Source organism: Clostridium polyendosporum (assembly GCF_018332455.1).
In the GTDB taxonomy this organism is placed as follows: domain Bacteria; phylum Bacillota; class Clostridia; order Clostridiales; family Clostridiaceae; genus Clostridium_AY; species Clostridium_AY polyendosporum.
On sequence record NZ_BOPZ01000021.1, the window covers coordinates 20148 to 66414 of the forward strand.

A 46267-nucleotide genomic window follows, 5' to 3' on the forward strand; every position below is an offset into this window, starting at 1 on the left:
CTGATGTGGATAATATTCTAGAAGCTAAAGAAAAAATAAATAATCTACCTAAAGATACTGTTATTTATTTTAGTAAAACATTTAAGGATGATAAAGGTCAAGACATCTCTATTCAGAAAAGTACAGATTTTCTATTTAAAGATATTAACATACCTGTTTATTCTAAATACTACATACAACTTAACAGAGAAAGTGTTGGGGGAATGGTTACAAATGGTACTGATTTAGGAAAAGAAGTAGCTCAATTAGCTTTAAGAGTATTAGATGGTGAGAAACCCTCGGATATTCCTGTTACTGAAGATTCGGCTCATAAATATGTATTTAATTATAATAAGCTAAAACAATTTCATATTGACTTAAAAGCTTTACCTAAAGGGTCAGAGATAGTCAATCAACCTTCTAAATTTTATAATATATCTAAAACACAAGTTTTGTATTTAATAACTGGTATTATATTTATTATTATATTAGCACTAGCTTTTGTCATTGCGAATATATATAGACGTAAACTGGCAGAAAGATTATTATTTGATAGTGAGAGTGTGTTATATACAGTAATGGATTCTACTCCTAATATAATCTACTTTAAAAGTCCTGAGGGTAAGTTTCTTAAGGCAAATAATACATTTTTAAGTTTATTAAACATTGATGAAAAAGATTTTAAAAACAAAAATGTAGATGAGTTAACCAATTCATCAGTTGATGAAAAGTATGTACTAGAAAATTGGATGAATCAAGATGAAGAAGCATGGAACACAGGCACTATGTATAGAAGTGAAGAAGTTATACCAGATAAAAAAGAGAATATTGATAGATTTTATGATACATTAAGAATACCTTTATTTAATGATGATGGAACCCGTAGAGGATTAGTTTTATTTGGACTTGATATTACAGATCATAAGAACAATGAAGAAAATTCAAAGCTTATTCAAGAAATGATGCATTATGATAAGTTAAAAACTAATTTCTTCTCTAATATTTCTCATGAACTGAGAACACCATTAAATTTAATTTTTAGTGCTCTTCAAATTATAGAATTGAAAACTAGTGCATTTAACGAAGAACAGAAAAGTGTAGAAAAGTATATAAGTATAATGAGACAAAACTGCTATAGACTTCTTAGAATCATAGGTAATCTTATTGACATAACAAAAATTGATGCTGGACATTTTTTTACTCAGCTTTCGAATAAGGATATAGTAAATGTAGTAGAAAATATTGTATTATCAGTTGTTGATTATGTTGAAAGTAAAGGTATTTCTATTACCTTTGATACAGAAATAGAAGAAAAAATTATGGCTTTTGATGCAGATGCCATGGAAAGAATCATACTTAATCTATTATCAAACTCTATAAAATTTACCCCTAGTGGTGGAAGTATAGAAGTTAATATATATGATAATACTAATAGTATAGTTATATCTGTTAAAGATACTGGAGTAGGAATACCTGTTGAGAAGCAACCTTCAATATTTGAAAAATTCGTTCAAGTGGACAAGTCTTTATCTAGAAATAGAGAAGGAAGTGGAATAGGTCTTTCATTAGTTAAGGAATTAGTAGTAATCCATAATGGAACTATTGAATTAGAAAGTATTCCAGGTAAAGGAAGCGAGTTTAGAATAGAGATTCCTGTAACATTGGTACATGACGATGAGAACTCTACTGAGTTTAACATCTATACAAGTGAAAATAAGGTAGAAAGAATTAAAATAGAGTTTTCTGATATATATAATTAGGAAAGTGAAGATATCATATTGCTAAGTTTATTATTTTTTAATATTTTTTAAAAGTGACTTAAAAGCTATGAGGTATATCCTAACTTGGAATATACCTCATTAAGTTTTACTTAAGTATAATTTTAAACAATCGGTAACTCCGCCTAATTATGTTTAAAAAAAACTCAGGGATAGTAGGATGAGATTTATAAAAAAACGGAAGATATATTTTGTAATATGCCTTCTTAAAGTCCTCCCATAGAGAACAATTTTCTATCTTAGTAAAATCGGAAATATCAACAACTACACCTCTGCCTTTAACTATCATTACATTCTTAGCATGTACATCATGAGGATGTAATCCTAAACTTCTTGCATATTTAAGAGCTTCATCGATATCATTAATAACCTGTTCTGGAATCTGTATACCTTTATTGATGCAGGAGTATAATGTTTCCCCTTTAAATCTTTTAAGTATTAAGTAGTTTTCAGTGTGATAGAAGCATTCAGAAAAGGATGGATGCTTTTTTATTATGTTGTATACTTCAACTTCTTCCTTAATACCTGGTCTTCCTGGTGCATATAGCTTCACAACATACTCTGGAAAATCAGGATGGGTTAGTCCAGCAGCATAATTGCCAACTCCAAGCAGTATCCATGGTTTGGGTATATGATTTACGATGATTGGATTAAAGGGGTTTACACTTTCTATATCTATATTAGGTAAAAGGTTATTATCTATATAATCAATTAGATTAGTTATATCATTCATACTAGCATCTCCTATTTTCCATTAACGTAGCTATTTTTATTATACGTATTTGCATATTAAAATGAAATACTTAGAAAGTGAAAGGATGAAGAAACTACTATATAATATTTAGTGAAAATCTAAATATTAATATTGACAACCTTTACAGTCCATGGTATTATTAATTCATGGAAATTGAATAACGTTTTAATAGGATTGTGACTGGTTAAGCAGGCAAGACCTAGATTAATATGAAATTTACTTATAAATTATTTATAAGTGTTTGATATTAGTTTGGGTTTTTTTGTTATATAATTTTAAAGCTCTATTAATTACTAACAATAAAATATAATATTATTTACTATATATACAAAATATAATTGTTTTAAGATGGTGATTAAGATGAAGATAAAAAGGGTATTAAATAATAATGCTGTTACTGTAATGAACAACAATAATGAGGAAATAGTAGTAATGGGACTAGGCATAGCTTTTAAAAAAAAATCTGGGGATGAGCTAGAGGATGAAAAAATTGAAAGGATCTTTACTTTAGAGAACAAGGAAATATCTGAAAAATTAAAAGAGCTTATCAGTGAAATTCCTATAAAATATGTAGAAGTTTCTGAAGAAATAATAAAGTATGCAGAAGGGCATATAAAAAAAAGTTAAATCAAAATATATATTTAACACTTACAGATCATATTGATTTTGCTTTGACTAGATATAAGCAAGGGTTAAATGTAAAAAATCCATTGCTTTGGGAGATAAAAAGATTTTATAAAGAAGAATATTCTATTGGAATACAAGCTATAGAGATAATAAAAGATAGACTTGGAGTTAATTTACAAGAAGACGAGGCAGCATCTATTGCATTACATATAGTAAATGCACAATTAAATAGTGATATGCCTAATGTTGTAAATATGACAAAGATTATTCAAGAAATACTTAGTATAATTAGATATTACTTCAGAATAGAATTTGATGAAGAATCTTTAACTTATCACAGATTAGTAACTCATTTAAAGTTTTTTGCTCAAAGAATGTTAAATAACAAGCTATCTAGAAGTAATGATGATTATTTATATCATATAGTAAAGAAAAAGCATGTTGATGCATATAAGTGTGCAGAAAAAATAAAAACTCATATAAAGAAGTCTTATGACTTTACAATAACAAATGAAGAAATGACCTATTTAATTATTCATATTCAAAGGGTTGTTAGTAGAGAGTCAGAGAAATAAAAAATTAATATTGAGCACGTAAATAATTAAGGATTGTGACTGGTTTGGCAGGCAAGACCTAAATTGTTTACTAAGCACTTCAGTAATGAGGTTATTAACTTTTAATTAAATTAAAAGTTAATAGAATACCTTATGGAGTGTTTAGTTTACAGTTTAGGTCTTTATTTTATAAATTTTCTTAAAAGTTAAAAGATATTTCAAATCATAGCTTTTTATGCGGGTTTGATCAATTTATTAAATTAGTAAAAGATTAAAGTTGAAAATTTTAACAAAAAATATCTAAGTAGGAGGAACTAATATTATGAATTATCAAAAATTAGCCAGTGACATTTTAAAAAATATTGGTGGGGAAACAAACGTAGCGAATTTAACACACTGCGCAACAAGATTAAGATTTAGTGTTAAAGACAAATCAAAAGTCAATGAAGAAGCAGTAAAGAAAACTAAAGGAGTTATGGGGGCTGTTTACAAAGGTGGACAATTCCAAGTAATTATAGGAACTGATGTATCAAGTGCATATAACGAATTATTAAAACAAGGAAATTTCAAAAAGGCTGCATCAACTGATAATGAAGAAAAGAAAACGATTGTAGCTACAATACTTGATACAATAGCGGGTATATTTACTCCAATATTAGCACCAATAACTGGTGCTGGTATGCTAAAGGCTGTATTAGTACTGTTAACAACAGCTAATATACTATCAACAGAAAGTCAGTCATACTATATTTTAAATTTTATTTCTGATGCAGCATTCTTTTTCTTGCCAATAATATTAGCATATACATCAGCAATTAAATTTGATTGTAATCCGTATATGGCGATGTCAATAGGTGGAGTATTGTTGCATCCTAATTTTTCTGCGTTAGTATCTGCTGGAAAGCCAGTTAGTTTCTTAGGTTTACCAGTTACATTAGCAACATATTCATCCTCTGTTATTCCTATTATTTTAGTAGTTTGGTTAATGTCATATGTTGAAAAGTTTGCTGATAAGATTTCACCAAAACCAATTAAGTTTTTCTCAAAACCTCTTATTACATTATTAGTTGTAGCTCCAGTAGCATTAATAGCAATAGGACCTCTTGGTACAATTATCGGTAACTTTATAGCTAGTGGGGTAAACTATATAAACGATAAAGCAGGATGGTTAGTGATATTTGTAATGGGGGCATTTTCACCATTATTAGTTATGACTGGAATGCACTACAGTTTAGTTCCAATTACAATGACTTCACTTGCAACTGTTGGATTTGATACTGTACTGATACCTGGAATGTTAGCAGCAAACGTTGCGCAAGGAGGAGCTGCTCTATGTGTAGCATTAAAAACTAAAAATAAAGATTTAAAACAATTAGCAGGTTCATCAGGTGTTACAGCTGTATTAGGTATCACAGAACCAGCTATGTATGGTGTAAATCTAAAACTAAAGAAACCATTTATTGCAGTTATGATTGGTGGAGCAGTAGGAGGACTATACGGTGGAATAATGGGTTTAAAGGCTTATGCAATGGTTTCACCTGGTCTTGCAGCAATACCTGCTTTCATCGGACCTGGAAATAACTTTATTAATGCAGTTGTCGTTTGTGTTATTTCCTTTGTAGGTGCTTTTATAGCAGCTTGGTTCTTAGGATTTGAAGAACCTGTTGATGAAGAGAGTATAGATGAGGAAGCAGATAATATTACTGATGAAGAAGTAGCAATTTCAAATGAAGTAGAAAATAAAACTCTTAACAATGAAGAAATTTACAGTCCGTTAGCAGGAAAGGTAAGAAAACTTAGTGAAGTGAATGATCCAACTTTTGCAGAAGAAATTATGGGGAAGGGTATAGCTATCGAACCTGACAATGGACGTTTAGTTTCACCAGTTAACGGTGTAGTGGCATCTATTTTTAATACTAAGCATGCTTTAGCAGTTATGAGCGATAGTGGCTCTGAGCTTTTAATCCATATCGGTATTGATACAGTTAAGCTTGGGGGAAAATATTTTACTTCCCATGTTAAGCAAGGGGATAGAGTTAGTGTTGGTGATTTATTAGTGGAATTTGATATTGAAGCAATCAAAAAAGAAGGCTTTGATACTATAACTCCTGTAATAATTACAAATACTGATAGTTATTCAAAGATTAAAGAAAGTGATAAAAAAGAAATAAAAAGAAAAGATTCATTACTTAAGCTTATAGTGTAGTAGTATGAAGTTTATAAAGTTCAAGAAGTATTAAATGTAAGAGTGAACCTTACCTAGTGTTTGTTGAATCAATCCAAAAAATAGTGAACTTATGCTGTATTTGTTGGATTGGGGATGTTAGCAGAAGTTAATTGTTAGATAGACTAAAATGAGGAGGATATTATTATGAACAAATTAGAAAGAAAATTCCCAGAAGGTTTCTTATGGGGTGGAGCAGTTGCAGCTAATCAATGTGAAGGTGCTTATAATGAGGACGGTAAAGGATTATCCACACAAGATGTTGCGCCAAAGGGTGTTGTGGGTCCAATCACAGAGGAACCTACAGAGGACAACATGAAACTTATCGGTATTGACTTTTATCATCGTTACAAAGAAGATATTAAGTTATTTGCTGAAATGGGATTTAAGGTTTTCCGTACTTCTATAGCCTGGTCAAGAATTTATCCTAATGGTGATGATGCACAGCCAAATGAAAAAGGTCTGCAATTTTATGATGATTTATTTGATGAATGTTTGAAATATGGCATTGAACCACTTGTTACTATTTCACATTATGAGACACCACTTGCTTTGTCTAAGAATTATGATGGTTGGGTTAATCGTAAGCTCGTTGGATTTTATGAGAATTATGTAAGAACAATTTTTAATAGATATAAGGATAAAGTTAAATACTGGTTGACCTTCAATGAAATTAATTCTGTCATCCATGCTCCATTTTTGAGTGGTGGTATTTATACACCAAAAGAAAAACTTTCAAAACAAGACTTATATCAGGCTATCCATCATGAGTTTGTAGCAAGTGCATTAGCTGTAAAAATAGGGCATGAACTTATGCCAAAGGCAAAGATAGGCTGCATGATTCTTGGAACACCAACTTACCCGCTTACTCCTAATCCCGATGATATCATTGCAACAATGCAAATGGAACGTAATATATTTTTCTTTTCAGATGTTCATGCGAGAGGCTACTATCCAAATTATATGAAGAGATTTTTTAAGGAAAATGATATTCAAATTAAATTTGAACCGGGAGATGAAGAAATCCTTAAAAATACAGTTGATTTTATTTCCTTCAGCTATTATGTAAGCATATGTGAAACAGCTGATACTGAAAAGAAAGTAACTGGAAAAGGCAACCTTTTTGGCGGTGTTCCCAATCCATATCTTAAGGAGTCAGAATGGGGCTGGCAAATCGATCCTAAAGGCTTACGCTTTATCTTAAATCAATTCTATGACCGCTATCAAAAGCCGTTGTTTATCGTTGAAAATGGTTTAGGTGCAGTTGATGAGTTGATAGAAGATGAAAAAGGAAATAAGACTGTAAATGATGACTACAGAATTAAATATCTAAATGATCATTTAGTTCAAGCAGCTGAAGCAATAGAAGACGGTGTAGAAGTAATGGGATATACAACTTGGGGCTGTATTGATCTTGTAAGTGCATCTACAGCAGAGTTGAAAAAGCGTTATGGTTTCATATATGTTGATCGTAACGACGATGGAACTGGTACTTTGGAAAGATATAAAAAGAAGAGCTTCTATTGGTATAAGAATGTTATTGAAACTAATGGAGAAAATCTTGAATAATAAGAATAGTTAGAGAGATTGAAGTTGTTTATCTTTATATAAATATTTATAAATAGGATAAAATCTGAAGAAGCAGTAAATTTTTACTGCTTCTTCAGATTAGTTACAAGAGGCCGTTGGAGACGGCCTCATATTTTAACAAGCTCTCAAGTACATATAATAATCATGTAGTAGATTAACTACAGAACAGTAGGGGATTTAAAAGATAAAAGTATGAATGTATTATCAATTAGTAATAGTTTTAAAGCATAAGTTACAGTTATTTGGATAAATTTGATATACTTATTTGTGGTGTTAAGACATTCTTTACCTTTTCAACAATTATATCTTCGTCTATAGTAAATGAAGCCGTTCCTTTAATGTTTTCAGATGAAGCTCCTATCTTTACTTCGTATGTACCTTTTTCTACTACCCATGCAGATAGAGTTTCATCAAAAGATGCCATATCTTTTATATCAAGCTCAAATTTAAGAATTTCTTTTTCATCTGGCTGAAGGTCCTTTGTTTTTCTAAAAGCCTTTAATTCTAATTTTAGTTTTTTAAGTTTTCCTTTTGGTGCAGAGATATAACCTTGCACTGCTTCTTTTCCTGCTACTTTACCGGTATTTTTAACTGTTGTAAGTATTGTAATCTTATTTTTATCTACATTATCTTTTTTTAATATTACATCACTATACTCAAATGTTGTATAGGATAGACCGTACCCAAATTCATAAGCTGGTTTTATATTGAAGGTTGTATTGTAGCGGTATCCTACATATATATCTTCTGCATACACTACTTTTGTTGGATTTTGTGGAGGAGTACCTGGAAAATTAGCTGCTGAAGATACATTACTGTAGGTCATCGGAAATGTTGTTGCTAGTTTTCCCGATGGATTAACAGCCCCAGATAATATATCAGCAATTGCATAACCTGCTTCTTGACCAGGCTGCCATGCTAATAAAATCCCATCTACTTTATCTCTCCAGCTGGCTACTTCAATAGGACCTCCAATGTTAAGAATTACAGCTACTTTCTTGCCAGCAGCATGATATCTATTTGAAATCTCTGAGATTATATTTTGCTCTAAATCTGTTAATAGAAAATCTCCTTTTTCATTTTTTCTATCTGCAAATTCTCCAGAAATTCTTCCAATAACAATTATACCTACATCAGTTCCGCTTACTGCTGTATTAATTTCAGATATTGTAATTGGTCTTTCTGGAATTGGAGGTATTACTTTTCCTAATAGGCTAACGTAAGGTTTATACTGTTCTTTTTCTCTTAATTGTGATATATAGGCAGAATAGTTGTTTAACAATCCTTGGTGTAACTTAAATCCTGTAGCTTGTAATCCATCTGCAATAGATATTATATGTCCTGAATTTACGTCACCGCTTCCAGTTCCACCTTTAATAGTTTCTATTTGAGTATTACCAAACAATCCTATTGAAGCACCTTTATTTAATGGTAAAGTAAATCCATCGTTCTTTAGAAGTACCATACCCTCTGTAGCTACCTGACGTGATATTTGTGCGTTTTTTGCAAGATCAGGTTTGTTTGAATACTTATAACCATTGAAGGTTGGTGTCTTAACTATAATTCTAAGAATGTTTCTTATATTTCTGTCCAGTACTTTTTCATCAAGTGTACCATTTTTAACAGCAGTTATAATTATATTTGGTTGTTCTATTACATTAGAAGTAAGAGTTCCACCGGGCATTATCAGGTCATTTTGAGCCTTCATTTGAGTAACAGGAACAGGGGCTTTTTCAAAAATCCACCAATCTGTCATAACAAAACCCTTAAATCCCCACTCACCTCTTAATATATCAGTTAACAGCCCTTTACTTTCAGATGTATAAGTTCCATTGATTTTATTATAGGAACTCATTACTGACCAGGGCTGTGCCTTTTTAACCGCAAATTCAAAGCCTTTGAGGTAGATTTCTCTTAATGCTCTTTGGGAAACTATCGTATCAATGAAGATTCTGTTTGTTTCCTGGTTATTTGCAGCAAAATGCTTAATCGCTGCTCCCACACCATTTGATTGAACTCCATCAACCACAGCTGTAGTCATCTCACCTGATACTAATGGATCTTCTGAATAATATTCGAAGTTTCGTCCTCCTAATGGATTTCTTTGAATATTTAATGCAGGGGTCAGTAGTATATCTATGCCATATTCTTTTACTTCCTGTCCCATTGCATTGCCTACTGTTTTTGCAGATGTTGTATTCCATGTAGATGCAATTAAAGTAGAAATCGGGAATGCAGTAGCATAATATTTGTTTGGATCACCTGGTCGTGTGGGAATGATTCTAACTCCTGCAGGACCATCTACAACTATTATTGATGGTATTCCTAAACGGGGAATAGCATAAGTGGCTCCTGCAGCACCAGGTACTCGGGAAACATCCATACCAGTTCCAACAACGAAATGAGCTTTTTCTTCTAATGTCATTGCTGAAATTACTGAATCAATTGAGGCTTCATCCACTAATTTTGGAGTTTCAGCTGAGTTTTTTTTTGCTGCATATGATATTGTAGATGAGGAAAATATCATAGTAGATACTAAAACAAGAGGTAAAATCAACTTAAGTTTTTTCATAAGTAGTTCTCCTTGAATATAAGATAATTAATAAAATATTGCTTAAGTGTTAATATTTTTTCTTAGATTTATTTTAGCTATACCTAAGATTTAATCATCTAATATGAAATAATTTTAATTAGATTGAGTATATTTTATTGCAGCTTCTTTTATTGCTATTGAAAGTATATATAAAGTAATATATTTATTTTTAGTATTAAAATTAAAAGGTATATTAAAAGTTTTGTATAATAATATCAGTATGATTAAGGGGGATTTTTATATGAATGATAATATTGTATACGATGGTTGGCTTAGAGTGTATAAGCGAAAAGTTAAGAATAAAACATATGATATACTTAGTGATTATGATGCCGTATCAGCAATAGTAGTAAATGAGTATAATGATATTTTGCTGGTAAAACAGTTTAGGCCTGCACTTATGGAAGAAACAGTTGAAATCCCTGCAGGAACAATTGATAAAAAAGATGAAAGCACTAGTGTATGTATTACTAGGGAACTTAAGGAAGAAACAGGTGTTAATATTAAGCCTGAAGATTTAAAGCTTGTAGGTTCTTATAAACCAATGGTAGGTTTTAGTAACAGCCTGATGAAAGTTTATTTTGTGAAAATTCTTAAAAGTGACTTGAAATTTAGTAAGGTAAAAGATGAAGATGTTTATGAAGTATTTTGGATGAGTTTTAACGAATTAGAACAAAAAATTTCTGAAGGAAAAATACTAGATATAAAAACAATTTTTGCATACTACTACATTAAAACACATTTATGATAATAATACTCGCTATAGTAACTTTATTTATTATTATGGTTAAGCTTTTGATAATTCGAACGGTTTAAAAATGTATATTGAGTTATAGATTAAGACTGCAAGAGAAGCAGATTCATAGGTGGAAACATAGTTAACAAAATGGTAGAAAATTATAAACAAGAGTTAAAATAAAATATTAACAAGAAGCTCTAGAGTTATTCTAGGGTTTCTTTATTGTGTAGGAAAGTATAGAATTTTTAATGCATTTTATAGTGCTTAAAGCATGAAATCACTAGGGGTAAGTAGATCTGTAAAAAATATCAAGTGGTTATAAACTAATTTCTGAAGAAATCAGGGTGAAGTCACCTTTCTCCTAGGTGGAATTAGTTGTCAGGTAACAAATAATGTAAGAAGAAATTATTTGTATCTTGCGAATATTTGAAAAAAAATTAAATATATTGACTTTATTAATTTATCGAAGTAGAGTATTAAGAGTATAAATTATAAGTAAGTGAGGGATGAAAAAGTGAACAAAATATTAAGAAGTATAATAGCAGTTGGGATTATTACAGTAACAGCATTTGGAGTAGTAGGCTGTAGCAAAAAAACAAATGATGTAACGTCAAAGGAAAAGCTTGTACTTGGCTTTGATGATACTTTTGTTCCTATGGGTTTTAAGGATGATAAAGGAGAGATAGTAGGCTTTGATATAGACCTCGCAAAGGAAGTATCAAAAAGAATAGATAAGGAAATAACTTTTCAGTCTATTGATTGGTCAATGAAGGAATCAGAACTTAATTCTGGGAAAATAGATCTTATATGGAATGGTTACACCATAACTAAAGAAAGAGAAGAAAAAGTAAACTTTACAAGACCATACTTGGATAATAGACAAGTTATTATAACTTTAGCAGATTCAAAAATAAATAGTAAAGCTGATTTAAAAGGCATGAAGATTGGAGCTCAAAATCAATCTAGTGCAGTAGATGCAATAAATAAGGAAGCTGAGCTTCTAAAAAGTTTTAAGGATGGGAAGGTTTATACCTTTGAAACAAATAATGAAGCATTAATGGATTTAGAAGCAAAAAGAATAGATGCTGTTGTAGCTGATGAAATTTTGGCAAGATACTATATAAGCAAAAAAGGCGCAGATAAATATAAGATATTAAAAGATGATTTTGGAAGTGAAGCTTATGGCGTTGGTGTAAGAAAATCCGACAAAGATTTACTAGAAAAGATTAATAAAGCCTTTGATGATATGAAAAAAGATGGTACTGCTAAGGAAATTTCTGAAAATTGGTTTGGACAAGACATATTTAAATAGAGGTGCATTTCTATGAATAATTTAATTAACCTATTACCACAAGTGTTTGAAGGACTAAAGGTTACTCTGCAAATATTTATATTAACACTTGTTCTTTCAATATCACTTGGAATAGTAGTTGCACTGGGACGATTATCTAAAAATAAAATATTAAACAAGATAACAGGTTTTTATATTTTAATTATGAGAGGAACGCCTCTGCTTCTACAAATTGTATTTATATTTTTTGGATTGCCTAGTGTAGGTATAATTTTTGATAGATTTCCAGCTGCTATATTAGCCTTTACACTTAATTATGCAGCTTATTTTGCAGAAATATTTAGAGCTGGAATAGCCTCAATAGAGGAAGGACAATACGAAGGAGCTAAAGTGCTAGGTTTTCCTCAGAAGTATATATTTTTTAAAATAGTTCTTCCACAAGCTACTAAAAGAATACTTCCAGCAGTAGCGAATGAGATTATTACTCTTGTGAAGGATACTGCATTAGTATATGTAGTTGGATTAGACGAACTTTTGAAAATTGGTAAAATAGCATCAAATAGAGAGGCCTCTCTAGTGCCACTTCTAATAGTAGGGGGAATATATTTACTCTTAATTGCAATATTAAGTGAACTTTTTAAGAAGCTAGAAAAAAAATATAGCTATTATCAATAGGGAGAAGATATTATGCTTAAAGTAGAAGGATTAGAAAAAAAATTTGGTAAAAATACAGTTTTAAAGGGTGTAAATCTTGAAATTAAAGAAGGAGAAATTACTGTTATAGTAGGTCCTTCTGGTGGTGGAAAGACAACCTTGCTTAGATGCATAAGTGGCTTAACTCAACCTGATAATGGCTCCATCATAATAAATAATAAGTATTTATATAAAGATGGCAAAATAGCACAAAAAAAGGATGAGCTAGAAATAAGAAAAGATGTAGGATTAGTGTTTCAAAACTTTAATTTATTTCCACATATGAGTGTTTTAGAAAATATTACAGAAGCACCAAGAGTGGTATTAGGCATGGACATTGAAGAAGCTAAAAATAAAGCTAAAGAGATATTAGGTTTTTTAGGACTTGAAAATAAACAAACTAGTTACCCATTTGAGCTTTCAGGAGGACAAAAACAGAGAGTTGCAATAGGAAGAGCTCTTGCAATGGAGCCTAAGCTTATATGCTTTGATGAGCCAACCTCTGCCTTAGATCCAAGTATGACTGGAGAGGTAGCAAATCTTATAAAAAAATTAAGTCTTGAAAAGTCTATGACAGTCTTAATTATTACTCATGATATGGCTTTTGCCACTATGGTAGCCCATAGAATTTTGTCTATGAACAATGGAATATTAAAGGAAGAACATATGTATATGTAATTAAAGTTATCGAACGTAGTGTTTTTATGAAAATTAATTAGATCACTTGAACCTAAAATTCCTTAAAAACAGGAAGAATAGAGATTCACTTTAATCAAAAAGTACAGAAATATTTTATAAATAAGAAAGAAGGAGAACCTCCCATCATGTGGAGATTTTCCTTCTTTTTTGGATTTCCTTAAATAAAGTGGAATATTTAAAAAATATAATTCCTATAAATAAAGTAGAAAATGATAAGGAGTAGAAATATGTTAAGAAAAAAATTTATTTATCTACACTAATAGTTATAGTTTCTACCAGTATATTTTTTACTGGATGTAGTGGAAAAGATGTTACCTCAACAGAACCACAAAAAACTATAGAAAGTACAAATCCACCTTTAGATAACGTTGAAATTAAACCGGAGTCTGATGGTTCACAACCTGAAGAAGAAGTGAGTATTGTAGGAAAAAATATAATCCTTCGTCAAATAAATGGAGATTATATAGGAATAACTATACAAAATGCAGATGGGACTGGTAAGGCAAATGAAATTGATAATCTAGGGGTAAAGTATTATAACAGTCAAGCAGGAAATTATTTAATATTTTCAACTACAGATAGCAATATTAAACAGCCTTATATGGGCAAGCTTATAAGTTATAATGTGGCAACTGGAGAGAAAAAAATATTATCAGAGGTATCTTTTCCTGTAGAGACACAAAGAAGTTCAAATATTATTGCAGTGGATTCTCATGTTTATTTTATTAAAAATCATAGTTTAATTATTTATGATCTTACTACAAATAATCCAAGTATTTATTCATCAACTGTTAAAATATCAGACATAGATTCATTAGTTGGATGCGATAAGGAATCTAAGCAATTATTTTATTTAAATGAAAATAATGAATTGTATGCTACTGATTTAAAATCAACTTATAAAATTAAAGAGTTAGTAATTGATAATAAAAATATAGAATTAAGTAAACTTAAGTGGTTTAAATACTATAATGGTAAATTTTGTTGTTCTAGTGAATGTGTAAATTCAAAGCTTAATCAGGAATATGGAATTGTCAACTTAGCCCAAGGCGTTGTAGCCTTTAATTACGATAGTAAAAAGCGTTCTCTCATTGGGCAGGAAGAAATGGTATATCAAAATACACCTATATTTGATTTTCAAGTATCAGACAATTATATATATTATTCTGATAGTACTAAACATCTTAATAGAGTATCTAATAAGGGTGCTGTTTCTAATCCACCAACACTTACAATCGATAATTTTGCAGATTATATGTATATTGTAAGTGTAAATGATAATTCTATATCATATATTAAAGATCAGAAAGGATTATTTATGGCAGTAGATTTGGATAAACTAAAAAATAACGAAGCACCTAATATCATACAATTAGGTAGTAATGTTATTAATTCTATATACATGGAAATTCATTAATTTTAGAAATTCCTTGTTTGTAACTATTGCATATAGTATAAAGATTATTTTAAAGAATAAGACACATGAGTACCGTTAGACTATGTTTTCCTCACAATGAAAACAAAACCTAAAATACAACTAGTTTCCTAGATTAATAATCTTAAATTTATATAAACTATAAATGCAGGCTAATTTAAATAAATACACATAGGAGGAATTAATTATGGCAAACAATAATAACAGAGTATTAGTTCCAGAAGCAAAAGCAGGTTTAAATCAATTTAAAATGGAATCAGCTAGAGAAGTAGGCGTAAATCTTAAAGATGGATACAATGGAGACTTAACTGCAAGGCAAGCTGGATCCATAGGTGGAAATATGGTTAAGAAAATGGTAGAAAGTTATGAACAAGGCTTAAAATAAAATATTAACAAAGAAAGCTCTAGAGTTAATCTAGAGCTTTTTTTTGCTTAGGAAAATAATTATTAATCAACAAATTAGTTTAGAAACAAAAAATAGTTATTGAGGTGGGAGTTAGCTTATTTGTATATATAGGTGAACTTATTAATTACTAAATTGTCAACAGCATTAATATTTTATGCAGTAAACAAATAAATATTCTAAAAATTTTTAAATTAACTGTAGATTTTTAAGTAGGATTATAAATAAATAATTCTGTAAGTTTAATATTTGGTATAATTATAATCTATACTTATAAAAGGAGGTTGACAGTATGGAAAAGTTTATTTTAGATATTATTAAAATTAGTTTTATTCAGGTAGTATATGCTTTAGGTATTATTGTTATATGTGGTTTTCTTTTAGAGATAATTGAAAGAAAATCAAACGAATTTATGCAGAAGTCTTTTGGGTGGAAAGGAATCTTAGTTACAGCTTTAATTGGTGCTCCTGTTCATGAATTAGGCCATGCAATTATGTGTCTAGTATTTAGACATAAAATCAACGAGATAAAACTTATAAGACCGTTAGCCAGTAAGCAGGATGGAATTATGGGTTTTGTTAGTCACAGCTATAATCCTAAAAGTTTGTATCAAAAAATAGGCAATTTTTTTATAGGTATAGGTCCAATAATTTTTGGCTCCGGTGTAATGCTCTTATCAATGAAGTTTTTAATGAACCAAATGTACAACAATTTTTATAGTTTTGCACTAGAGCAGCATAAAAGCATAACAGGTTTTAATACATCATTTTTTATTATCTTAAAGAATATATTTATACAACTGCTTCATGGCATATTTAATTATGGTAATTTATTATCTTTAAATTTCTGGATATTTATACTTATTATAATATCTATATCATCACATATGGCTTTGAGTGCTGCTGATATTAAAGAGTCAGCAAGAGGTATAGTATTTATTTATATTGTTTCTTTGTTTTTAAGTTTAATTTTTAAAATAACTAATGTTGATATAAATTATATTTATTCTAAAATATTGTTTTTTAATGTATTTTTGTCTATTTTTCTTTTTACAGCTTTAAGTTTTTCTATTATAGTACTAGTTATAAATATGATTATCTATTTTGTTAAAAATTTGTGTTTGCAATGTAGTTTAGAATTATAAGACAATCCTTTTTGTGTACCCTAAATATTAAAACTAACTAAAAACTCATCAATATGCTCAGTTTTTAGTTAGTTTTCTTTCTGTGAAGTGGCAGCAAATAGCTTTTTATATCTATGATAGATAATAATTTTTATAAGATAAGAATCTTAGAGATATTATAATTTTTTATTGAAAATTTAAAGATCTAGCACACTGATATAGTAAATATTCAAATGATACAAATTTAAATGCAGTAGAAGATAAAAGAGTTTCCAATACTTTATATAATTATCAATTTGGAGAATTATAGTAATTATTAAATGGATATAAAAAAGCAGCAAGGGATTATATTAGAATAACTTAACAGGGATACTTTTATAAAATTTTCAAAAGATAAACATGGAGGTGATTTGATTGACTCAAAAGTTAGGAAAGAATAACAGGACTGGTGAGAAATCTTATTATAGAAATAAAAATAATAAGTCTGTAGCAAATCCAGTTAATACAGATGAAGATCAGATTACTAATAATAAACCAGTAAGAAGTTTACCAAAATAAAAAGGTTCAAAGAGTGATTTCATAGACTTTAATCTATTTAATTTTGTCTATGAAATCACTTCATCACCTATCTAATTTTATTATTAGAACACAATTTTGGTGTTGATTAAGAGTTTTTTCATAGTTTGCCATAAGAAAAACATAATCTTAACTACAATTAACTTCCAGAGTGATAAATTGATAGCGGTAAACATCTTAATAGAGTATCTAAAAACGAGCAGTTTTTAATCCACGAATACTTACAATATACATATAATTTTGTAAATTATATGTATATTGTAAGTGTAAATGATAATTCTATATCATATATTAAAGACCAGAAAGTATTATCTAGGTCAATAGATTTGAATAAACTAAAAAATAACGAAAAATTTAATATCATACAACTAGGCAGTGATGTTATTAATTCTATATACATGGAAATTCATTAATTTATGAACTACCACTACTTATAGACGTGGATGGAATAAGCGTTTAACATTGATATCATATGCAAATTCAAAAGCTTCTATATAAATTAATTATTGTAAATGGTATCTCATAAGTAAAGGAGATACCATTTACTAACTTTATGTATTTCTAATAATTTTTAAAATATTTATCTATTAATTCCTTAAATATTTTCAACTCAGATATAAAAGAATAAATGATTGCAATAACTAAAATGACTACGCCAAGAATTGATGATGACTTTAAAAGGTAAGGGATTATTAAAAAAATTATTCCTAATATTAACATTGGAATTGCGATATCTCTTCCTAGTTTACTTTTCTTATTAACTTTATCCAAAGTCTCTTTATCTAAAGTTGAAAGTGTAAATTTCTTTTTAATGCTAACTATAAAACTTAAAAAGAATGTGAATATACCTACTACTATAAAGACATAACCAATAATAACCATAAAGAACCTCCTTTTACTTAGTAGACCTTCTTGCTTATTAATAATCTATACGTTATAAGAATTATATGAATTGATATTAAAAATATTGTATAACAGAGAGCGAATATTTTTATATGTTTTTATTATTTAAAGTTCTTTAAATGAAACAATGTTTATATCTTTTATTTATTGTGAAGTCTGATTAAAATTGAGCGGGCTTGATGTCTAGTCAGTTTTATTTTTATTAGTGTATATTTTAAAGGAAATTTACCAAAGAAAAAGAATTAATTCCAGTATTAGAAGGCAAAATATAAGAAATGAATATTATTATAAGAATAAAGGAGGCGATCTAGTGATAAACGAGAATAGTGTAAGAGTTATTCCACTAGGAGGTCTTGGAGAAATTGGTAAGAATATAACTGCTATTGAATACAAAGATGAAATCATTGTTATAGACTGTGGCATAGCCTTCCCCGACGAGGAGATGTATGGTGTAGATTTAGTAATTCCTGATATAACTTACTTATTAGATAAAGTAGAGAATGTAAAAGGTATTTTTCTAACTCATGGGCATGAAGATCATATTGGAGCATTACCGTATATTTTAAAGCAATTAAATGTACCTGTTTACGGTACAAGATTAACATTAGGGATAGTTAAGAATAAATTGGAGGAACACAATATACTTTCAGACTGTGAGCTGCATAGTGTAGAACCTGGAGACATAGTACAAATAGAAAATATAAAGATTGAATTTATAAGAAATACTCATAGTATACCAGGCTCCTGCTGTATTGCTATTCATACACCAGTAGGTGTAATATTCCATACTGGTGATTTTAAGATAGACTATACACCTACTGATGGGGCAGTTATGGATCTAGAACGTATTTCAAGCTTGGGAAAAGAGGGAGTACTGATGCTAATGGCTGATAGTACTAATGCAGAACGCAGAGGTCATACAATTTCAGAAAAATCTATAGGAAAAACTTTAACTAAAATCCTTTCTAATGCTAAAGGAAGAGTTATTGTGGCAACCTTTGCCTCAAACATTCCAAGAATTCAGCAGATAGTGGATGCTTCTATTAAGAATGGAAGGAAGGTAACCTTTAGTGGAAGGAGCATGGAAAATATCTCACAGGTGGCGATGGAATTAGGAGAGCTTAATATACCGGAAGGACATATTATAAACGTAGATGAAATATCCAATTATCCTAATGAACAGATAACAATAATAACTACTGGCAGTCAGGGAGAACCTATGGCAGCCCTCGCTAGGATAGCATTTTCTACCCATAGAAAGATTAGAATTGAACCAAAGGACTTGTATATTATATCGGCATCTCCAATCCCTGGAAATGGAAAAATGATTTCTAGAGTGATTAACCAGTTGTTCAGAAAGGGTGTAGATGTAATCTATGAAGATTTAGAAGAAGTACACGTATCAGGTCACGCCTACCAAGAAGAGCTAAAATTAATTCATACATTAGTTCATCCTAAGTATTTTATGCCTGTTCATGGTGAATATAGGCACTTGAAACACCATGTTGACTTAGCGAAGAAGCTAGGTATGAACGAATCAAATATTTTTACATTAGAAACAGGTCAAGTTTTAGAATTATCAGATAGTGAAGCTAAGATATCTGGTAAAGTTCATACTGGTGCTGTATTTGTAGATGGACTTGGAGTAGGAGATGTAGGAAATGTAGTACTTAGAGATAGGAAGTACTTAGCTCAAGATGGTATGCTCACAATAGTTGTTACTATAGAAAAAGAATCTTATAGTATTATAGCAGGTCCAGATATAATCACCAGAGGATTTGTATATGTAAAAGAATCTGAGGAGTTGATTAATGAAGCAAAAGAAATTGTAAGAAAAGAATTAGATAGATGCTTAGAAAATAAAATTGTTGAATGGTATGTATTAAAAGCTAATATGAAGAAATCCATGGAAAGATTTTTATATGAAAAGACTAAAAGAAGACCAATTATTCTTCCTATTATTATGGAAGTTTAGTTCTAAAAAGACACGGTAATAAAATCTTTCTAAATAATAGTATGAATCCGTTTATAACTGTAAAATACATAGAGCTATAAAAATAATTTACAAGAAAATTAATAATCAATTAATTAGTAAATTACGAATAGTATAATTCGTTTCTACTAGCGAAACTCATCACCAGATTAAGTTTAAACTTAATCTGGTTTTTTAATATATATTTTTATCAGAATAACATAAGGAGAATTGTATTATAAGTATAATTAACTATAAACTTATATTTTTATTATTCAAGAAAAAATATTTAACGATAAATATTTCAGAATTAACAAATCGGTTTATTGTCATATCATAGAAATTTTTGTTATTATAGTATTTAAATTTAGAGGATATATTTATAGAAAATTATAAGTTTGTTGTAGTAAAAGAAATATTTATAATAAATTTTTATATTAATTTAAAATAAAAAGGAGGAACGGTAAATGAGTGTAAAAATGAAACAAAAAAGAATAAATGTAGCTATCAAGAAAGAAAAAGCTGATTTAGTTATTAAAAATGCGAATATAATAAACGTGTTTACAAAGGAAATAGTTCAGGGTGATATTGCTATTTGTATGGATCAAATTGTAGGTATAGGTAATTACAGTGGTATTAATGAAATTGATGCTAAAGGTAAGTATGTCTGTCCTGGATTGATTGATAGCCATGTTCATATTGAATCTACAATGGTTACACCGTCAGAATTTGCTAAGGCCGTACTTCCACATGGGACAACTACAATTATTGCTGATCCTCATGAAATTGCTAATGTATGTGGAGTCAACGGAATTAATTTTATGTTAAATCAATCAAAGTCACTACCTTTAAATGTTTATTTTATGATGCCCTCATGTGTTCCTAGTACGCCTTTTGAAAATAATGGTGCTGATTTAAGTGCTGAATTAATTGAGCCACTTCTGTCAAATGATAGAATATTAGGACTCGGTGAAGTAATGGACTACCCATCTGTAATCAATGGAAGTGAATCAATGTTAAAAAAGATTGATTTATTTGATAACAAAATTATTGATGGTCATGCACCATATTTAAGTGGAAAAGAACTCAATGCTTATCGTGTTGCAGGAGTTATGACGGATCATGAGTGTTCGACTATAGAAGAGGTAGTAGAACACCTAAGACTTGGTATGTACGTACAAATAAGAGAGGGTTCAGCAGCTAAAAATTTAGAGAACATTGTAAAAGGTCTATTAGAAAAGAGTATAGAATTTAATAGATGCATATTTTGTACTGATGATAAGCATTTAGAGGATATAAGAAAAGAAGGACATATAAGTTACAATATAAAAAAAGCTATATCTTGTGGAGTAGATCCAATTGAAGCAATATGTATGGGTACTATTAATGCAGCTCAATGTTATAAGTTGAAGAGGCTTGGTGCTATTGCCCCAGGGTATTCAGCTGATTTAATAATATTAAATAGTCTTGAAGACTTTAATGTTAATAAAGTACTGTACCGAGGCAATGTAGTATATGAGAATGGAGTATTATGCACAGAGATCTCTTCAAAAATAGATGATAGAAATGTTTTTAATACAGTGAGAATACCTAATATAACTGTTGAAGATTTAAAAATAAATATGAAGAATAATACTGCTACGGTGATAAAATTAAAATCAAATGAACTTATTACCAAAAAAGAAACAGCAGAGGTTAAAGTTGAAAATGGAGTGTTTATTCAGGATGAATATTTTTCAAAAGTTGCTGTTATAGAGAGACATAAATCAACAAAAAATATCGGTTTGGGTATAGTGAGTAATTTTAATATTAGGAATGGAGCAATAGCAAGTACAGTTGCCCATGATTCTCATAATCTTATTGTTATAGGAGACAATGATGATGATATGATTCTTGCTATAGAAGAATTAAAAAGGGTAAATGGAGGATACACAGTTATAAGTAGGGGGAAAGTAGTGGGGACACTTGAACTGCCGATAGCAGGTTTAATAAGTAATAATACTGCTGAATATGTAGAGCAGACTCTAAATAGTATGATTGAAGAGGCTTTTAAACTTGGAATTAATAGAAAAATAGAGCCTTTTATAACACTATCATTTCTTGCGTTGCCAGTAATACCAGAAATTAGAGTAACAGATCAAGGTTTATTTGATGTTATGGAGTTTAAATTTATAAAGTGCAGTAATAATTAAACTTTCACTATAGTATAAATTAGTGGAGGTGGTAAAATGGAAAAAGAATTTCTTCAGGAAATTGCTTCAGAAGCAAAGTCATATGAGGAATGTATAAAGATGCTCAATGAATATGCAAATAGGTATCAATTAATAAATGAGGGTAAGATAGTTGTAACAGAATCATATCCTTCAATAAATGAACTTAGCTTTGATGGAGTTAATCTTACCAAGTTTAGTGTTTTTGTTTATCTAAAGGAGCCTGAGAAAGTTGGTTAGAAAGAGTTAATATGTAGAATCCTTTAGATGAGTATAGTAATTATTAATCAAGTGAAATTTTCTAAATAGTATCAGTGTTATCTATCTCCAACTTTAGATGATAGGAGAATTTCGCACAGTTTAGTTGAAAATTAATAGTAAAAAATAAACCTCCTTGTTTTTAAGGATTTTTTCTAGAATCCAATTACAAGGAGGTTGTCATTTAATTTGATGTTATTTCACGAAGTGAAATCTGTCTAATGATTAGTAGTCCAGATGCCTGCTCAGCTCTATTACATTTAATTCTTATTTAAGAACAAATTGTAGTATATAAACATATATATGTTTATATATCAAGTTCAAAGGGATTTTTAAATGAAAATAGATTTTAACTACAATAGAAAAATAATTAAGGCTGTAGGAGGATATATCTTTAAAGGACTTAATTATAGGTGTAACTATACAAGGTTTACAACTATATATAAATTACCTGCTCCAGGAACAGAGATGGTCGAGTTATACAATTTTGAACCTAAAACAAAAATACGTGCCTCTGTTTTATTACTTCATGGGTTAGGTAGTCGTAATATCAAGTTCTTGTTATGGATGGGAACTCATTTAGCCTCTGCTGGTGTTCACTGTTCTATACCAGTACTTCCTGGTAATTATACTAGAGTAGAACATAATTCAGTAAGTGGACGCAGTTTCTTATACCCTGAGCTTGATAATATGTTTAGATTTTGGGAGCATGCTGTTGTTGATATACGATCTACTATTGATCTTCTTGAACAGAAGGGCATTTGGAAAGAAAATAATTGTATAATGGGTTATTGTCTTGGTGGTATGATATCAGCTATAGTTGGTTCTGTAGATAAAAGAATTAATCAAATAATATTCATGACCACTGGAGGTCACGTGCCTAAAATACTACATGAGTCTCCAACCGCTGCTTTTGCAAGGAAACTCTTTAATGATGGATTTAAAGATCGCTACTATCTTTATGATAAGAAAAGATTATATGAAACTTATAAAAAGCAATTTGAAAATGTTAAGAAAATGTCTCTTTCAGATTTATTTATAAATGAAGATATTCACCCACTTTTTAAAATAGATCCTCTTTCTTATGCTCACTTTCTTGATAAATCAAAAATTACTTTCATTGATGCACTATTAGATGAAACTCTTCCATTTGGAAGTAGGATTTCGCTTTTTAAGGAAATGAAAGGTGCTAAAAGATATATACTTCCTATGACTCATGGAAGCTGGTTACCTTTTGAACGGTTTCTTGCAGAATATATACTTTTTAAAGTTAATATCAGTGACAAATGGAGTTTAAAGCAGGTAGCTAAGAAGTTTAAGATTGATAAAGACTTTTTTTTCAATGGATAATGTACTACACATATTTGAAATAGAACCTAGAATAAAGAAATTGCAGCTTTCTAATTTTTAATATTAAACTAAAGGGGTATATCTTAAGAAAAAGAGATACCCCTTTAGTTTGATCTTCTACTATTTCACAAAGTGAACTATGGCTCCGATGCCTACTCAGCTTTATTATAAAGATTAATATTCATTTTATTTTAGTGAAAGTACAGAATCGATTGACTTCCCATTTATAAAAACTTTGACATCTTTAACTGTAGAAAACTGCAGTGCAGTTTCAACAATCTGAGCTTTTACTCTAGGATTATCAAGTTCTCCGCCTAACATAAGTTTACCTGATATGTTGATAGTAGCTACTCCATTAACTATTTTAGCATTTTCAACTTTAAGGTTGGATTGATATAAGGAATTATATAAACCAGATTGACCATAAGAGCGATCTTTAATAGAGAATAACTCAGTTAGAGCGCCCACTAATGGAGAACTAGGTGTTGAAATAGTTCTTTCTATCGGGATTAAACTATCTCCAGTATCAATCTTCTTTCCGCCTTTACCATTATCATCTATAGCTATTAGATATATTTTTATCTTTGTAGTAGTCTTTTTTACATTACTACCTTGACTATCTTGGTTTTTGTTATTTTTAACTCCAGTATTTTGATCTTTACTATTTGTATTGTTACTTTCTTCCTCGAGGTTATTCTTATCTGCTGAATTCACATCATTTTTTTCAGTTGTACTTTTATTCGTGTCAGGTAGGGAATTTTGTGAGGATTGGGATGAAGCACTCCTTAATGAACATCCTACGAATAGAAGCATGGTACTAATAATTAGAAATGAAACTATTTTTTTCATTATTCTCCCCCCTTTTTGATACAATAGTAAAATGGTTTATTTAATTTATTATAATCTTATAAAGTGAAATCTAACTATAATTACTGTTTTCATTATACATAATATATTTTAACTTTTTATAAAGGTGACAATTTTAATTATAATTAAAATTAAAATTTAGAGATTTTCATTTAGTTTATCTTTAATTAAATTATAATATAAATTGATAATAATAGACATAGTGCATTATTAGTTTAATAACAGTTGAGACGAAAATAATTCGTCTTGCAAGTTTATATATTATGCATTCATTTTATAACTAAAAAAACCAGTATTGAGCATTATATTTATATCTCAATACTGGTTTTTAACTAAACTTAATACTTTTGTAAATGACTTAGCTAAAATTTCACCTAATTACTTTTGTTACAGCTTCTTTTACTTGTTCCACTTTATAAAGTGAAATTTTGTTAAAGATGAGCATAACTCGATGCATGTTCAGTTTTATTATAATTTATTATATAAATAACAGACTATCCTAAGTTTAATTATTCTGTAGCATCAAATTCATCCTTAGTTACTCCACAAAGAGGACATAACCACTCATCAGGTAAATCTATGAAATCAGTACCAGGTTCTATACCATTATCAGGATCCCCTATTTCTGGGTCATAAATGTATCCACACACTAAACATACATATTTTTCCATAATTACTTCTCCTTTTGGTTAATTTGTTACAACTATACTTATGTCAAGGATATTATTTATATTCATGATATACGTATATCTAATTTAGATAATATTTACTGGTGTACCTATTGGAACTAGGTTATATAGTTCAATAATATTAGCATTATAGAGTCGAACACATCCATTTGATACAGCTTTACCAATAGAGGAGGGATTATTTGTACCGTGAATACCGTAACTTGGTTTGGATAGTCCTAACCATCTTGCACCAAAAGGACCACCTGGATTAAATGCTTTGTTAACAATTGTAAAGTTTCCTTTTGGTGTTGGTGTAGATGGTTTACCAATTGCTATGGGATAAACTTTGAATACTTTTCCATTTTCATATAAAGTAAGGGTACGAGCAGCAGTATTAATTAGTATTTTATATGCAGGACGAGTGGCATAAGGTATGAATACATTAGCATAAGGGTAGAAATACATATTATCCTCCAAAAAAATAAATCAATATTTCATAGTATGCAAATATATAGGATAGTGATAATTTAAGCATTTTCTATTTTAGATATGAAAAGATAACTTAAATTAGTGTAAACTATTAAGTATAAAGGTAGGGTGTCCTACTCATTAAAGGTTAAGAGTTATCTGTTAAGCTCTGGAAATATAAATATTGAATATCTCATGAAGGCATCATTGTTTTTTGGATGATGGTTCACATAAGTATACTAAATTGCCAATAATTTATAAGTAAGAATGCCTCTATATAAGGGAACAATAATCTTGAAAATTATATGAAAAGGGGTGTCTTGAATGCAAGTAAAAGATTTAATGACAAAATCAGTAGTTAGTGTAAGTGCTAATGATAATGTAGAAAAAGCAGCTTTACTTATGAAAGAGCATGATATAGGATCTATACCTGTATGTGAAGGTAGTACTGTTATTGGTATTGTTACTGATAGAGATATAACTTTAAGATCTGTAGCAATAGGAAAAGATACTAAAAATCAAACTGTTAGAGAAGTCATGTCTTCAAATCCTGTGGTAGGAACACCTGATATGAGTTTAGATGATGCTTCTAGAATAATGAGCCAACAACAGATAAGAAGACTTCCTATAGTGGAAAATAAAAATTTAGTTGGTGTAGTTGCTTTAGGAGATTTAGCCACTGAAACTAAATCTGATGAAAAAGCAGGGCATGCTTTAAGTGGTATATCACAACATACACATGCATCTGGACATTAGAAGTTTGCAAAATATCCAGTGTGTGGTAATGAGTTCGCTAATATAAATTAATTTAGTAATAACTAAAAATAGAATATATAAATACACAACTTCATAACTAATTTATAATTTAGATATATAAGTTTATATTAAATTAACTAACTTTAGGAAAAGTATTGCATGCTAAGACTATATGCTGTCATTTCATGAAGTGAAATCTGACTAAGGCTAAAAGGGCTCGATGCCCTTTTAGTGTTATTTGCCTAAAGTTAGTTAATGATTGAACTTATATATCCTTAGAAAAAGCATTGCATGTCGAGGCTATTTTTATGAATTGTTTAAGGATTAAAGTTGCGTATCTTTAGTAAGATTTATTAGGATATCTCATAAGTAAATGAGATATCTTTTTTACTTGAGGAAATTATAGAATTTGTAATATGTAGATAATTTCACTAGGAGTCCCCGTCAGGGGATTTTTTTACTGACTTAGAGCATGAAATTGGTGTTTTCAGGAAAAACTATTATATTATTCTCATTTATTAACATATGTGCAATATAATAGTATAATAGTATTGAACAGTGTTTAATATTGTTACTATGTTTAATAAAAGCCAGTGAATTTTTGTGGTAATGGTATCTCGTATATTTGATGCTGTTGTAATTAATATATGTTTCTTATGATGAAGAATATTAGAGAATTTAGTTTGTGATAGGTAAATTGTTATAAAGTTCTGGAGTTAAAAGTGCCACTAGGCAGTTGTGATAGTATCACATTAAATAAATCATTATAGCTTAGGAGGAGTATATGGGTATTGCAGAAAGAAGACAAATGGAAAAAGAAATTATAAGAAAAAAAATAATAGATGCTGCTAGTGAAATATTAATTAAAGAAGGCTATGAAAATTTATCTATTAGAAAGATAGCTAATAAGATAGAATACTCTCCCGGCACAATATATCATTATTTTCAAGATAAAGCAGAAATAGTAGTTTCTGTTGTAGAAGAAGGGTATGGAAGAATATTAAAAAGTTTAAGTGAGGTTCCAGTAGATGTTGAGAATCCAGAGAAGTCAATAGAAAAAGGATTTAGGACCTATATTGAACTTATGTTAGAAGCACCTCAGCAATTTAGAGCTGTTTTAATGAATGATATAGATGCAATTCAAGAAAAAGTAAATATGCTGGAGGAAGGAGTTTCAAAGGAGAGAAAGAGCATACAGGGACTATGTAAACTTGTGGAACTAGGGATTGAAAAAGGGAAGTTTAGAAAGATGGATGTAGAACTTACTGCACAAATAATATGGACATCAACTCATGGCCTTCTTTCTAGATTAATATTAGAAAAAAACATTCCACAGCAGCAAAAGGAGAATCTTATAAACCATCATTTTGAAATTATTATTAATGGATTAATGAAATAAAGGGAGGAGAGAAAAATGAAAGTACTCATTGTTTATGGAACTAAACATGGTTCTGCAGAAAAATGCAGTAAGCTTTTAAAGGATAAGCTTCAAGGGAATGTTGTAGCTGTCAATATAAAGAAAGACAATGTACCAGATATAACCTTATTTGATAACATTATTGTGGGTGGATCAATCTACATGGGGCAAATTCAGAAGGAAATAAAAGATTTCTGTTTGAAAAATCTTAGTGTATTAAAAGATAAAAAAGTTGGACTTTTCATATGTTGTATGAATGATAAAGAAGTCCACACATTGTTTAATAATTCTTTCCCTGAAGAGTTGTTAACTTGTGCCACTGCAAAAGAATATTTTGGTGGCGAATTTATATTTAATAATATGAACTTCTTTGAACGGTTTATAGTGAAGAAGGTGGCGAAGATAGATAAAGATACTTCAACGCTTTCTGAAGAAAATATTAATAAATTTGCTCAGCTAATAAATAAGGCTTAGTTAATTTTTTTCGGAGGAGACGGAAATGAAATGGCTTGGGGGCTTAGCTTTTGGAGGAGGTAGTATATTGAATGGTGCAGCGCTAGAGGATCTAGGTAAAAAGGGAAGGAAGATCACTTCAGCCTTTAAGCTTGCCTTAGAGGATGTTTTTGGGGACAAGAAAATATGTTCCAAGGCACAGGAAGTATTGGAAATAAAAATGCCAAAGGTTTTTCTTCGCCCCGTAGCCATTTACTTAAATCACTTAATTAAAAAAACTGCAAGGCAGTATGGCGTTAAAGACGTTGGCAGAAGGGTTTATCTTGAATAAACAATAAACAATAAACAAAAAACTCAACTACTTTTAAATTAGTGGTTGAGTTTTTTGTTGCAGCTTTATGAGCCATCTCCTAACCGTATTGAGATAAGGTTGCTTCCTCAAAGATTTTGTTTCAATCCCTTTTTTTTCTTCTTCATTAAGTTTTTTAATAAGCTCATAAGCTTCTAGTTCCTTTATATTTCATGTAAATGTGCCATATATATACAGATCAATATTACTTATGTTCTTAAGTAATTATATCGTAAATGAGTATAAAATATCAAGAATCTTTAATACAAACATTAAAAAGTATAAATTTATAAGAGGTAAAGACCTTTACAGAATTTAGAAGAATGAAGTATAGTAGTAATGGGAAATATAATCAATTGAAGAGTATTTATAGGCTAAATAGCGCTGACTAAGAGAAGAAAAAGGAGGAATATAAATGATATTTATAGTTTTTTCTGCTAATGATGAGGGATTTGGAGTAGAGCTAACAACTGAAAATCTTGATAAAGCTATAGAAAAGTTTAAAGAGGATGAAGAAAATTATACAATAGAAGTATGGAATGAAAACGAAGATAAAATTGCAGAGTTAAACTGTGAAAGTGACTCTAATGATTCTATTGAAAGAGCAGATTCTCTGACAATAAGTAAATATTATTATCTAGATATTAATGAGGAAGATATCAGATTTGAAAACTTGGATGAAGTAATTAAATACTTAAGAAATTTAAAATAAGACATAGAAATATGTCTTTTTATTTGACGTTATTTGATAGATAAACAAATTCATAACTGGGTTGATTAAGGATTAAAGGTGTCTATCTATATAAAGTGAAACCTAGCTAAAATTTAATAAGCTTCATACCTACTAATTTTATTTTACCTATTAAATGGAAGAATATTACTTTTATATGGTATAATATATAAAAAAGGTATAGGGGTGATGTTATGAAGTTTACTGTAGTATTCAAAAGTTATCAATCATTAGACTTATCATTTGGGTTAGTTTTTGCACCATGTCCTATATGGATTAAAGGAGATGAAATAGTTGTCAATATAAATCCTAAAGATTCACACTACCAACTTGGCAGCGTGAAAAAGCTTATTGAAGTTGAGAGTTTACAGTCAAAACTTCTAGAAAAGAAAGCTGTGGTTATTGGTCATGGAACAGGATATGGTTGTGAATCAGATTTGAAAGAACTTATAAAAGACCTTAGAAATGAAGGGTTTGAAGTTAAATATAAAGAATTTTAATAATATAACAACTTCATTAAAAAATTGTAAAAGGTATTGAATAGTAATAATATTATTAGTATAATTAATAAAAAGTACAAATTAAGTTAAAAATAGTGATGAGGAAGAGTACGTAAAAGAAATCTTAAAGCGAGCCGATGGATGGTGAGAGCACGGTAGTAGATCTTTATGGAAGGCAGCCTCTGAATTTCTTATTGAGAAATGTGATTATAAATTTAATCATCAAAGTAGAGACAGACGTGTCCTCACGTTACAGAGGGATGGAATTTAAATGTTCCAGTAGAGTGAGTGCCTTATAAGGCACTAATTAGGGTGGTACCGCGAATATTCTCCTTCGTCCCTTTCAGGGATGTAGGAGTTTTTTTATTTTTATTTCAAATTCAGGAGGGTGAATTTTTATGGATGAAATTCTTGAAATTTTAGAAAAAAATAGCAAGTACACTTCAGAAGAAATAGCAGTTATGACAGGGAAAAGTGTTGAGGAAGTTAAAGAAGCCATAAAAAAATATGAAAATGATAATGTTATTGTAGGATATACTGCTCTGATTAATTGGGAGAATACAAGCAAGGATAGTGTTGTAGCTTTGATTGAGGTTAGAGTCACTCCTCAGAGGGGAGAAGGTTTTGATAAAGTTGCAGAGAGAATATATAGATTTCCAGAAGTAAAGGCATGCTATTTAATGTCTGGTGGATTTGATCTTACTGTTATAGTTGAAGGAAAAACATTGAAAGAAGTTTCACTTTTTGTTGCAGAAAAGTTAGCTGTACAAGAATGTGTTGTAAGTACAGCAACGCATTTCGTACTTAAAAAATATAAGGATAATGGTACAATTTTTGAGGAAAAACCTAGAGATGACAGGGAGGATATATTTGTATGAAGCTAGAAGATATGATTATATCAAATGTAAAAAATATGCCACCATCAGGTATTAGAAAATATTTTGATATTATCAATGAAATGAATGATGTAATATCACTAGGAGTTGGTGAACCTGATTTTGTTACACCATGGAATATAAGAGAGGCTGGTATATATTCTCTAGAAAAAGGGCATACACATTATTCTTCAAATGCAGGTTTTATTGAACTTCGTGAGGAAATTTCTAAGTACTTAAAGAAAAAGTATGAGCTTGAGTATAGCCCAAAAGATGAGATTATAGTTACTGTAGGTGGAAGTGAAGGTATTGATATTGCTTTAAGAGCACTAGCTGGTCCTGGGGATGAAGTTATTATTCCAGAACCTAGTTTTGTTGCTTATAAAGGATGCACTACTTTTACAGGGGCTACTCCAGTAATCATAAATCTGAGAGCTGAGGATGAATTTAAACTTACTCCTGAACTGCTTGAAGAAGCTATTACTCCAAGAACTAAGGTTGTAATAATACCTTTTCCAAATAACCCCACAGGAGCTATAATGACAAGAGAAGAGCTAGCATCAATTGTTGAAGTTCTTAAGGATAAAAACATAATAGTTATATCTGATGAAATATATGCTGAATTATCATATGGAGAAAAACATGTTTCCATAGCTAGCTTTCCAGAAATGAAAGATAAGACTATATTAATTAATGGTTTTTCAAAGGCTTTTGCTATGACTGGATGGAGATTAGGATATGTTTGTGGTCATCCAGTTTTATTGGATGCTATGAAAAAGATCCATCAGTATGCTATCATGAGTTCTCCTACAACAGCACAATATGGTGCTATTGAAGCATTAAGAAACTGTGATGATGATGTACAGGAAATGGCTAGAGAATATAATAGAAGAAGACGTGTAATGGTTAATGCATTCAGAAAAATGGGCTTGGATTGTTTTGAACCTTTAGGTGCATTTTATGTGTTTCCATGTATAAAATCTACAGGTATGACATCAGATGAGTTTTGTGAGAAGTTACTTTTAGCAGAAAAGGTATTAGTTGTACCGGGAAATGCTTTTGGTGATTGTGGAGAAGGTTTTATAAGGGCATGTTATGCATCTTCAATGGATCAAATAATTGAGGCAATGAAGCGCATAGAAAGGTTTATACATTCAATTAAGAATTAAACATATAGTTACTTCCTCTCATTAAAGGGAGGAAGTTTTTAATATAGTTAAGCATAGGAGGAAAAATATGAAATTTGTTACTTATAATTATGAGAACAAAGAGAATATTGGTTTTGTAAAAGAAGATAAAATAATACCAATAGAAGATGTTTTTGATTGTTTAGGACAAAGTAAGCCTAATACAATACTTGAACTAATACAAAACTATGATGATAATTTTTGGGATAGGATTGAAACCACTATTAATAGCAAGAAAGATTTTAATTTTTTATTATTAAGTTCTGTAAAACTACTTGCACCTATACCTTATCCTAAAAGAAACATAATTTGTCTAGGCAAAAATTATGTTGAACATGCAAAGGAAATGAAATTAACTAAAATCTCAGATTCATTTGTACCAGAGGATCCAATATACTTTACAAAATCAGCAATGCCAGCTATAGGACACCAAGATGAAATTGAGTTTTCGTATGACGTAACTCAACAAGTAGATTATGAAGTTGAACTTGCTGTTATTATTGGAAAGGACGGAATAAATATAAAACCTGAGGAAGCAGAAGATTATATATTCGGATATACCATAGTTAATGACGTGTCTTCGAGGGACTTACAAGGAAGACATAAGCAGTGGTTTAAAGGTAAGAGTCTTGATACTTTTTGTCCTATGGGTCCATATATAGTACATAAAAAAGAACTTCCTTTTCCGGTGGAGTTAGATATTCGATGCAGTATTAATGGAGAATTAAGACAAAGTTCTAATACAAAAAAGTTGATTTTTAATATACCGTATATTTTAAGTGACTTATCAAAAGGGTTTACATTAAAGGCAGGGGATATTATCTGTACTGGCACCCCAAGTGGAGTTGGAATGGGTTTTGAACCAATAAAAGTTTTGAAGGATGGAGATATAATAGAATGTTATATCGAGAAGATAGGGAAATTAACTAACAGGGTAACAGTTATTTAATGGTGAACTACTAATGACTTTAGAAGTGTGAGATTCTCAGTCAATACTCGTAACGGAGCAAGTTTACCCGAACTAATAAGAACGTTTCCGTAGAATATGTTAAAAAATAAAGCTATCAGGAAAAATTAATAAATACTGATAGCTTTTAAAATATATGAAACTTATGAAATAACATTTATAGATACCCTAAGGGCTAACTCTATATTAATCATGTAAATAATTCTATTCCTAAATATATCCTATTTTTACTATCTACAAATTTTAAGCTTCCATTATAAAGAATAGTACCAGAATACTTGCCTTGGGTTATAACAACATAATTCTTAAAATTACGATCCTTTGATAGAGGGCTAAATTTAAGCTCCTTGAATTGTTTTTCATATATATTTGGATTTAACCTCATAATTTTAAGTTCAGAAAATTCTTCACTAGAAATTTTGTTATCATTATCTAAATCTGTGATCTTAATTAAGGCAGTTTTTAGATCAGGTGATATTTCATCAAGCATCAGTATTTTGCCTTCAGAACCATAAGCATTTATGTTATTAGATGAGTTATAGTTTCTTGTGGTTTCTATAACTATTGCGGCATCATAGAGCTTATTGATATCACACCTAAAATCTGCAACTATAATATCCATGTTATTAGTGCTTTTAATATTATTATTGAAATATGTTATACACACTGAAGAAAAAAATAGAATTAATAGAAAAATTCCTAATGTTTTTATAACTATATTATTTTTTATGGACTTTAGATTTATATTTAAATGATATTCTGAAATTGTATAACGTTTGATTAACATCTTTACACCACCTTTAAATAAATCTGAAAAATAAAATTTAAATAGACATCGGGTCTATTAAATTTAAGCTGGATTTCACTTTGTGAAATGGCAGTAAATAAAAGTTGGAACAATAAGTATCAAAATCAGATGTTCCTAATGTTTCATATTTATTTAATTTTAAACTATATTCTATATAATTTAGTTTATGGTAGTAGTATTAATTTAAATTTATAGTAATGTAAAGAAGAGGTTAATTTCTACATGTATTTAACTATATACGTACAACAACTGGGTAAAATACTAAAATTTATTAGTAACAAAAATAAAATGGTTAATTTTTACATTTGTTTAATTATATTATACAATAACTGAGTAAAATACTAAAGTTCAATATAAAAGTAAACGAATGTTTTTAATTTATAGGAGTAAAATAAATGAATAATTCAAATAAGAAAATGTTAGAAGAAGAGTTATGGAGTCCAGTTAATGAATTTCTTATTGATCAAGGGTATACAGTTCGTAGTGAAGTTAAATATTGTGATATATCTGCAGTAAAAGATAATGAGCTTATAGTGGTGGAACTTAAGAGAAGTCTAAGTGTTGATTTACTTGTCCAAGCTGTTAACAGACAAAAAATTGCAGATTCAGTATATATAGCTGTACCAAAGCCCCAAAAAATGATAGGTAATTCTAAGTGGAAAAATATTTGTCATCTTATAAGACGTTTAGAATTAGGATTAATTTTAGTTTCTTTTAATGATGATAAAGCATTTATTGAGATTCCAATACATCCAGAAACTTTTGATCGTAAGAAAAGTCAGCAGATAAATAAAAAGAAAAGAACTAATATTATTAAAGAGATAAATGAAAGAAATGGTGACTATAATATTGGAGGAAGTAAGGGAAGGAAATTAGTAACAGCTTATAGAGAGAGTTCTATTTTTATAGCCTGCTGTTTAGAACTTTTTGGTCCACTGTCCCCTAAAAAGCTTAGGGAGCTTGGTACAGATCCCAAAAAGACTACCTCTATTCTTTCTAAAAATTTTTATGGATGGTTTAAAAATATTGAGAAAGGCCTTTATGATCTTAGTGAAGAAGGAAAAAAAGAACTAAAAGATTATGAAAAGTTAGCGCATTATTACTATAAAAGAATTAATAATATCAATACTAAGGAAAGTAATGGAGATACCAAAAGTTGTGATTAATTATGACTTTTGGTGTTTTTTTATTTGCTGTCATTTCACGAAGTGAAATTTGATTCAACAAGCTAAACAGGTTGTACCATTGACCAGTTTAATTTATACCTTATTAAACTAATAATAGTTATTATTATAGTAATTACAATCGTATTTATAATGGAAATTCTGTTAATACTGTACTATGTATAGCAATAATTACAAAGGAGATGAAGTTGTTGAGTTCAGAATACCATGTTGGATTAGATGTGGGATCTACCACTGTAAAGATTGTCATCTTAGATAGAAAAGATAACATAATTTTTAGCACTTATAAAAGACATTTTTCGGATATAAAAAATACTATAAATGAAGTTGTTGAAGAAGCAGTTACACATTTAGCAAACGAGAAAGTTACTGTATGTGTTACCGGATCAGGTGGGTTACTTGTTTCTAAGTGGCTAAATATACCTTTTGTCCAGGAAGTAGTGGCTTCTACTAATGCTATTGAACGATTTATACCAGGAACCGACGTTGCTATAGAATTAGGTGGAGAGGATGCTAAAATAATATTCTTTGATAATGGTGTAGATCAAAAAATGAACGGAACTTGTGCGGGTGGTACAGGAGCATTTATTGATCAAATGGCAGCACTACTGCAAACGGATGCTAAAGGACTTAATGAACTAGCTAAAAGTTATAAAGTAATATATCCTATTGCAGCTCGCTGTGGAGTATTTGCAAAGACGGATGTTCAACCATTAATCAATGAAGGTGCTGCCAAGGAAGATATTGCAGTATCTATTTTTCAAGCAGTAGTAAATCAGACGATTGGAGGTCTTGCTTGCGGTAAAAGTATTAAAGGAAAGATAGCTTTTTTGGGTGGACCTCTGTACTTTTTATCAGAGCTTAGAAGTAGATTTGTAGAATTTCTTAATCTTAAATCTGAGGATGCCATATTTCCTAATGATTCTCAACTATTTGTAGCTATAGGAGCAGCTTTATTATCCAAGAATAAAGAAACTATAAACTTCTTAGAATTAATGGATAGGTTATCTACCATTAAGGATGTTGATAATCAAGAAACTGCAAGGCTTAAGCCGCTTTTTTGTGATGAAGAAGAACTTAGAACCTTCAGGGAAAGGCATAAAGACAGTAAGGTTAAAAGAGGAACTCTTGAAGACTATACGGGAAATGTTTATTTAGGTATTGATGCTGGTTCTACTACCACTAAGGTAGTTTTAATAAGCGATAAAGGAGAAATGCTGTATTCTTATTATACAAGTAATGAAGGGAATCCTTTAAACTCCACAATAAGGATAATAAAAGATTTATATAATAATTTGCCTTCATCAGTTACCATTGCAAATTCCTGTGTTGTCGGTTATGGAGAAGCATTGATAAAAACAGCCTTAAAGGTGGATATAGGTGAGGTTGAAACAGTTGCCCATTATAAAGGGGCAGATTTCTTTTTGCCAGGAGTAGATTTTATTTTAGATATTGGTGGCCAGGATATGAAGTGTTTAAAGATAAGGGATGGAGCAATTCAGTCTATTATTCTAAATGAAGCTTGTTCCTCTGGTTGCGGCTCTTTTATAGAAACTTTTGCAAAGTCATTAAATATGGAAGTTCACGATTTCGCTAAGACAGCATTAACATCTAGGAATCCTGTTGATTTGGGTACTAGATGTACAGTATTTATGAATTCTAGAGTAAAGCAGGCACAGAAAGAAGGTGCAGAGATAGGAGATATCGCTGCAGGATTATCCTATGCAGTTATAAAAAATACCTTATTTAAGGTTATTAGAGTGAGAAATCCTAAAGAATTAGGAGATAAAATTGTAGTTCAAGGAGGTACTTTTTATAATGATGCTGTGCTTAGAAGTTTTGAACTCATTGCAGAAAAAGAAGTAATAAGACCAGATGTAGCTGGTCTTATGGGCGCTTTTGGTGCAGCTCTTATATCAAAGGAGAGGTACGAGAGCGGTTATACAACTACATTGATAAAGTCTGAAGAATTAAATTCACTATATATGGAGACTGAGTTAAAACGCTGTGGTAAATGTACAAATAATTGTTTATTGACCATCAATAAATTTTCTAGAGAGAGAACTTTTATTTCAGGTAATCGCTGTGAGCGGGGACTTGGAATAGAAAAAGATTTAGACGATGAAATACCAAATTTATATCAATACAAAATTAAAAAATTATTTAACTATAAGCCTCTTGAAATAGAAGAAGCACCTAAAGGGGTAGTTGGAATTCCTAGAGTTCTTAATATGTATGAGAATTTTCCATTTTGGGCTGTATTTTTCAAAGAGCTAGGTTTTAGAGTTCAATTATCTCCACCTTCTTCAAAGAAAATATATGATCTTGGTATTGAAACTATACCATCAGAAACCTTATGTTATCCAGCAAAGTTAGTACATGGACATATAATGTGGCTTATAAATAAAAAGGTTGATTTAATATTTTACCCCTGTATTCCTTATGAATATAAGGAGGTAAAAGAAGCTAACAATCATTATAATTGTCCAATAATTACCTCTTATCCAGAAGTAATTAAAAATAACGTTAGTCTATTAATAGATAATGGTATTACCTTTATGAATCCTTTTTTACCTATATACAATAAAAATATATTAAAGGAAAGATTATATCAGGAATTTTCAACATTTAATATAAGTAAAAAAGAAATATATGATAGTGTAGAGAAGGCGTGGCAAGAACAACGGGTGGTTAAGGAAGATATAAGGAAGAAAGGAGAAGAGGTATTAGAATATTTAAAGAAATCTGGCAAGAGAGGAATTGTTCTTTTAGGCAGACCCTATCACCTAGATCCTGAACTTAATCATGGAATACCAGAGCTTATAACTTCTTTAGATATGGCTGTGCTAACAGCAGATTCAGTAGCACACTTAGGGAAGATAGAACGGCCTCTTAGAGTTTTAGATCAATGGGTATATCAATCAAGATTATATAAAGCTGCTAGTTTTGCTACTCATCAAGAAAATATTGAGATAGTAGAGTTGAATTCCTTTGGTTGCAACATAGATGCTGTAGTTGCAGATCAGGTACAAGAAATATTAAATAAATATAATAAGGTATTTACTGTTTTAAAGATTGATGAAGGTAGTAATCTTGGTGCAGCAAAAATAAGACTTAGGTCCCTAAAGGCAGCGTTAGATGAAAGAACTAAAAAAAGTTCTGTTCAAACTTACATTAATAAGGAGTCCAATAGAGTTTTATTTACTAAGAAAATGAAAAAAAATCATACTATATTGGTTCCACAGCTTTCTCCTATACATTTTGAATTTGTAGAGGCTGCCTTTAAACCTAGTGGATATAATGTAGTGGTACTTGAATCAAATAATAAAAGTTACTTGGAAGAAGGATTAAAATATATTAATAATGATATTTGTTTCCCTGCATTATTAATTGGCGGTCAGATTATAGAGGCAATAAAATCTGGCAAATATGATACTAGCAATTTATCAGTACTTATGTTCCAGACTTGTGGTGGTTGTATAGCTAGTAATTACGTGGGACTTCTAAGAAAAGCATTAAAGGAATCTGGCTATGAACATATACCTGTAATATCTATGAATTTTTCAGGTGTTGAAAAAAATCCTGGATTTAAGTTATCTATTCCATTAATCCATAGAGTTCTAATGGCTGTTATTTATGGAGATTTACTAATGAGAGTACTTAATAGAATACGTCCATACGAAAAGGTATATGGCTCTACGAATGAGTTATATAGAAAATGGGCTGAAATATGCAAGGATAGTCTAAATAGAATAAGTCTTAGAGAATTTAGGAATAACATCTATAATATAGTTAAAGATTTTGATAATTTAGAAATAGTACATATTAAAAAACCAAGGGTAGGAATTGTCGGAGAGATATTTACAAAATATGAGCCTGTCTCTAATAATGATTTAATTAAATTTTTAGAGCAGGAGGGAGTTGAGGTTATCGTTCCAGATTTATTAGATTTCTTCTTATATTGTGTTTATGATAATAATTTCTCTTACAAACATTTAGGAAGTAGTTATATAGAAGTATTAAAAGATAATATTGCTACTGAAGTTCTAGAACGGTACAGGAAGTTTATGAAGGAATGTTTAAGAAATAGTAAGAGATTTTCTGCTCCTTCTCATATATCTGAATTAGCTAAAGAAGCTAGCAAAGTGCTCTCTCTTGGGAATCAAACTGGAGAGGGATGGAATTTGACATCTAAAATGATTTATTTATTAAATCATGGGGTTAAAAATATACTTTGTGTTCAACCTTTTACATGTTTACCTAATCATGTTACCGGTAAAGGTATGATAAAAGAATTGAAAAATAGATATCAAGGTGCGAATATTACAGCTATTGAATATGATGCTGGTGCATCTGAGGTTAATCAGGTTAATAGAATTAAGTTAATGTTATCAGTAGCTTTTAAAAATCTTTCAATCGAAGAAAATAATAACTCTATGAGAAAAAATGATGTAAACCTAAATTGATTTTAATGAAGATCTATTTAATAAAAATAAGATTGTAAATTCAGTCTTATTTTTATTTTTTTTTATGAGCATAATATTACTATAAATAATATTACGAAAGGGAGAGTAAAATGGACAAAAAAAAATTACTAGTAAGTGATATTAAGTCAGGGGAAACAATAAAGACGTCATTAATGATATTTAAGAAATTATTTATAGAGGATAATAAATTATTTGCAATAGTAGGCGATAAATCGGGGAGCGTAAAGGCTGTAATTCCTTTACAGAGAGATGATATTAATGTAGGGGATGTAATAAGTATAAGAGGAAAGAAAGCACATCTTCTTGAGATTGCTCAATATAACAAAGAAAAAGATTTTAAGGAAGAGGACTACATTGCAACAGTTAAGACTCCAATAGATGAAATTATGAATGAGATAGAGTCAATTTCAAAAGAAGAATTTAAATCAAAGGAAATTATTGAATTAAATAATTATTTCTTCAAAAATGAAGAATTTATTAACCTTTTTAAAAAGGGAATTGCGGGAGTGAGTCAACATCATAATTATAGAGGAGGATTAGCTGAGCATACCTTAAATGTTATGTATTTATCTAAGACATTAGCATATAGATATGATTGTAGAAGAAAAGAAATTGCAATTTTGTCTGCTAAGTTACATGATATAGGAAAAATTTATGAATTTAATACAAATGGACCATTCAGTTATAGCTTAAGAGGGGAAATGGAAGGTCACATTGTTATAGGAATCCAAATGATTGAGGAAGCTTTTAATGCTAACCCTTGGTTATACAGTGAAGATTTCAGAGAAAGAATTAAGGGATGTATTGTTCAACATCATGGTAAACTTGAGTTTGGTTCTCCAAGGTCAATGAATATGGAAGAATCTTATATTGTTCACTTTGCTGACTATATAGATGCAACCATGAATAAAATTAACCAAATTAAAGAAAAAACAGAATTAAATAATTGGTCAGAGTATGATAGAAGGTTAGAAAGTAAATTATATCTATAACTTATGAAATATAAATGATTATTTTATAGATAGAGAAGCTTTAACAAAAGTATGGATTTATAAAGATAATAGAATTAACTAGAAAGAAGAATAAATCATAAAAGAGAATAGAAGAGCCTATTCTCTTTTTTATATGCTGTAATTTGATAAAGTAAAATCTTACTATAAGCAGGTGCTGAGCCTACTTAGTTTTTGTTTTGTAGATAAATTTAGTTTACAGAACTAGATAATTGGAATTAATGCCAAAATGGAAAATATTCCAGTGACTCCTCATACTGCCTTTAAAACCAGCAACAATCACTACCATTTTTCTGTTAATACGCTTATAATAAAGTCAACGTATTAGTTTTCCCCGAACTATTATGAATAATTCTTAATGGGAGGGTCATTATATGAAGAAAAAATTAATCGCGGCATTAGCAACTATGGTAGTTTCAGTAACAGCATTTGCTGGATGTGCTAATGCAGATAATGTTGCCAAAGATTTAGGTAATCAAATAAAGGCAGAGGCAATTCAACTTAAAACTAACAATGGACAAGCTGTAGCGAATCAAATCAAAACTAATGATGGACAAACTGTAGCAAATAATGAGCAAAATAATTTAGACAACAGTATTGCTACAACTACAGAAAGCTTAGAGAATAATGAAAATGAAGATCAAGAATGTTTAGATAATAATATTTCAATCGTTGGTGCTAGTGATACAGAAAGTGAATCTGATATAACAAGTGACTATACTGAAAATAATCAGAATATTACTTCAAATGAACAAACTATACCACAGCAACCATCAGATTCTAATTTAAAACCTCAAAATGAACAGACTAAAGTACCAAATGTAGTAGAAACAGAAACAACAACTACAAAGGCACCTGAAACAAATACTAATAATAATGAAAAAGTTGACAATCAGCCAGTAGTTAATAATAACTCATCAGTAAAATACATGGCAGATTTTGAGGCAGACATATTAAAGTATACTAATATAGAAAGACAAAAGGCTGGATTAGAACCACTAAAATTAAATAATACAGCTTTTGGATTTGCAAGAAGTAAGAGTGAAGAAATGATAAGACTAAATTATTTTGATCATAATTCTCCGGAAAATGGATACATATCAGATGTCGCTAAGAAGAATAACTGGAGATACTCTTACATAGGGGAAAATATTTATACAATGTCATATTCAGGTGATATAACAACTGTTATAAATGGTCAAAAGATAGTAGATGCTTGGATGAATTCTCCAGGACATAGAGCAAATATTTTAAATGCTAATTTTAAGGAAATAGGAATTGGTGTAGCATATGCTAATGGAGAACTAATGGCAACTCAATTATTTTATACACCATAACTAAAGTAATTTGATAAGTAGAATATAGTTTTAAGAGAGTAAAGAGTAAAATGATTACTATTTACTCTCTTTTAAAATTACCTTAGTAGGCTCGGTACCTATTAAATTTTATTTTATTAGCATATCTATTATTAGATCTAAAAGAGATTTACTTTTCCTTAAATTATCTACGTAATCAGCAACATGTGTTTTATAGTATTCTATTCCTCTATCAGTAATAGAATAAAGTTTTTTACTACGCTTATTTAAGAATTCATCTCCTTCCCAAGTACTTACTACATATCCCCTATTTTCAAGGTCATAAAGAGTATCGTAAATAGTTCCTGTTGATACCGGGAAAGGCAAAGAAGTATCAGAAAACCTATTTTTAAAGTCCTCATAAATTTTATTACCAAATACTGTGTTGCCTTTTGCTAACTCCTTTAATATATAGAATATATAGATTTGTTTTGTATTAACTACATTTCGAGGAGCTACTAATCTATTTCGGGTATTTGACAATTTCATCACCTCTCTATACTTATTTATATATATTTTACACTAAAAGCATAACTTCGTAAACAACATCCTCGTAAATGAGCATTAAATAACAAGAAAACTTCAATAAACAAAATAATTAAAAAAAAAGGAGAAATTTAAAAAATATAACTATTTTATGTCAAATTTGGTAGTGGTTGAATAACATGTAATATACAAATGATATAGGAGTGATTAACGTGTCAAAAAGGCGTAAATGCTGCTGTCAAAGTAGCTGCTGTGATTGTTGTGGTAATAACTATGGTGGATATGGTTTTATACCTTATGGTATAGGTTCTGGATTTAATCCATTCGGAGGATTCGGAGGATTCGGAGGATCCGGTCTAAATAATCCATTATGGTTATTACTTTTATTTGCTGCTATTAATAACAAGTAGTGCTAGACTAAAAAACCATAGGCTATAATGCCTATGGTTTTTTTTACATTGTATTATAAGTTTCTTTTAAAAGTAATGCGTCTTTTTCTAGTATTGGGCTTTCACAAATAATACAACCTTTTACATTAAAATCAATAAATGCTTTTAGACACGCCTTGAAATTAAAATCACTTTCTAAAAATGACAGATGATTTCTTTCGCCTTTATTTGAGTAGTTTATGCCAGATAAATGAATATGCATATCTTCTAAAGCTTCTTTACCTAATTCTTCTCCTATGTAATAAAGAATATTAGCAAAATCTTTATATTCTTTTAGAGCACCGGCTCCTCTTGCATGAATATGTGAGAAATCAATGCATATTTTACATGTAGGTATTTGCTTGCATATTTTAACAAGTTCCTCAACATTTCCAAATTGAGTTGCTTTTCCTGTAGTTTCAAGCCTGTAGTTAATATCTCCAGCAGGAAGTTTTTTTAGATTTGTTATTATCTTTTCAAAAGTTTCATCCTTAGTGTTTTTAAGATAAAACCCAGGATGAAATACTAAACTCCTACCTCCAACTAGACCAAGAGCGTCAGCACCTTTTATAATTCTTTCAATAGACTTCTCAATCTTTTCCTCTTCTTCAGCATTAAGATTAATATAGTAAGAACCATGCGCTGATAGGTAAAAGTTATATTTCTTTTTAACTTCATTTATTGAATCCATATTTTTAGTAGTTATATTTACTGATCTTACAAAAGGTAACTCCATTGCATCTAAACCTAAACTATGTAAATATTCTATGCCAGAAGTATAATTAAATTTCTTTTCCCCATCTCCTAATGGGAGCCCTGATATACCAAATAATAATTTTTCCATTATATGATACCTCTTCTTAATTTTTATTTGAGTATAACAAATATAAAATCATTGTTCAATAATAATTATTATGACATTAAATAAAAGGCTTATTAATTTTCAGCTACATTTCACTTTGTGAAATGGCAGCAAATAAATTTAAAATAATTTCTTGCAATGATTTTTTGTTTTTATTAGAATAATCATATTGAACATAGAAGAGTAGGTGATTTTATGGAAGAAAGATTACAAAAATACATGGCTAGGTGTGGAGTTGCATCTAGAAGAAAATGTGAAGAGTTAATAATTGAAGGAAAAGTAAGAGTTAATGGTAAAATAATTCAGGAACTTGGTACAAAAGTAAACGCTGAGGAAGATATAGTAGAAGTTAGTGAAAAGGTTATAAAGCCTGAAGAAAGAAAAGTATACATTATGTTAAATAAACCAGAGGGATATGTTACTACTGTAAAAGATGAAAAAGATAGAAGTACAGTTTTAGATTTGATAGAAATTAAAGAAAGAATATATCCTATAGGAAGATTAGATTATGACAGTTCGGGTTTACTAATAATGACAAATGATGGGGAGGTATATAATAAGATAATTCATCCAAGAGTTGAAGTGACAAAAACATATATAGCAGTAGTTAGCGGTATGTTTTCACCTGAAGAAATGAAGAAATTTATGAATGGTATAGATATTGGTGGGTATGTTACTGCTAAAGCTTCTATTAGTATAATGGAAAAGTATAGATCTGCATGTAAAGTTGAAATTAAGATACATGAAGGAAAGAACAGACAGATAAGAAAAATGTGTGCTGCTTTAAAGCATGAGGTTATTTCTTTAGAGAGAGTAGGTATAGGAAATATAACCTTAGGTAATTTACCAAAGGGAAAATGGAGAGAATTAAATAAAGAAGAGCTGGACTATATTTTTTCTTTATAGGAGTGAATTGTTATGTTTAAATATGTTAGCGATGTTAGTACTATATCTCATCATTTAATAGACAGCTTTGTTTATAATAAAGATATTGCTATAGATGCTACTCTTGGAAATGGATATGATGCTGATTTCTTAAGTGTCAAATTTAATAAAGTATATGCCTTCGATATTCAAAAGTGCGCAATTGATAATTATGAATCAAAATGTAAGCCAAATGTAAAAGTAATATACGACTCTCATGAATCTTTTGAAAAGTACATTCCAGAAGAAGTCGATTGTATAATGTATAATCTAGGCTTTTTACCCGGAAACAATAAGGAGATTACTACAAAGGCAGAAACTACAGTTAATAGTTTAAAAACTGCAATAAAAATATTGCGCAAGGGTGGAATTATTACTATTGCACTATATTCTGGACATGAGGAAGGAAAAAAAGAACTAGCAGAAGTACTTGATTACGTTAAAGTTTTACCTAAAAATGAATTTGCTGTGCTATATCACCAATTCTTAAATAGGCAAAGTACAGCTCCATCACTTGTTGTGATAGAGAAGAAATGATGTATATATTGAATTAACTTTCATTAGATGATAGAATGAAATAAAAGTTTCATGTGACGATGAAAAGTGAAGGACGAGAAAGGATTATATATGAACATAAATAGTAGTCAAGATTTAATGAGATTAATTCAAGTGAAATTTCCACGTTTAAGTAAGGGGCAAAAGTTAATTGCTGAATACATACTTAAAAATTATGATAAGGCAGCCTTTATGACAGCTGCTAAATTAGGGATAAGTGTAGGAGTCAGTGAATCTACTGTTGTAAGATTTGCTAATGAACTTGGATATAGTGGCTATCCAAAACTTCAAAAAGCTTTACAGGAGTTAATTAAAAATAAACTTACATCAGTTCAGAGGCTTGAGTTGTCTAATGATTATATCAGCGAAGAAAATGCTCTTAAAGGAGTATTAAAAGCTGATATGGAAAATATAAGATATACTCTTGAAAAGATTAATCATAAAACTTTTGAAGATGTTGTAAATAATATTTTTAAGGCAAAACGTATATATATAATTGGTCTAAGAAGTTCAACAGCTTTAGCTGAATTTTTGGCATTTTATCTTAATTTAATTCTAGATAATGTTAAGATTGTCAGCAATGGTATCAGTGATATTTTTGAACAAATGATTAATGTAGGTGAGGGGGACTTAGTCATTGGTATTGGGTTTCCTAGATATGCTATTAAGACAATAGATGCTCTTGCATTTTCTCAAAGTAGAAATGCTAAGGTTGTAGCAATTACTGATAGTTTACTTTCACCATTAGCATCTCAAGCCGATTATACTTTGATTGCTCAAAGCAATATGGCATCATTTGTTGATTCCCTAGTTGCTCCACTTAGTGTTATTAACGCTTTAATAATTGCAGTGGGTATGAGAGAAAAAGATACTATAGCAAAAACTTTTAATGATTTAGAGGCTATATGGAAAGAGTATCAAGTTTATTCTCATAATAAAAATAATAATGATGAAAAATAATTAATTAGTAATAAAACTGAACAGATATCAAACCTGTTCAGTTTTAGGCATATTTAACTTTGTGAAGTGGCAGAAAAAAGAGGAAGATAATCTTCCTCTTTTTTCTTCAGTTTGCTGAAAAACCCTCTGTTTTTTAAACAGGGGGTTTTTCTAGCAAACTTGTGGATAAATTTTAAAAGAGAGCTTTTCTATTAATTTGAATAAAATTTTATATAAA

At 29.8% G+C, this 46267-nt stretch carries 43 protein-coding genes and 1 other annotated feature; of the genes, 34 read left to right on the forward strand and 9 right to left on the reverse strand.

The window, feature by feature from the left end; translation table 11 throughout:
* The coding region (locus tag CPJCM30710_RS11960; protein ID WP_212904402.1) for a PAS domain-containing sensor histidine kinase at positions 1-1739 on the forward strand (1739 nt) is incomplete at its 5' end.
* Positions 1740-1845: 106 nt separating this feature from the next.
* Here CPJCM30710_RS11960 and CPJCM30710_RS11965 read toward each other — a convergent pair.
* Positions 1846-2490: a serine/threonine protein kinase gene (locus CPJCM30710_RS11965; RefSeq protein ID WP_212904403.1), complete on the reverse strand. Its 645-nt coding sequence runs from the start codon at positions 2488-2490 to the stop codon at positions 1846-1848.
* A gap of 381 nt (positions 2491-2871) precedes the next feature.
* Here CPJCM30710_RS11965 and CPJCM30710_RS17860 point away from each other — a divergent pair, with 381 nt between their 5' ends.
* From CPJCM30710_RS17860 to CPJCM30710_RS11980, 4 genes are all read left to right on the forward strand, one after another.
* Complete coding sequence (locus CPJCM30710_RS17860; protein ID WP_246503526.1) at positions 2872-3138, forward strand: CAT RNA binding domain-containing protein; 267 nt, start codon at positions 2872-2874, stop codon at positions 3136-3138.
* A 32-nt stretch (positions 3139-3170) separates the two neighbouring features.
* A complete protein-coding gene (locus CPJCM30710_RS17865; protein ID WP_246503531.1) occupies positions 3171-3713 on the forward strand; it encodes a PRD domain-containing protein in 543 nt (180 codons plus the stop codon).
* Between the two features lie 301 nt (positions 3714-4014).
* On the forward strand, positions 4015-5898 hold the full coding sequence (locus CPJCM30710_RS11975) for a beta-glucoside-specific PTS transporter subunit IIABC (RefSeq protein WP_212904404.1): 1884 nt from the start codon (positions 4015-4017) through the stop codon (positions 5896-5898).
* 165 nt (positions 5899-6063) lie between these two features.
* On the forward strand, positions 6064-7485 hold the full coding sequence (locus CPJCM30710_RS11980; RefSeq protein ID WP_212904405.1) for a glycoside hydrolase family 1 protein: 1422 nt from the start codon (positions 6064-6066) through the stop codon (positions 7483-7485).
* 259 nt (positions 7486-7744) lie between these two features.
* Here CPJCM30710_RS11980 and CPJCM30710_RS11985 read toward each other — a convergent pair whose 3' ends face one another.
* Positions 7745-10078: a beta-glucosidase gene (locus tag CPJCM30710_RS11985; RefSeq protein WP_246503527.1), complete on the reverse strand. Its 2334-nt coding sequence runs from the start codon at positions 10076-10078 to the stop codon at positions 7745-7747.
* Positions 10079-10340: 262 nt separating this feature from the next.
* Here CPJCM30710_RS11985 and CPJCM30710_RS11990 point away from each other — a divergent pair, with 262 nt between their 5' ends.
* From CPJCM30710_RS11990 to CPJCM30710_RS12025, 8 genes are all read left to right on the forward strand, one after another.
* Entirely contained in the window at positions 10341-10847 is a 507-nt protein-coding gene (locus tag CPJCM30710_RS11990; RefSeq protein ID WP_212904406.1) for an NUDIX hydrolase, read from the forward strand.
* Positions 10848-11352: 505 nt separating this feature from the next.
* Positions 11353-12150 carry an amino acid ABC transporter substrate-binding protein gene (locus CPJCM30710_RS11995; RefSeq protein WP_407644990.1) on the forward strand — a complete coding sequence of 266 codons (798 nt, stop codon included), beginning with the start codon at positions 11353-11355 and terminating at the stop codon, positions 12148-12150.
* 12 nt (positions 12151-12162) lie between these two features.
* Complete coding sequence (locus CPJCM30710_RS12000; RefSeq protein ID WP_212904408.1) at positions 12163-12804, forward strand: amino acid ABC transporter permease; 642 nt, start codon at positions 12163-12165, stop codon at positions 12802-12804.
* A 12-nt stretch (positions 12805-12816) separates the two neighbouring features.
* Positions 12817-13500, forward strand: a complete 684-nt coding sequence (locus CPJCM30710_RS12005) for an amino acid ABC transporter ATP-binding protein (protein ID WP_212904409.1) — start codon at positions 12817-12819, stop codon at positions 13498-13500.
* 433 nt (positions 13501-13933) lie between these two features.
* Positions 13934-14938 carry a hypothetical protein gene (locus tag CPJCM30710_RS12010; RefSeq protein ID WP_212904410.1) on the forward strand — a complete coding sequence of 335 codons (1005 nt, stop codon included), beginning with the start codon at positions 13934-13936 and terminating at the stop codon, positions 14936-14938.
* 205 nt (positions 14939-15143) lie between these two features.
* On the forward strand, positions 15144-15341 hold the full coding sequence (locus CPJCM30710_RS12015; RefSeq protein WP_212904411.1) for an alpha/beta-type small acid-soluble spore protein: 198 nt from the start codon (positions 15144-15146) through the stop codon (positions 15339-15341).
* Positions 15342-15651: 310 nt separating this feature from the next.
* Positions 15652-16503 (forward strand): hypothetical protein, encoded by an 852-nt coding sequence (locus tag CPJCM30710_RS12020; RefSeq protein ID WP_212904412.1) that lies wholly within the window; start codon positions 15652-15654, stop codon positions 16501-16503.
* Positions 16504-16896: 393 nt separating this feature from the next.
* The gene (locus tag CPJCM30710_RS12025) at positions 16897-17040 is read left to right on the forward strand and encodes a hypothetical protein (protein WP_212904413.1); all 144 of its coding nucleotides are present in this window, start codon (positions 16897-16899) and stop codon (positions 17038-17040) included.
* Positions 17041-17619: 579 nt separating this feature from the next.
* Here CPJCM30710_RS12025 and CPJCM30710_RS12030 read toward each other — a convergent pair.
* Positions 17620-17940 carry a hypothetical protein gene (locus tag CPJCM30710_RS12030; RefSeq protein ID WP_212904414.1) on the reverse strand — a complete coding sequence of 107 codons (321 nt, stop codon included), beginning with the start codon at positions 17938-17940 and terminating at the stop codon, positions 17620-17622.
* Positions 17941-18271: 331 nt separating this feature from the next.
* Between CPJCM30710_RS12030 and CPJCM30710_RS12035 the strand changes: the two genes are divergently transcribed.
* The 4 genes from CPJCM30710_RS12035 (at position 18272) to CPJCM30710_RS12050 (ending at position 23751) form a co-directional block, all read left to right on the forward strand.
* A complete protein-coding gene (locus CPJCM30710_RS12035; RefSeq protein ID WP_212904415.1) occupies positions 18272-19936 on the forward strand; it encodes a ribonuclease J in 1665 nt (554 codons plus the stop codon).
* A gap of 464 nt (positions 19937-20400) precedes the next feature.
* On the forward strand, positions 20401-22125 hold the full coding sequence (gene ade, locus CPJCM30710_RS12040) for an adenine deaminase (RefSeq protein WP_212904416.1): 1725 nt from the start codon (positions 20401-20403) through the stop codon (positions 22123-22125).
* A 36-nt stretch (positions 22126-22161) separates the two neighbouring features.
* Positions 22162-22383, forward strand: coding sequence for a hypothetical protein (locus CPJCM30710_RS12045; protein ID WP_212904417.1), 222 nt, complete (start codon positions 22162-22164; stop codon positions 22381-22383).
* A gap of 354 nt (positions 22384-22737) precedes the next feature.
* On the forward strand, positions 22738-23751 hold the full coding sequence (locus CPJCM30710_RS12050; RefSeq protein WP_212904418.1) for an alpha/beta fold hydrolase: 1014 nt from the start codon (positions 22738-22740) through the stop codon (positions 23749-23751).
* A gap of 186 nt (positions 23752-23937) precedes the next feature.
* Here CPJCM30710_RS12050 and CPJCM30710_RS12055 read toward each other — a convergent pair whose 3' ends face one another.
* The 3 genes from CPJCM30710_RS12055 to CPJCM30710_RS12065 all read right to left on the reverse strand — a co-directional run bounded on the left by CPJCM30710_RS12055 (position 23938) and on the right by CPJCM30710_RS12065 (position 25754).
* On the reverse strand, positions 23938-24600 hold the full coding sequence (locus tag CPJCM30710_RS12055) for a GerMN domain-containing protein (protein WP_212904419.1): 663 nt from the start codon (positions 24598-24600) through the stop codon (positions 23938-23940).
* A gap of 527 nt (positions 24601-25127) precedes the next feature.
* The gene (gene rd, locus CPJCM30710_RS12060) at positions 25128-25289 is read right to left on the reverse strand and encodes a rubredoxin (protein ID WP_212904420.1); all 162 of its coding nucleotides are present in this window, start codon (positions 25287-25289) and stop codon (positions 25128-25130) included.
* A gap of 84 nt (positions 25290-25373) precedes the next feature.
* Positions 25374-25754: a L,D-transpeptidase gene (locus CPJCM30710_RS12065; RefSeq protein ID WP_212904421.1), complete on the reverse strand. Its 381-nt coding sequence runs from the start codon at positions 25752-25754 to the stop codon at positions 25374-25376.
* A 327-nt stretch (positions 25755-26081) separates the two neighbouring features.
* Between CPJCM30710_RS12065 and CPJCM30710_RS12070 the strand changes: the two genes are divergently transcribed.
* The 9 genes from CPJCM30710_RS12070 (at position 26082) to CPJCM30710_RS12110 (ending at position 32973) form a co-directional block, all read left to right on the forward strand.
* A complete protein-coding gene (locus CPJCM30710_RS12070) occupies positions 26082-26513 on the forward strand; it encodes a CBS domain-containing protein (RefSeq protein WP_212904422.1) in 432 nt (143 codons plus the stop codon).
* 784 nt (positions 26514-27297) lie between these two features.
* Positions 27298-27912 carry a TetR/AcrR family transcriptional regulator gene (locus CPJCM30710_RS12075; RefSeq protein WP_212904423.1) on the forward strand — a complete coding sequence of 205 codons (615 nt, stop codon included), beginning with the start codon at positions 27298-27300 and terminating at the stop codon, positions 27910-27912.
* Between the two features lie 15 nt (positions 27913-27927).
* Positions 27928-28404, forward strand: coding sequence for a flavodoxin domain-containing protein (locus CPJCM30710_RS12080; RefSeq protein WP_212904424.1), 477 nt, complete (start codon positions 27928-27930; stop codon positions 28402-28404).
* 25 nt (positions 28405-28429) lie between these two features.
* Complete coding sequence (locus CPJCM30710_RS12085) at positions 28430-28714, forward strand: hypothetical protein (protein WP_212904425.1); 285 nt, start codon at positions 28430-28432, stop codon at positions 28712-28714.
* A gap of 433 nt (positions 28715-29147) precedes the next feature.
* Positions 29148-29444 carry a hypothetical protein gene (locus tag CPJCM30710_RS12090; RefSeq protein ID WP_212904426.1) on the forward strand — a complete coding sequence of 99 codons (297 nt, stop codon included), beginning with the start codon at positions 29148-29150 and terminating at the stop codon, positions 29442-29444.
* 212 nt (positions 29445-29656) lie between these two features.
* Complete coding sequence (locus CPJCM30710_RS12095; protein ID WP_212904427.1) at positions 29657-29962, forward strand: hypothetical protein; 306 nt, start codon at positions 29657-29659, stop codon at positions 29960-29962.
* 86 nt (positions 29963-30048) lie between these two features.
* Positions 30049-30307: a binding site (T-box leader), on the forward strand.
* Between the two features lie 53 nt (positions 30308-30360).
* Positions 30361-30840, forward strand: coding sequence for an Lrp/AsnC family transcriptional regulator (locus tag CPJCM30710_RS12100; RefSeq protein ID WP_212904428.1), 480 nt, complete (start codon positions 30361-30363; stop codon positions 30838-30840).
* Positions 30837-32006, forward strand: coding sequence for an aminotransferase class I/II-fold pyridoxal phosphate-dependent enzyme (locus tag CPJCM30710_RS12105; RefSeq protein WP_212904429.1), 1170 nt, complete (start codon positions 30837-30839; stop codon positions 32004-32006). The genes CPJCM30710_RS12100 and CPJCM30710_RS12105 overlap by 4 nt, the downstream gene beginning before the upstream one ends.
* Before the next feature lie 67 nt (positions 32007-32073).
* The gene (locus CPJCM30710_RS12110) at positions 32074-32973 is read left to right on the forward strand and encodes a fumarylacetoacetate hydrolase family protein (RefSeq protein ID WP_212904430.1); all 900 of its coding nucleotides are present in this window, start codon (positions 32074-32076) and stop codon (positions 32971-32973) included.
* Between the two features lie 208 nt (positions 32974-33181).
* Here CPJCM30710_RS12110 and CPJCM30710_RS12115 read toward each other — a convergent pair whose 3' ends face one another.
* Positions 33182-33778 (reverse strand): hypothetical protein, encoded by a 597-nt coding sequence (locus tag CPJCM30710_RS12115; RefSeq protein WP_212904431.1) that lies wholly within the window; start codon positions 33776-33778, stop codon positions 33182-33184.
* Positions 33779-34194: 416 nt separating this feature from the next.
* Here CPJCM30710_RS12115 and CPJCM30710_RS12120 point away from each other — a divergent pair, with 416 nt between their 5' ends.
* The 4 genes from CPJCM30710_RS12120 to CPJCM30710_RS12135 all read left to right on the forward strand — a co-directional run bounded on the left by CPJCM30710_RS12120 (position 34195) and on the right by CPJCM30710_RS12135 (position 41817).
* Positions 34195-34965 carry a DUF2161 domain-containing phosphodiesterase gene (locus CPJCM30710_RS12120; protein WP_246503528.1) on the forward strand — a complete coding sequence of 257 codons (771 nt, stop codon included), beginning with the start codon at positions 34195-34197 and terminating at the stop codon, positions 34963-34965.
* 209 nt (positions 34966-35174) lie between these two features.
* Entirely contained in the window at positions 35175-39449 is a 4275-nt protein-coding gene (locus CPJCM30710_RS12125) for a 2-hydroxyacyl-CoA dehydratase (protein WP_407644991.1), read from the forward strand.
* 110 nt (positions 39450-39559) lie between these two features.
* Positions 39560-40462 (forward strand): HD domain-containing protein, encoded by a 903-nt coding sequence (locus CPJCM30710_RS12130; RefSeq protein WP_212904433.1) that lies wholly within the window; start codon positions 39560-39562, stop codon positions 40460-40462.
* A gap of 392 nt (positions 40463-40854) precedes the next feature.
* Positions 40855-41817 carry a CAP domain-containing protein gene (locus CPJCM30710_RS12135; RefSeq protein ID WP_212904434.1) on the forward strand — a complete coding sequence of 321 codons (963 nt, stop codon included), beginning with the start codon at positions 40855-40857 and terminating at the stop codon, positions 41815-41817.
* Between the two features lie 108 nt (positions 41818-41925).
* Here the strand turns inward: CPJCM30710_RS12135 and CPJCM30710_RS12140 are convergent, their stop codons facing one another.
* Positions 41926-42318 carry a PadR family transcriptional regulator gene (locus CPJCM30710_RS12140; protein ID WP_246503529.1) on the reverse strand — a complete coding sequence of 131 codons (393 nt, stop codon included), beginning with the start codon at positions 42316-42318 and terminating at the stop codon, positions 41926-41928.
* A gap of 215 nt (positions 42319-42533) precedes the next feature.
* Here CPJCM30710_RS12140 and CPJCM30710_RS12145 point away from each other — a divergent pair, with 215 nt between their 5' ends.
* Positions 42534-42731 (forward strand): ground-like protein, encoded by a 198-nt coding sequence (locus CPJCM30710_RS12145; RefSeq protein WP_246503530.1) that lies wholly within the window; start codon positions 42534-42536, stop codon positions 42729-42731.
* Between the two features lie 43 nt (positions 42732-42774).
* Here CPJCM30710_RS12145 and CPJCM30710_RS12150 read toward each other — a convergent pair whose 3' ends face one another.
* A complete protein-coding gene (locus tag CPJCM30710_RS12150) occupies positions 42775-43593 on the reverse strand; it encodes a TIM barrel protein (protein WP_212904437.1) in 819 nt (272 codons plus the stop codon).
* A 213-nt stretch (positions 43594-43806) separates the two neighbouring features.
* Here CPJCM30710_RS12150 and CPJCM30710_RS12155 point away from each other — a divergent pair, with 213 nt between their 5' ends.
* The 3 genes from CPJCM30710_RS12155 (at position 43807) to CPJCM30710_RS12165 (ending at position 46050) form a co-directional block, all read left to right on the forward strand.
* Complete coding sequence (locus CPJCM30710_RS12155; RefSeq protein ID WP_212904438.1) at positions 43807-44517, forward strand: pseudouridine synthase; 711 nt, start codon at positions 43807-43809, stop codon at positions 44515-44517.
* Positions 44518-44529: 12 nt separating this feature from the next.
* A complete protein-coding gene (locus CPJCM30710_RS12160) occupies positions 44530-45072 on the forward strand; it encodes a tRNA (mnm(5)s(2)U34)-methyltransferase (protein WP_212904439.1) in 543 nt (180 codons plus the stop codon).
* Between the two features lie 90 nt (positions 45073-45162).
* On the forward strand, positions 45163-46050 hold the full coding sequence (locus CPJCM30710_RS12165) for a MurR/RpiR family transcriptional regulator (protein ID WP_212904443.1): 888 nt from the start codon (positions 45163-45165) through the stop codon (positions 46048-46050).
* Positions 46051-46267: the final 217 nt, after the last annotated feature.

Excerpts from the sequence above, each read along its gene's own strand:
- CPJCM30710_RS12100 (WP_212904428.1), top strand. The coding sequence starts at position 30,361 with ATGGATGAAATTCTTGAAATTTTAGAAAAAAATAGCAAGTACACTTCA.
- CPJCM30710_RS12075 (WP_212904423.1), top strand. The coding sequence starts at position 27,298 with ATGGGTATTGCAGAAAGAAGACAAATGGAAAAAGAAATTATAAGAAAA.
- CPJCM30710_RS11965 (WP_212904403.1), bottom strand. The coding sequence starts at position 2,490 with ATGAATGATATAACTAATCTAATTGATTATATAGATAATAACCTTTTA.
- CPJCM30710_RS12165 (WP_212904443.1), top strand. The coding sequence starts at position 45,163 with ATGAACATAAATAGTAGTCAAGATTTAATGAGATTAATTCAAGTGAAA.
- CPJCM30710_RS12070 (WP_212904422.1), top strand. The coding sequence starts at position 26,082 with ATGCAAGTAAAAGATTTAATGACAAAATCAGTAGTTAGTGTAAGTGCT.
- CPJCM30710_RS12050 (WP_212904418.1), top strand. The coding sequence starts at position 22,738 with ATGAAAATAGATTTTAACTACAATAGAAAAATAATTAAGGCTGTAGGA.
- CPJCM30710_RS12090 (WP_212904426.1), top strand. The coding sequence starts at position 29,148 with ATGATATTTATAGTTTTTTCTGCTAATGATGAGGGATTTGGAGTAGAG.
- CPJCM30710_RS12065 (WP_212904421.1), bottom strand. The coding sequence starts at position 25,754 with ATGTATTTCTACCCTTATGCTAATGTATTCATACCTTATGCCACTCGT.
- CPJCM30710_RS12155 (WP_212904438.1), top strand. The coding sequence starts at position 43,807 with ATGGAAGAAAGATTACAAAAATACATGGCTAGGTGTGGAGTTGCATCT.
- CPJCM30710_RS12120 (WP_246503528.1), top strand. The coding sequence starts at position 34,195 with ATGAATAATTCAAATAAGAAAATGTTAGAAGAAGAGTTATGGAGTCCA.
- CPJCM30710_RS12020 (WP_212904412.1), top strand. The coding sequence starts at position 15,652 with ATGGAAAAGTTTATTTTAGATATTATTAAAATTAGTTTTATTCAGGTA.
- CPJCM30710_RS12045 (WP_212904417.1), top strand. The coding sequence starts at position 22,162 with ATGGAAAAAGAATTTCTTCAGGAAATTGCTTCAGAAGCAAAGTCATAT.
- CPJCM30710_RS12030 (WP_212904414.1), bottom strand. The coding sequence starts at position 17,940 with ATGGTTATTATTGGTTATGTCTTTATAGTAGTAGGTATATTCACATTC.
- CPJCM30710_RS11975 (WP_212904404.1), top strand. The coding sequence starts at position 4,015 with ATGAATTATCAAAAATTAGCCAGTGACATTTTAAAAAATATTGGTGGG.
- CPJCM30710_RS12115 (WP_212904431.1), bottom strand. The coding sequence starts at position 33,778 with ATGTTAATCAAACGTTATACAATTTCAGAATATCATTTAAATATAAAT.
- rd (WP_212904420.1), bottom strand. The coding sequence starts at position 25,289 with ATGGAAAAATATGTATGTTTAGTGTGTGGATACATTTATGACCCAGAA.
- CPJCM30710_RS11985 (WP_246503527.1), bottom strand. The coding sequence starts at position 10,078 with ATGAAAAAACTTAAGTTGATTTTACCTCTTGTTTTAGTATCTACTATG.
- CPJCM30710_RS12150 (WP_212904437.1), bottom strand. The coding sequence starts at position 43,593 with ATGGAAAAATTATTATTTGGTATATCAGGGCTCCCATTAGGAGATGGG.
- ade (WP_212904416.1), top strand. The coding sequence starts at position 20,401 with ATGAGTGTAAAAATGAAACAAAAAAGAATAAATGTAGCTATCAAGAAA.
- CPJCM30710_RS12160 (WP_212904439.1), top strand. The coding sequence starts at position 44,530 with ATGTTTAAATATGTTAGCGATGTTAGTACTATATCTCATCATTTAATA.
- CPJCM30710_RS12135 (WP_212904434.1), top strand. The coding sequence starts at position 40,855 with ATGAAGAAAAAATTAATCGCGGCATTAGCAACTATGGTAGTTTCAGTA.
- CPJCM30710_RS11990 (WP_212904406.1), top strand. The coding sequence starts at position 10,341 with ATGAATGATAATATTGTATACGATGGTTGGCTTAGAGTGTATAAGCGA.
- CPJCM30710_RS12085 (WP_212904425.1), top strand. The coding sequence starts at position 28,430 with ATGAAATGGCTTGGGGGCTTAGCTTTTGGAGGAGGTAGTATATTGAAT.
- CPJCM30710_RS12000 (WP_212904408.1), top strand. The coding sequence starts at position 12,163 with ATGAATAATTTAATTAACCTATTACCACAAGTGTTTGAAGGACTAAAG.
- CPJCM30710_RS12055 (WP_212904419.1), bottom strand. The coding sequence starts at position 24,600 with ATGAAAAAAATAGTTTCATTTCTAATTATTAGTACCATGCTTCTATTC.
- CPJCM30710_RS11980 (WP_212904405.1), top strand. The coding sequence starts at position 6,064 with ATGAACAAATTAGAAAGAAAATTCCCAGAAGGTTTCTTATGGGGTGGA.
- CPJCM30710_RS17860 (WP_246503526.1), top strand. The coding sequence starts at position 2,872 with ATGAAGATAAAAAGGGTATTAAATAATAATGCTGTTACTGTAATGAAC.
- CPJCM30710_RS12110 (WP_212904430.1), top strand. The coding sequence starts at position 32,074 with ATGAAATTTGTTACTTATAATTATGAGAACAAAGAGAATATTGGTTTT.
- CPJCM30710_RS12015 (WP_212904411.1), top strand. The coding sequence starts at position 15,144 with ATGGCAAACAATAATAACAGAGTATTAGTTCCAGAAGCAAAAGCAGGT.
- CPJCM30710_RS12080 (WP_212904424.1), top strand. The coding sequence starts at position 27,928 with ATGAAAGTACTCATTGTTTATGGAACTAAACATGGTTCTGCAGAAAAA.
- CPJCM30710_RS12095 (WP_212904427.1), top strand. The coding sequence starts at position 29,657 with ATGAAGTTTACTGTAGTATTCAAAAGTTATCAATCATTAGACTTATCA.
- CPJCM30710_RS12130 (WP_212904433.1), top strand. The coding sequence starts at position 39,560 with ATGGACAAAAAAAAATTACTAGTAAGTGATATTAAGTCAGGGGAAACA.
- CPJCM30710_RS12005 (WP_212904409.1), top strand. The coding sequence starts at position 12,817 with ATGCTTAAAGTAGAAGGATTAGAAAAAAAATTTGGTAAAAATACAGTT.
- CPJCM30710_RS12105 (WP_212904429.1), top strand. The coding sequence starts at position 30,837 with ATGAAGCTAGAAGATATGATTATATCAAATGTAAAAAATATGCCACCA.